Annotated in this window: 54 protein-coding genes (1 of these 54 only partly in view); 27 read left to right on the top strand and 27 right to left on the bottom strand. The window is 66.0% G+C overall.

Going from position 1 to position 55,419, the window contains the following annotated elements; translation table 11 throughout:
* The 4 genes from BMY25_RS00270 to BMY25_RS00255 all read left to right on the top strand — a co-directional run.
* Nucleotides 1-361: the 3' portion of a 5-formyltetrahydrofolate cyclo-ligase gene (locus BMY25_RS00270; RefSeq protein ID WP_092494598.1), read on the top strand. 233 nt of this gene lie to the left of the window's left edge; only the last 361 of its 594 coding nucleotides appear in the window; its start codon lies beyond the left edge, outside the window; the stop codon is at nucleotides 359-361.
* Nucleotides 358-1,176, top strand: a complete 819-nt coding sequence (locus BMY25_RS00265) for a TIGR00282 family metallophosphoesterase (RefSeq protein WP_092494597.1) — start codon at nucleotides 358-360, stop codon at nucleotides 1,174-1,176. Before BMY25_RS00270 ends, BMY25_RS00265 begins: the two co-directional genes overlap by 4 nt.
* Nucleotides 1,177-1,219: 43 nt before the next feature.
* Nucleotides 1,220-1,630, top strand: a complete 411-nt coding sequence (locus tag BMY25_RS00260) for a GFA family protein (protein WP_092494596.1) — start codon at nucleotides 1,220-1,222, stop codon at nucleotides 1,628-1,630.
* 91 nt (nucleotides 1,631-1,721) lie between these two features.
* Nucleotides 1,722-2,471, top strand: a complete 750-nt coding sequence (locus tag BMY25_RS00255; RefSeq protein WP_092494595.1) for a YebC/PmpR family DNA-binding transcriptional regulator — start codon at nucleotides 1,722-1,724, stop codon at nucleotides 2,469-2,471.
* A gap of 115 nt (nucleotides 2,472-2,586) precedes the next feature.
* On the opposite strand, the gene BMY25_RS00250 is transcribed toward BMY25_RS00255, so the two are convergent.
* Nucleotides 2,587-3,276, bottom strand: a complete 690-nt coding sequence (locus BMY25_RS00250; RefSeq protein WP_092494594.1) for a DUF1013 domain-containing protein — start codon at nucleotides 3,274-3,276, stop codon at nucleotides 2,587-2,589.
* Between the two features lie 162 nt (nucleotides 3,277-3,438).
* On the bottom strand, nucleotides 3,439-4,443 hold the full coding sequence (locus tag BMY25_RS00245; RefSeq protein ID WP_092494593.1) for an NAD(P)H-quinone oxidoreductase: 1,005 nt from the start codon (nucleotides 4,441-4,443) through the stop codon (nucleotides 3,439-3,441).
* Nucleotides 4,444-4,520: 77 nt separating this feature from the next.
* Here BMY25_RS00245 and BMY25_RS00240 point away from each other — a divergent pair, with 77 nt between their 5' ends.
* A complete protein-coding gene (locus tag BMY25_RS00240) occupies nucleotides 4,521-4,721 on the top strand; it encodes a DUF1192 domain-containing protein (RefSeq protein WP_092494592.1) in 201 nt (66 codons plus the stop codon).
* 326 nt (nucleotides 4,722-5,047) lie between these two features.
* Nucleotides 5,048-5,572, top strand: a complete 525-nt coding sequence (gene rcdA, locus BMY25_RS00235) for a protease adaptor protein RcdA (protein ID WP_092494591.1) — start codon at nucleotides 5,048-5,050, stop codon at nucleotides 5,570-5,572.
* Nucleotides 5,573-5,721: 149 nt separating this feature from the next.
* Here the strand turns inward: rcdA and rpmE are convergent, their stop codons facing one another.
* Entirely contained in the window at nucleotides 5,722-5,946 is a 225-nt protein-coding gene (gene rpmE / locus BMY25_RS00230) for a 50S ribosomal protein L31 (RefSeq protein ID WP_092494590.1), read from the bottom strand.
* A gap of 198 nt (nucleotides 5,947-6,144) precedes the next feature.
* On the opposite strand from rpmE, the gene BMY25_RS00225 reads away from it, so the two are divergent.
* Both BMY25_RS00225 and BMY25_RS00220 read left to right on the top strand, forming a co-directional pair.
* On the top strand, nucleotides 6,145-7,956 hold the full coding sequence (locus BMY25_RS00225) for an ABC transporter transmembrane domain-containing protein (protein ID WP_092494589.1): 1,812 nt from the start codon (nucleotides 6,145-6,147) through the stop codon (nucleotides 7,954-7,956).
* A 70-nt stretch (nucleotides 7,957-8,026) separates the two neighbouring features.
* Complete coding sequence (locus BMY25_RS00220) at nucleotides 8,027-8,869, top strand: SDR family oxidoreductase (RefSeq protein WP_238858063.1); 843 nt, start codon at nucleotides 8,027-8,029, stop codon at nucleotides 8,867-8,869.
* 32 nt (nucleotides 8,870-8,901) lie between these two features.
* Here BMY25_RS00220 and BMY25_RS00215 read toward each other — a convergent pair whose 3' ends face one another.
* The 5 genes from BMY25_RS00215 to BMY25_RS00195 form a co-directional block, all read right to left on the bottom strand.
* The gene (locus BMY25_RS00215; protein ID WP_092494587.1) at nucleotides 8,902-9,933 is read right to left on the bottom strand and encodes a peptidoglycan -binding protein; all 1,032 of its coding nucleotides are present in this window, start codon (nucleotides 9,931-9,933) and stop codon (nucleotides 8,902-8,904) included.
* A gap of 4 nt (nucleotides 9,934-9,937) precedes the next feature.
* Nucleotides 9,938-10,987 carry a flagellar motor protein MotA gene (locus BMY25_RS00210; RefSeq protein WP_092494586.1) on the bottom strand — a complete coding sequence of 350 codons (1,050 nt, stop codon included), beginning with the start codon at nucleotides 10,985-10,987 and terminating at the stop codon, nucleotides 9,938-9,940.
* 70 nt (nucleotides 10,988-11,057) lie between these two features.
* Nucleotides 11,058-11,843: an inositol monophosphatase family protein gene (locus tag BMY25_RS00205; RefSeq protein WP_092494585.1), complete on the bottom strand. Its 786-nt coding sequence runs from the start codon at nucleotides 11,841-11,843 to the stop codon at nucleotides 11,058-11,060.
* Nucleotides 11,844-11,857: 14 nt separating this feature from the next.
* Entirely contained in the window at nucleotides 11,858-12,421 is a 564-nt protein-coding gene (gene efp / locus BMY25_RS00200) for an elongation factor P (protein ID WP_092494584.1), read from the bottom strand.
* A 191-nt stretch (nucleotides 12,422-12,612) separates the two neighbouring features.
* Entirely contained in the window at nucleotides 12,613-12,837 is a 225-nt protein-coding gene (locus BMY25_RS00195) for a YdcH family protein (RefSeq protein WP_092494583.1), read from the bottom strand.
* A 200-nt stretch (nucleotides 12,838-13,037) separates the two neighbouring features.
* On the opposite strand from BMY25_RS00195, the gene BMY25_RS00190 reads away from it, so the two are divergent.
* Nucleotides 13,038-13,214, top strand: a complete 177-nt coding sequence (locus tag BMY25_RS00190) for a YdcH family protein (RefSeq protein ID WP_092494582.1) — start codon at nucleotides 13,038-13,040, stop codon at nucleotides 13,212-13,214.
* 116 nt (nucleotides 13,215-13,330) lie between these two features.
* Here the strand turns inward: BMY25_RS00190 and BMY25_RS00185 are convergent, their stop codons facing one another.
* Together BMY25_RS00185 and BMY25_RS00180 are read right to left on the bottom strand one after the other, a co-directional pair.
* Nucleotides 13,331-13,720: a cell division protein ZapA gene (locus BMY25_RS00185; RefSeq protein ID WP_092494581.1), complete on the bottom strand. Its 390-nt coding sequence runs from the start codon at nucleotides 13,718-13,720 to the stop codon at nucleotides 13,331-13,333.
* Nucleotides 13,721-13,723: 3 nt separating this feature from the next.
* Nucleotides 13,724-13,996: a DUF4164 family protein gene (locus BMY25_RS00180; RefSeq protein WP_092494580.1), complete on the bottom strand. Its 273-nt coding sequence runs from the start codon at nucleotides 13,994-13,996 to the stop codon at nucleotides 13,724-13,726.
* Nucleotides 13,997-14,298: 302 nt separating this feature from the next.
* On the opposite strand from BMY25_RS00180, the gene tkt reads away from it, so the two are divergent.
* The 7 genes from tkt (at nucleotide 14,299) to BMY25_RS00145 (ending at nucleotide 21,878) form a co-directional block, all read left to right on the top strand.
* Nucleotides 14,299-16,287 carry a transketolase gene (gene tkt / locus BMY25_RS00175; RefSeq protein ID WP_092494579.1) on the top strand — a complete coding sequence of 663 codons (1,989 nt, stop codon included), beginning with the start codon at nucleotides 14,299-14,301 and terminating at the stop codon, nucleotides 16,285-16,287.
* 22 nt (nucleotides 16,288-16,309) lie between these two features.
* Nucleotides 16,310-17,317 (top strand): type I glyceraldehyde-3-phosphate dehydrogenase, encoded by a 1,008-nt coding sequence (gene gap / locus BMY25_RS00170; RefSeq protein WP_092494578.1) that lies wholly within the window; start codon nucleotides 16,310-16,312, stop codon nucleotides 17,315-17,317.
* 14 nt (nucleotides 17,318-17,331) lie between these two features.
* The gene (locus BMY25_RS00165; protein ID WP_092494577.1) at nucleotides 17,332-18,534 is read left to right on the top strand and encodes a phosphoglycerate kinase; all 1,203 of its coding nucleotides are present in this window, start codon (nucleotides 17,332-17,334) and stop codon (nucleotides 18,532-18,534) included.
* A 172-nt stretch (nucleotides 18,535-18,706) separates the two neighbouring features.
* Complete coding sequence (locus BMY25_RS00160; RefSeq protein ID WP_092494576.1) at nucleotides 18,707-19,357, top strand: thiamine phosphate synthase; 651 nt, start codon at nucleotides 18,707-18,709, stop codon at nucleotides 19,355-19,357.
* A complete protein-coding gene (locus BMY25_RS00155; RefSeq protein ID WP_092494575.1) occupies nucleotides 19,354-20,571 on the top strand; it encodes a tetratricopeptide repeat protein in 1,218 nt (405 codons plus the stop codon). Before BMY25_RS00160 ends, BMY25_RS00155 begins: the two co-directional genes overlap by 4 nt.
* Before the next feature lie 140 nt (nucleotides 20,572-20,711).
* Nucleotides 20,712-20,942 (top strand): 30S ribosomal protein S21, encoded by a 231-nt coding sequence (gene rpsU / locus BMY25_RS00150; protein WP_092494574.1) that lies wholly within the window; start codon nucleotides 20,712-20,714, stop codon nucleotides 20,940-20,942.
* 72 nt (nucleotides 20,943-21,014) lie between these two features.
* Nucleotides 21,015-21,878, top strand: a complete 864-nt coding sequence (locus tag BMY25_RS00145; RefSeq protein WP_092494573.1) for a tetratricopeptide repeat protein — start codon at nucleotides 21,015-21,017, stop codon at nucleotides 21,876-21,878.
* A gap of 132 nt (nucleotides 21,879-22,010) precedes the next feature.
* Here BMY25_RS00145 and BMY25_RS00140 read toward each other — a convergent pair whose 3' ends face one another.
* Nucleotides 22,011-22,841, bottom strand: coding sequence for an alpha/beta hydrolase (locus BMY25_RS00140; protein ID WP_092494572.1), 831 nt, complete (start codon nucleotides 22,839-22,841; stop codon nucleotides 22,011-22,013).
* Nucleotides 22,842-23,015: 174 nt separating this feature from the next.
* On the opposite strand from BMY25_RS00140, the gene BMY25_RS00135 reads away from it, so the two are divergent.
* The gene (locus BMY25_RS00135; protein ID WP_092494571.1) at nucleotides 23,016-23,234 is read left to right on the top strand and encodes a DUF378 domain-containing protein; all 219 of its coding nucleotides are present in this window, start codon (nucleotides 23,016-23,018) and stop codon (nucleotides 23,232-23,234) included.
* A 53-nt stretch (nucleotides 23,235-23,287) separates the two neighbouring features.
* Here BMY25_RS00135 and BMY25_RS00130 read toward each other — a convergent pair whose 3' ends face one another.
* The 5 genes from BMY25_RS00130 to BMY25_RS00110 form a co-directional block, all read right to left on the bottom strand.
* Entirely contained in the window at nucleotides 23,288-24,688 is a 1,401-nt protein-coding gene (locus BMY25_RS00130; RefSeq protein ID WP_092495111.1) for an NAD(P)(+) transhydrogenase (Re/Si-specific) subunit beta, read from the bottom strand.
* 9 nt (nucleotides 24,689-24,697) lie between these two features.
* The gene (locus tag BMY25_RS00125) at nucleotides 24,698-25,174 is read right to left on the bottom strand and encodes an NAD(P) transhydrogenase subunit alpha part 2 (protein WP_092494570.1); all 477 of its coding nucleotides are present in this window, start codon (nucleotides 25,172-25,174) and stop codon (nucleotides 24,698-24,700) included.
* Nucleotides 25,174-26,337, bottom strand: coding sequence for a Re/Si-specific NAD(P)(+) transhydrogenase subunit alpha (locus BMY25_RS00120; protein WP_092494569.1), 1,164 nt, complete (start codon nucleotides 26,335-26,337; stop codon nucleotides 25,174-25,176). The genes BMY25_RS00125 and BMY25_RS00120 overlap by 1 nt, the downstream gene beginning before the upstream one ends.
* A gap of 10 nt (nucleotides 26,338-26,347) precedes the next feature.
* Nucleotides 26,348-26,650, bottom strand: a complete 303-nt coding sequence (locus tag BMY25_RS00115; RefSeq protein ID WP_092494568.1) for an aa3-type cytochrome c oxidase subunit IV — start codon at nucleotides 26,648-26,650, stop codon at nucleotides 26,348-26,350.
* 126 nt (nucleotides 26,651-26,776) lie between these two features.
* Nucleotides 26,777-28,147 (bottom strand): ABC1 kinase family protein, encoded by a 1,371-nt coding sequence (locus BMY25_RS00110; RefSeq protein WP_092494567.1) that lies wholly within the window; start codon nucleotides 28,145-28,147, stop codon nucleotides 26,777-26,779.
* A gap of 104 nt (nucleotides 28,148-28,251) precedes the next feature.
* Here BMY25_RS00110 and dps point away from each other — a divergent pair, with 104 nt between their 5' ends.
* On the top strand, nucleotides 28,252-28,746 hold the full coding sequence (gene dps, locus BMY25_RS00105) for a DNA starvation/stationary phase protection protein Dps (RefSeq protein ID WP_092494566.1): 495 nt from the start codon (nucleotides 28,252-28,254) through the stop codon (nucleotides 28,744-28,746).
* A gap of 64 nt (nucleotides 28,747-28,810) precedes the next feature.
* Here dps and BMY25_RS00100 read toward each other — a convergent pair whose 3' ends face one another.
* Complete coding sequence (locus BMY25_RS00100) at nucleotides 28,811-30,613, bottom strand: M3 family oligoendopeptidase (protein ID WP_092494565.1); 1,803 nt, start codon at nucleotides 30,611-30,613, stop codon at nucleotides 28,811-28,813.
* Nucleotides 30,614-30,794: 181 nt separating this feature from the next.
* On the opposite strand from BMY25_RS00100, the gene BMY25_RS00095 reads away from it, so the two are divergent.
* From BMY25_RS00095 to BMY25_RS00080, 4 genes are all read left to right on the top strand, one after another.
* The gene (locus tag BMY25_RS00095) at nucleotides 30,795-32,333 is read left to right on the top strand and encodes a sigma-54-dependent transcriptional regulator (RefSeq protein ID WP_092494564.1); all 1,539 of its coding nucleotides are present in this window, start codon (nucleotides 30,795-30,797) and stop codon (nucleotides 32,331-32,333) included.
* 44 nt (nucleotides 32,334-32,377) lie between these two features.
* Nucleotides 32,378-34,456, top strand: a complete 2,079-nt coding sequence (locus tag BMY25_RS00090) for a L,D-transpeptidase family protein (RefSeq protein WP_092494563.1) — start codon at nucleotides 32,378-32,380, stop codon at nucleotides 34,454-34,456.
* Nucleotides 34,457-34,619: 163 nt separating this feature from the next.
* On the top strand, nucleotides 34,620-36,395 hold the full coding sequence (locus BMY25_RS00085) for a peptidoglycan L,D-endopeptidase MepK (protein WP_092495110.1): 1,776 nt from the start codon (nucleotides 34,620-34,622) through the stop codon (nucleotides 36,393-36,395).
* A 200-nt stretch (nucleotides 36,396-36,595) separates the two neighbouring features.
* The gene (locus BMY25_RS00080) at nucleotides 36,596-38,407 is read left to right on the top strand and encodes an ABC transporter ATP-binding protein/permease (RefSeq protein ID WP_092494562.1); all 1,812 of its coding nucleotides are present in this window, start codon (nucleotides 36,596-36,598) and stop codon (nucleotides 38,405-38,407) included.
* Nucleotides 38,408-38,458: 51 nt separating this feature from the next.
* Here BMY25_RS00080 and BMY25_RS00075 read toward each other — a convergent pair whose 3' ends face one another.
* Nucleotides 38,459-38,725 (bottom strand): DUF2312 domain-containing protein, encoded by a 267-nt coding sequence (locus tag BMY25_RS00075; RefSeq protein WP_092494561.1) that lies wholly within the window; start codon nucleotides 38,723-38,725, stop codon nucleotides 38,459-38,461.
* 135 nt (nucleotides 38,726-38,860) lie between these two features.
* Entirely contained in the window at nucleotides 38,861-39,166 is a 306-nt protein-coding gene (locus BMY25_RS00070) for a DUF1244 domain-containing protein (protein ID WP_092494560.1), read from the bottom strand.
* Between the two features lie 110 nt (nucleotides 39,167-39,276).
* Between BMY25_RS00070 and BMY25_RS00065 the strand changes: the two genes are divergently transcribed.
* The 3 genes from BMY25_RS00065 to pyk all read left to right on the top strand — a co-directional run bounded on the left by BMY25_RS00065 (nucleotide 39,277) and on the right by pyk (nucleotide 42,321).
* Nucleotides 39,277-40,218, top strand: a complete 942-nt coding sequence (locus BMY25_RS00065) for a DMT family transporter (protein ID WP_092494559.1) — start codon at nucleotides 39,277-39,279, stop codon at nucleotides 40,216-40,218.
* Between the two features lie 220 nt (nucleotides 40,219-40,438).
* Nucleotides 40,439-40,888 (top strand): DUF1036 domain-containing protein, encoded by a 450-nt coding sequence (locus BMY25_RS00060; protein ID WP_092494558.1) that lies wholly within the window; start codon nucleotides 40,439-40,441, stop codon nucleotides 40,886-40,888.
* The gene (gene pyk / locus BMY25_RS00055) at nucleotides 40,885-42,321 is read left to right on the top strand and encodes a pyruvate kinase (protein ID WP_092494557.1); all 1,437 of its coding nucleotides are present in this window, start codon (nucleotides 40,885-40,887) and stop codon (nucleotides 42,319-42,321) included. Before BMY25_RS00060 ends, pyk begins: the two co-directional genes overlap by 4 nt.
* 74 nt (nucleotides 42,322-42,395) lie before the next feature.
* Here the strand turns inward: pyk and BMY25_RS00050 are convergent, their stop codons facing one another.
* From BMY25_RS00050 to BMY25_RS00025, 6 genes are all read right to left on the bottom strand, one after another.
* Nucleotides 42,396-42,932 (bottom strand): tetratricopeptide repeat protein, encoded by a 537-nt coding sequence (locus BMY25_RS00050; protein WP_177176631.1) that lies wholly within the window; start codon nucleotides 42,930-42,932, stop codon nucleotides 42,396-42,398.
* A gap of 123 nt (nucleotides 42,933-43,055) precedes the next feature.
* Nucleotides 43,056-43,181, bottom strand: coding sequence for a type B 50S ribosomal protein L36 (gene ykgO / locus BMY25_RS00045; RefSeq protein WP_092494555.1), 126 nt, complete (start codon nucleotides 43,179-43,181; stop codon nucleotides 43,056-43,058).
* A gap of 175 nt (nucleotides 43,182-43,356) precedes the next feature.
* On the bottom strand, nucleotides 43,357-43,575 hold the full coding sequence (locus tag BMY25_RS00040) for a hypothetical protein (RefSeq protein ID WP_143061838.1): 219 nt from the start codon (nucleotides 43,573-43,575) through the stop codon (nucleotides 43,357-43,359).
* A 113-nt stretch (nucleotides 43,576-43,688) separates the two neighbouring features.
* Nucleotides 43,689-43,976: a hypothetical protein gene (locus BMY25_RS00035; protein WP_092494553.1), complete on the bottom strand. Its 288-nt coding sequence runs from the start codon at nucleotides 43,974-43,976 to the stop codon at nucleotides 43,689-43,691.
* Nucleotides 43,977-44,200: 224 nt separating this feature from the next.
* The gene (locus tag BMY25_RS00030; protein WP_092494552.1) at nucleotides 44,201-44,425 is read right to left on the bottom strand and encodes a hypothetical protein; all 225 of its coding nucleotides are present in this window, start codon (nucleotides 44,423-44,425) and stop codon (nucleotides 44,201-44,203) included.
* An 87-nt stretch (nucleotides 44,426-44,512) separates the two neighbouring features.
* Complete coding sequence (locus BMY25_RS00025; protein WP_177176630.1) at nucleotides 44,513-47,965, bottom strand: transcription-repair coupling factor; 3,453 nt, start codon at nucleotides 47,963-47,965, stop codon at nucleotides 44,513-44,515.
* 712 nt (nucleotides 47,966-48,677) lie between these two features.
* Here BMY25_RS00025 and BMY25_RS00020 point away from each other — a divergent pair.
* Nucleotides 48,678-49,490, top strand: coding sequence for a LuxR C-terminal-related transcriptional regulator (locus BMY25_RS00020; protein WP_092494550.1), 813 nt, complete (start codon nucleotides 48,678-48,680; stop codon nucleotides 49,488-49,490).
* Nucleotides 49,491-49,605: 115 nt separating this feature from the next.
* On the opposite strand, the gene BMY25_RS00015 is transcribed toward BMY25_RS00020, so the two are convergent.
* A complete protein-coding gene (locus BMY25_RS00015; protein ID WP_092494549.1) occupies nucleotides 49,606-53,082 on the bottom strand; it encodes an ATP-binding protein in 3,477 nt (1,158 codons plus the stop codon).
* Between the two features lie 3 nt (nucleotides 53,083-53,085).
* Entirely contained in the window at nucleotides 53,086-54,327 is a 1,242-nt protein-coding gene (locus BMY25_RS00010) for a metallophosphoesterase family protein (protein ID WP_092494548.1), read from the bottom strand.
* Nucleotides 54,328-54,454: 127 nt separating this feature from the next.
* Between BMY25_RS00010 and BMY25_RS00005 the strand changes: the two genes are divergently transcribed.
* Complete coding sequence (locus tag BMY25_RS00005; protein WP_092494547.1) at nucleotides 54,455-54,979, top strand: hypothetical protein; 525 nt, start codon at nucleotides 54,455-54,457, stop codon at nucleotides 54,977-54,979.
* Nucleotides 54,980-55,419: the final 440 nt, after the last annotated feature.

The following is a 55,419-nucleotide window of genomic DNA, read 5'->3' as shown; positions in this document are numbered from 1 at the left end:
GGTGCTGCTGCCGGCGGTCGTCGGTCGCGACCTCGCCTTCCGGCTCTATCCCCAGGACGGTCCGCTGGAGCCCGGCGCTTTCGGCACGCGCCATCCACCGCCGAGCCAGGCCGCCGCCGATCCGGACCTGATCGTCGCGCCGCTGGCCGCGTTCGATCGACGGGGCGGGCGCATCGGCTATGGCGGGGGTTTCTACGACCGGGCGCTGGCGCGGTTGAGGCACGGCGGACGGCAGGTGCCTTTCATCGGCATCGCCTTTGCCTGCCAGGAGGTGGACCGCGTGCCGGTTGAAGGGCATGACGAACCGCTCGCGGCAATCGCGACGGAAAACGAATTGATCAGGGTGGAGAGCGAAGCGTGAGATTGCTGTTTCTGGGCGACGTGATGGGACGAGCCGGCCGCGCGCTGGTTTGCGACACCCTGCCCGGCCTGATCGAGAAGCACCGCTTCGATTTCGTCGTCGTCAACGGCGAGAACTCCGCCGGGGGCTTCGGCATAACCGAGGACATCTTCCAGAACCTCGTCGATGCCGGCGCGGACGTGGTGACCACCGGCAACCATGTCTGGGACCAGCGGGAAGCGCTGATCTATGCCGACCGGCAGGACCGCTTCCTGCGCCCCATAAACTATCCCCAGGGCACGCCCGGGCGCGGCGCCAACGTCTTCACCGCCCGCAACGGCGCGCGCGTGCTGGTGCTGAACGTCATGGGCAGCATCTTCATGCCGGCGCTGGACGATCCTTTCGCCGCCGTCGATCGCGCGATCGGCGCCTGCGCGCTGGGCGAAGGCTGCGATGCGATCGTGGTCGACATCCACGCCGAGGCGACCAGCGAAAAGCAGACCATGGGCTATTTCCTCGACGGCAAGGCGTCGCTCGTCATCGGGACGCACACCCATGTGCCGACCGCCGACCACCGCGTCCTGCCCGGCGGCACGGCCTATATGTCGGATGCCGGCATGTGCGGCGATTACGACTCCGTCATCGGCATGGAGAAGGATGAACCCCTGCGCCGCGCAATGACGAAAATTCCTTCCTCCCGCTTCGGGCCCGCGCTGGGTCCGGCGACCTTGTCGGGACTGGCGGTCGAGATCAATGATGCGACCGGATTGGCGAAGCGGGTGATGCCGCTCAGGATCGGCCCGGGACTGTCTCCGGCCGAGCCCGACTTCGACTGACAGCGACCGGCGGGCATCCCCCCGGTTCAGGGGAGATCGCGCCGTGACGGACATCTTGCACGGGCGCTGCTTTTGCGGCGCCGTTTCCATTCAGGCGCGTGGCCAGCCTTTCCAGGTCTCGTGGTGCCACTGCCGCGATTGCCGGCGGCAGACGGGGGCCCCGGCCGTGGTGTGGGCGGGCTTTCGCGCCGACGACGTCGACTGGTTCGGCGAACCGAAGCACCGGCAGTCCTCGCCGCATATCACGCGGAGCTTCTGCGCCGATTGCGGCACGCCGCTCAGCTATGAGGACGAGCGGCTGCCGGGCGACGTGTACATCCATGCCGGTGCCTTCGACGAAGCCGACCGGCTGGTGCCGGACCGGCACGCCTATGTCACCAGCAAGCTGTTCTGGCTGCACCTGGAAGACGGGCTGACGGAAGTGGAAACCGACGTTCGCCAGCCGCACGAATAGCGCGCGGCAGCGGGCCCCCGGCTGGACGCCGGGCGTTCCCATACCTATAAACACGCCAAACTCAGGCACATAAAAACAGTTGGGGCTGGCCATGGCCGGACATTCACAGTTCAAGAACATCATGCACCGCAAGGGGAAGCAGGACGCGGTGCGTTCCAAGCTCTTCTCCAAGCTGGCGCGTGAAATCACGGTTTCCGCCAAGGAAGGCGGCGGCGACGTGAACGCCAATTCCCGCCTGCGTCTCGCGGTCCAGAACGCCCGTGCCCAGTCCATGTCCAAGGACGTCATCGAGCGCGCCATCAACAAGGCGGCCGGCGGTGAAGGCGACGACTACGCCGAGATCCGCTACGAGGGCTACGGCCCGGGCGGCGTCGCGGTGATCGTGGAAGCGCTGACGGACAACCGCAATCGCACGGCGGGCGCGGTGCGCTCCTATTTCTCAAAGAACGGCGGCGCGCTTGGTGAAACCGGTTCGGTCGGCTTCATGTTCGATCGCGTCGGGGAAATCGTCTACCCGGCTGCCGCCGGCGATGCGGATTCCGTGCTGGAAGCGGCGATCGAAGCCGGCGCCGACGATGTCGTCAGCGACGAGGAAAATCACATCGTCACGACCACCTTCGCGGACATGAACAGCGTCGCCAAGGCGCTGGAAGAAAAGCTCGGCGAAGCGGCCTCGGTAAAGGCCGTGTGGCGTCCCCAGACCACCACGCCGGTGGACGAGGAAAAGGCCGCGACGCTGATGAAGCTGATTGCCACGCTGGAAGACGACGACGACGTGCAGAACGTCTACGCCAACTTCGAGATCGACGAAGAAACCATGAGCCGCCTGTCGGCAGCCTGATCGGGATCGTGGCTCCGGGGAAGCGGAGCCTGCCCACCAAACAAAAGGGCGCCCCGTGGGGCGCCCTTTTTCATTTCCGATCTCGTCCGGGACGATCAGGTATCGTCCGGGACAATCAGATATCGTCCGACTTGACCGACTTCAGCTTGGCGAAGACCGCTTCCGGGTCGATGTCCATGTCGTTGGGCAGGCCGAGATCGTCCTCGTCGGCGACCGGCGCGGCATTCATGGTTTCCTCGGCGGAAAGCAGGCGGGCGCCCTCGGCCTCGCGCGGCAGCGGCGACTCGCGCTCCGCCTTGCGAACTTCCAGATCGAGCTCCAGCTGCGAGCAGAGGCCCAGCGTCACCGGATCGGTCGGCGTCAGCGAGGCCGAGTTCCAGTGCGTGCGTTCGCGGATCGCCTGGATCGTCGGCTTGGTGGTGCCGACAAGGCGCATGACCGCCGCGTCCTTGAGTTCCGGATGGTTGCGCACCAGCCAGAGGATCGCGTTCGGCCGGTCCTGCCGCTTGGAAACCGGGGTGTAGCGCGGGCCGCGGCGCTTGACCTCGGGCACCTTTACCTTGGGCTCCAGGATCTTCATCGCATATTGCGGGTTGCGCTCGGCCTTCTCGATCTCGTCGCGGCTGAGCTGGCCGGCCAGCACCGGGTCCATGCCCTTGATGCCCTGCGCGGATTCACCGTCGGCGATGGCCTTCACTTCCAGCGGATGCATGCGGCAGAAATTCGCGATCTGCTCGAACGTCAGGCCGGTATTGTCGACGAGCCACACGGCTGTCGCCTTCGGCATAAGCGGCGATGTCGCCATGGCAAAGTCCTCCTGTCCACTCCGCCGGCTTGCGGGCCGGCGAAGCCGTGATTGCGTCTGGGATCACGGGAAATCACCCTCTTTATAGGTGCCGCGATCCCACCGTGCAAGGATTTGCCGCGTCGCGCCTGTGGGAGGAACGCGACTGGCGCCCGCGCTCCCCTAGTCCCTCACCGTCAGGATGATCTTGCCGACATGGCTCCCCTCCTCCATTCGGCGGTGGGCGTCGGCCGCCTCCGCCAGCGGGAAGGTCGCGTCGATGACCGGCCTGAACCGGCCTTCGGCGATCAGCGGCCAGACGGCCTCTTCCACCGACCGGGCGAGCTCCGCCTTGAAGGCGACGGAACGCGCGCGCAGCGTGGATCCTGTATGGGTGAGCCGCTTCATCATCACCTTGGCGACATTGATCTCGGCCTTCGCGCCGCCCAGCACCGCGATCTGCACGATACGGCCATCCTCGGCGGCCACGTCATGGTTGCGCGCGACATAGGAGCCGCCGACCATGTCGAGGATCACGTCCGCGCCGCGCCCACCGGTCTTCTCCTTCACGACCGCGACGAAATCCTCCGTCCGGTAATTGATCGCGAGATCCGCGCCGAGATCGCGGCACGCCTGGCACTTCTCTTCCGAGCCGGCGGTCGCGACGACGAAGCAGCCGAACGCCTTGGCAAGCTGGATCGCCGTGGTGCCGATGCCGCTCGTCCCGCCATGGACGAGGAAAACCTCGCCCGGCCGCAAGGCGCCGCGCTGGAAGACGTTGTGCCAGACGGTGAACACCGTCTCCACGATGCCGCCGGCCTCGGTCGGGGAAAGCGGCGCGGGCAGCGGCAGGGCGTTCGTCGCATGAACCGTGCAATATTCCGCATAGCCGCCGCCCGGCAGCAGCGCCACGACCTGGTCGCCGACCTGCCAGCGCTCCGCCCCCGGTCCGACCGCCGCCACCGTGCCGGCGACCTCCAGCCCCGGCAGGTCGGACGCGCCTTCCGGCGGCGCGTATTTCCCCTGCCGCTGCAGCACATCCGGGCGGTTCACGCCGGCGGCCGCGACCCGGATCAGGATTTCTTCCGGCCCCGGACGGGGCACCGGCCGCTCGTCCGGCGTCAGCACATCCGGGCCGCCGGGTTCGCTGATGACCACGACATCCATGGTTTCGGGGATTTGAGCCATTTCGTTCCTGCTGGATTGGAGAATGCGTCCTGCACCCTATGAATATAGGGACTTATTCCGTCGACCGGAGACCCGATATGGCTGCTTTCGATGACGAACCCCCGAAGCCGCAATCGCAAGCGAGTGGGCCGGGCGCATCGCTTTCCACGCTTTCGGTGTTCGAGCTGGAAGACCGCATCCGCCTCTATCGCGCCGAGATCGAGCGCATGGAGCGGGAGATCCAGGCCAAGAAGCAGAGCCGCGACGCGGCGGAATCGGTGTTTCGCATCGACTCCTGATCGAGGAATAAACGTTTCCTTAATGCTGACGGCGCAACGTGGTCCCGTTCCCCTCCCATATCTCTCCCGGAGGGAGGCGGAACGGAGAGACAGTGTCCTCCAATCTCCCCTCGAAAGTCCTGAGCCGCGCGAGCGGCTCTTCTTTTTGGCAAGACGCCCGGGCCGCGCGAGCGGCTCTTCTTTTCACCAATTCATAAGTATCCGGTTGAAACCGACTCCGATCGGCGGCCACTCTGCCGTAAGGTCACCCCAAGCCCAATCCCGGGGCCCATTTCCGGGGAACCCTTCCTGGGGAAGGGGCTCTGCGGGCGTCAGTGGAGTGTAGCATGCGTCTTCGAACCGACACGAAGCAGCCGATCTCGTTCGGCGAAGCCTATGCGCAATCGGAGACTTTCCGTGCCCTCTTCCGTCAGGGAATGGGCCTGGTGGAGGAAACCGCGGCCTATCTGGACGGCGACGGACGCTTCGCCTCGCGCGCGCTGGAGCGCCCGGTGGCGGCGGTCTACGCCAGGGAATCCATGCGCCTCACCACCCGGCTGATGCAGCTGGCCTCGTGGCTGCTGCTCCACCGTTCGGTGATCGAGGGCGACATGACGGCGGCACAGGCGGCCGACGAAAAGCGCAAGATCCGGCTGGAGCCGCTCGGCACGCAGAACGCCGATGAGGAGTTTTTCGCCCAGTTGCCGGATCGCTTCGCCGATCTGATCAACCGCTCGTTTTCGCTTCAGAAGCAGGTGGAAATGATCGATGCGGCCCTGCTCGGCGATCCGGCTCCCCGCGCGGCCAGCAACGAGAACCCGGTGGGCGCGCAGATCGCCAGCCTCGCGGCCGCGCTCGGAGCATCCTTCTAGGTCTCGCCCGATCAGAGGCCGGCGCCCCTCGCCGGCCTTTTTCGTTCAGCACAGACTGAGAAAACGGGCCGAAGAAAAAGAGCCAAAGAAAAAGGGCCGGCGAAAGCCGGCCCTTTTCGTTCGCGCCTTGAATCCTGCCGGAAACCGGATCAGGAGCCGAGGTAGCTGTTGAACTTGTTCTTGAAGCGCGACAGACGGCCGCCGCGATCGAGCAGCTGCTGCGTGCCGCCGGTCCATGCCGGATGCGTGCGCGGGTCGATGTCGAGGTTCAGCGTGTCGCCCTCGGAACCGTAGGTCGAGCGCGTCGTGTACTCGGTGCCGTCGGTCATCACCACCTTGATGCGATGATAATCGGGATGGATATCTTTCTTCATCGTCAGATCTCTTTGCGAATGGGCAGAATTCTTGGCAGTCGCCGCGCCGGCCTAAGCCCAAGCGGCAAAAGGCGAGCGTTGCCCGCCCGCACGTCCGTGCCCGCTCCATATAGGCTTTTGGCCTAAGCTTCAAGGCCGCGTCATCAAGGCCGCCTCGTCGCCCTTGCGCCGGCCGTCATTTCTTGCTCCTTGACCCGCATGACAAGGAACTCACGAGACCGGGACGAAGCGTCGGAGCGCACGTCATCACGAAATCTGCGCCCGCTTCGAACGCTGCTGCCCTATCTCGGCCGTTACCGGGGCCGGGCGTTTGCCGCCGTGGTCTCGCTGCTGGCCGCCGCGCTCGCGACGCTGAGCATGCCCGTCGCGATCCGGCGCATGATCGACATCGGCTTTTCCGCCGAGAATGCCGCCTTCATCAACCGCACGTTCCTTGCGCTCTTTTTGCTGGCGGCTGTGCTCGCGCTGGCCAGCGCCGCCCGCTATTACCTCGTGACCACGCTCGGCGAGAGGATCGTCGCCGATCTTCGCCGCGACGTCTTCGACCATGTGATGCGCCTGTCGCCGGCCTTCTTTGACACCGCCCATTCCGGCGAGATCATGTCGCGCCTGACGGCCGACGCCACGCAGATCAAGTCCGCCGTCGGTTCCAGCGCTTCCGTCGCGCTCCGCAATGTCGTGATGTGCCTGGGCGGCGTGATCATGATGGTCAGCACCAGCCCGCATCTCTCCGCGCTGGTGCTTCTCGTCATCCCCGCCATCGTGCTGCCCATGGTCGCCTTCGGCCGCAGCGTTCGCAAGCGCTCGCGCTTTGCGCAGGATACGCTGGCGAACGCATCCGCCTATGCGGCGGAGGCGATCGGCGGCGTCCGCACTGTGCAGGCCTTCACCTATGAGCGCCCCACGGGCGACCGCTTCGGCGGCATGGTCGAGGCTTCGTTCCAGGCCGCCCGCGAAGCCACCAGGTCGCGCTCGATGCTCACCGCCTTCGTGATCTTCCTCGTGTTTTCCAGCATCGTCGCCGTGCTCTGGTGGGGCGCGCATTCGGTGCTGAGCGGCCAGATGAGCGCCGGCACGCTCGGCCAGTTCCTGCTCTACTCCGTGCTGGCGGCGAGCTCGCTGGGCGAACTCTCGCAGGTCTGGGGCGAAATCTCGCAGGCCTCCGGCGCCAGCGGCCGCATCGCAGAGATCCTCGCCACCCCGCCGGCCATCCAGGCGCCCTCCCGGCCCGCGGCCTTGCCGAGCCCGGTTGCGGGCGAGATCCGCTTCGACCGCGTCTCCTTCGCCTACGGGGAAAGCGGCCCGACGCTGCACGACATCTCGCTGCGCATCCGGCCCGGCGAGCGCGTCGCGCTGGTCGGCCCCTCCGGCGCCGGCAAGTCCACGCTCTTCTCGCTGCTGATGCGCTTCTACGACCCGCTTTCCGGCACGATCTCGCTGGACGATGTCGATATCCGCAGCCTCGATCCGCTGGCGCTCCGGCGCGAAATGGCGCTGGTGCCGCAGGAGCCCACGATCTTCGGGGCGAGCGCGCGGGAAAATATGCGCTTCGGCCGGCCGGAGGCGGAGGAGGCGGACATCGTCGCCGCCGCGCGGGCCGCCCGGGCCGACGAATTCCTCGCCGCCCTGCCGCAGGGCTATGACACGCCGCTCGGCGAGCGCGGCGTCACGCTTTCCGGCGGCCAGCGCCAGCGCCTGGCGATCGCCCGCGCCATCCTCAAGGATGCGCCGGTGCTGCTTCTGGACGAGGCGACCAGCGCCCTCGATGCGGAAAGCGAAGCCGCCGTGCAGGCGGCGCTCGAAACGCTGATGCAAGGCCGCACCTCCCTCGTGATCGCCCACCGGCTGGCGACCATCAAGAGCGCCGACCGCATCCTCGTCATGGATGCCGGGCGCATCGTGGAGGAAGGCACCCATGCCGGCCTCGTCGCGCGCGGCGGCCTCTATGCCCGTCTCGCCGATCTCCAGTTCCAGAGCGGCGAGCCCGACCGGCCGCGCCTGCAGGCCTGACGCTCAAGCTTTTCCTCTCTGGCCGCGTCGCCGCTCCGCCCCATATGCCGGGGGAATGCGAGGGCGGACCATGGCCAGAATTCCGAAGACGTCACCCGTCCTGATCACCGGCTGTTCCAGCGGAATCGGCCGGGCCAGTGCGATCGCCTTTGCCCGACGCGGTTTCCTGACAGTCGCCACCTCCCGCAACCTCGCCGATATCGAGGACCTCCGCGCCGAGGGCTGCGAGATCCGGGCGCTGGACGTCACCGACGACGGCAGCGCGGAAACGGTGGCGGCTATCGAGAAGCGGTTCGGACCCGTGGGCGTGCTCGTCAACAATGCCGGATTTCCGCAATATGGCCCGATCGAGGAAGTGCCGCTGGACGGTGTCCGCCGCTCGTTCGAGACCAATGTCCTCGGCGTGGTCCGGATGGCGCAGCTCGTGCTGCCCGGCATGCGCGAGGTCGGGCGCGGCCGCATCGTCAATGTAAGCTCGGTCGCCGGCCGCGTCAGCATGCCGGGTGCGGGGATCTACCACGCCTCTAAATTCGCGCTGGAAGCGATCTCCGATGCGCTGCGCGTCGAGGTGAAGGACTTCGGGATCGACGTGGCGAACGTGCTGCCAGGCCCCGTCGCCACCAAGTTCGTCGGCAAGGTCGCGGCGGGCCTGCCGGATACCGGCCCGGACAGCCCCTATCGCGGCTTCAAGGATTCCGTCCGGCTGATGATGGAGCGAGCACTGCGGCCCGGCAATCCCGGCGTCCTCTCACCCGAGGACATCGCCGCCGCCATCCTGAGCGCCGCGACCGACCGGGTGCCGCGCATTCGCTACAATGTCGGCAGCTTCTCCAAGCTGGCCCCGATGCTGCATGCGATAGCGCCCGAGCGCGTCGTGGACGCCGCCTTCCTGCGTGTTCTCGGCAGGCGCTGACCGGGTTCCCCGGTCGCCCGGAGCCGGATCGATCAGGGCTCGGTGAGCTTCAGTTCGATGCGGCGATTGCGGGCATAGGCCGCATCCGTGTTGCCGGTGTCCAGCGGCCGGAACTCGCCGAAGCCGGCGGCGACCAGATGCTGGGGGTCGACCCCCCTGGAAATCAGGTATCGCACCACGGAAATGGCACGGTCGGCCGACAGGTCCCAGTTGCTCTGGAAGCGGCTGGTCGGGGCGATTGGCCGGGCATCGGTGTGGCCATCGACGCGGATCACCCACTTGATCTCCGGCGGGATCTCCCCTTCCAGCTCCTTGATCGCGTCGGCCAGCTTGTCCAGCGAGGGCCGCACGGAATCGTTCAGTTCGTCGCTGGCGGAGGGGAAGAGAACGGACGCGGGCAGCACGAAGCGGTCGCCCACCACCTGGATGTCCGGGCGATTGGCGAGGATCTGCCGCAGCCGGCCGAAGAAATCGGAGCGGTAGCGCGCGAGTTCCTGCACCCGCTGCGCCAGCGCCACGTTCAGCCGCTGGCCGAGATCGGCGATCTTGGTCTGGCTTTCCGCGCCCTGCTTCTCGGAAGCTCCAAGCGCGTCTTCAAGCGCCGCGATCTGGCGCCGCAGCGCGGCCAGTTGCTGGTTCAGCAGCGACACCTGATCGAGCGCGCCCTGGCTCAGCTTCTTCTGCGCGACGAGGTCGCCTTGCAGGGCCGCCACCTGCCCCTGCCCTTCATCGACCGCGAGGCCGGTATTGGTGTTCAGCGCGCTCTGCAGCTTGTCGCGTTCCGACTGGGTGCTGGCAAGGCTCGCCTGCATGGCGGCCAGCGTGTCGTTCAGGTTGTGCGACTTCGCCTGCTCCAGCGCCAGCATGTCGCTGAGCTGGCTGATCTGCGCGTTCAGCTGGTTGAGGATCGTGTCCTTGTTGCCGATTTCCCGGCTGAGGAACGTCTGCGACAGGAAGAAGACGGTAATCAGGAAGACGAAGACCAGCACCAGCGTCGACAGCGCGTCGACGAAGCCCGGCCAGTAGTCGATGCGGGAAAGGCGGCGGCCGCGCGTGGTGGCCATCGCCTCAGCCTTCCCGTCTCAGCTCGGAGAGGGCACCGCTGCGCTCAGCGGCCGGGCCCTCGATGCGGGCCGCCTTTTCTTCGGAAACGACTGCGAGGCGGTCCAGCGTCGCCTGCAGCCGGACCTGCTGCTCGGCCTGCGCTTCCATCCAGTCGCGCACGGCCTGCTGCTCGGTGCGCATGTGCTGGACCAGCGCCTGGATGCCTTCCGCAAGGCTGGACACGGCCGCATTGTTGCCGCGACCGGGACCGTCCTCGCTGATCATGCGGGCGAGACGGTCCACCGACTGGCGGATCTCCTGCACGCTACCGCCGGCCTCGGGTTCCTCGACGGAGAAGTCCTCAAGATCGGTCAGCGTGGAAAGCCAGTCCTCCAGCTCGGTATAGAAGCGGTTCTGCGCCTGCCCCGCCTGAAGGTCGAGGAAGCCGAGGACCAGCGAGCCGGCCAAGCCGAAAAGCGAGGATGAGAACGAGATGCCCATGCCGGAAAGCGGCGCAGCCAGACCCGACTTGAGATCCTCGAACAGCGTCGTCGCGTCGCCCGAGCCGGTGTTGAGGTTCTGGATCGTAGCACCGACGGCGCCCACCGTGGTGAGCAGGCCCCAGAAGGTGCCGAGCAGGCCGAGGAAGACCAGAAGCCCCGTCAGATAGCGCAGGATCTCCCGGTTCTCGTCGAGGCGGTTGCCGATCGAATCCAGGATCGAGCGCCACGTCGAGGTGGACAGCGCCATCGACTCCGCCCGGTCCCGCAGCAAAGTGGCCATGGGCGCCAGGAGCCGCGGGCTTGCCTGAAAAGGATCGTGCCCGCGCCGGCGGAAGGCGTTGACCCACCGCACTTCCGGCATCAGCCAGACCACGTTGCGGATCGACAGGATGATGCCGATGACGAGCACCGCCACGATCAGGCTGTTGAGTCCCGGATTGTTCAGGAACGCAGCCTGCACCTGCCGGTGCAGGATGATCGGAACGAACGCCGCTATGACCAGGAAAATGATGATCCTGACCAGAAAGACACGAGGGCTCGAAAGCTTGTAGGGGTCGAATTCGCGGGCCATGCTTCTCCCGTCCGCACAGCGTTTAAACTCTTAGTAGCGCGAAATGGCGGCCTTGGCGAACGGAACCCGCTCAGACCTTCAAAAGCACCTGAAGCTGACGATGGATGGACTCGTTACCGGCGACGATGTGACCGGAATTCAGCATGTCGTCGCGGCCCTCCATGTCGCTGACGAAGCCGCCGGCCTCGCGGATCAGCAGGATGCCGGCCGCCATGTCCCACGGCTTGAGGTCGCGCTCCCAGAAGCCGTCGAAACGCCCGGCCGCGACATAGGCGAGGTCGAGAGCGGCGGCACCCGAGCGGCGGACGCCGGCCAGCGCCGGCATGCTCTTCGCCAGTTCCTTGAGGAACAGGCCATGGTCGCCCCGGCCGAGATGCGGAATGCCGGTGCCGATCACGCAATCGGCCAGATGCATCCGGTTCGCCACGCGGATGCGGCGGTTGTTCATGAAGGCGCCGCCGCCGCGCTCGGCCGTGAAGAGCTCGTCGCGAACGGGGTTGTAGATCAACCCGGCGCGGATCTTGCCCTGGCTTTCCAGCGCGATGGAAATGCAGAAATCCGGAATGCCGTGCAGGAAGTTGGTCGTTCCGTCGAGCGGATCGACGATCCAGCGATGCTGTGGATCCTCCCCGGCGGTCGCGCCGGATTCTTCCATCAGGAAGCTGTAGCCGGGGCGCGCGTGCTCCAGCTCGGTGCGGATGATGTCCTCGGCCCGGCGATCGGCGGCGGAGACGAAATCCGCCGGTCCCTTGCGGGAAACCTGGAGGTTCTCCACCTCGCCGAAATCGCGGGCGAGATTGCGGCCGGCCTTGGAAGCGGCCTTGACCATGACGTTGAGAAGAGCGGAAAGAGCCATGTCTGCCGTGCCTTTCAGTCTGCGCGGCGCAGATAGGAAACTTCGTTGGTATCGACGACGATCCGCTCGCCGGAGCCGATGAAGGGAGGCACCATGACGCGCACGCCGTTCTCCATGATCGCCGGCTTGTAGGAGGAAGCGGCCGTCTGGCCCTTCATGGTCGGCTCGGTCTCGGCGATCGTCAGCGTCACGTGCTGCGGCAGCGAGATGCCGATCGGCCGCTCGCCGTGCATCTCCAGCATGACCTGCATGCCGTCCTGCAGGAAGGCGGCGCGCTCGCCGACGAAATCGGCGGCCAGATTGATCTGCTCGTAGGTCTCGGTATTCATGAAAACGAGCTGGTCGCCTTCGGTGTAGAGATACTGGAAGTCGCGCTTCTCGATCTCCGTCAGCTCGACCTTCTCGTCGGAACCGAAGCGGTTGTTGAGCTTCCGTCCGTCGATCAGGTTCTTCAGCTCGACCTGGTTGTAGGCCGGGCCCTTGCCGGGCTTCACCGTCTGCGTCTTAACGGCAACCCACAGCGAGCCATCGTGCTCGATGACTGCGCCGGAGCGGATTTCGTTGCCGTTGATTTTCATGGCTGGTCCTGGACATCGGGGCGGGAGGGATCGGCGGCCATCCACCATAATTCCCGGGGGGGCGCAAGCTCGATGCCGGGCGGCGGCACCGAAAGCCCGCTCAGAAGCGGCCGGTTGGAGGATAGGGCTCGGAGGACAGGGCTAAGGCAGCAGCCGGAGGAGCGGTCGCTGCGAGAAGGCGTCGCGGCAGGTCAGGCGGTGATGTCGGGCAGCAGCCGGTCCTGCAATTCGATGATGCGGTCCTTGAGCACGAGCTTCTTCTTTTTCAGCCGCTGCAGCTGCAGGGAATCCAGATGCGCCTGGATATGAAGCGCATCGATCGCGGCATCGAGATCGCGGTGTTCCTGCCGCAACTGCGCCAGTTCGGCGCGGATCGCATGATTGTCCGTGCGGATCACCGTACCGTAATCGTCCATGTGAAAAATCCTGCCGCAACCGTCGCGATCCATAGCACGCGGGCGGCAATAACGGAACGCGCCGCAGCCGATCGTTTGTTCCGCCGCGCTATCGCCGCGAAAATTGTCCTTCCCCGCCTTATTCCATGTCGGTTTGGCTTCGACACCCCAGCGGGCCTGTGTCAGACTGATGACGTTCTCGATCCAATATGGAGAAGCGAATGTCCATGGAATCGCATCTTGCCGAGCTTGAACGTCGCCATCAGGTGCTCAAGCAGGAACTTCAAGAAGCGCAGGCTCGCCCCTCAATCCCGGAAAGTGAACTGCTGTCGCTGAAGCGACGAAAACTGCAGATCAAAGACACCATCGCACGGCTGCGTCAGCACCGGTCGCACTAGACCGGTCGGCAACCGACAACAGTAATGAGGGGGCGTTCGCTGCGGCGGGCGCCCCTTTCCTTTTGGGCGCTCGTTTGTTGTTGCCGGTGCCTTTTGAGAAGCTCGGCGTTTCGGGATCAGGGCTCGATGCCCGAAGGCGACGTGCGGCCGATCTGATGCAGGCGGTCGGCCAGCGTTTCGATCCGCTCCGCGGTGTTTTCCAGCGTGGAGACGAACCCCTCCTCCAGCGCCTCGTAGCGGCCCTGCACTTCGCGACGGCGCTCGCGCATGGCCTCGATCTCGTCCTCCGCCCCGCGCAGGCGCGCTTCCGCCTCGCGCAGACGGTCGGTCATCAGGATGCCGGCCATCACCATCAGCCGCTGGTCGCCGATCTCGCCGAGCGCACCCCGGAGTTCGGTGATCGCCTGGTCGAAGCGGGCCCCGAGGCTGGCCACGTGCTCTTCCTGCCCGTCGTCGCAGGCGAGCCGGAAGGCGCGGCCGTTGATGGAAACATTCACCTGGGCCATGGGCTAACCCTTCCCGTCCGATGCGAGCGCGGCGCGGATCGTCTCCATCGCCATGACCAGCCGGCGCGAGACGTCGCGGTTCACATTGTCCAGCCGTCGCACCCGGCTTTCGGAGCGATCGAGGCTTTCCGCCAACCGCGCACGGTCGGCGTTCAGCGTCTGGATCTCGGTCGCGACCCCTTGTGTGAGGCCGCCCACCTTTTCCTCGACCGCTTCCTCGAGCTGGCGGAGGGCCTGATCCAGTCTCTGGACCGCGCGTTCTGCGGCTGACGCCATGGAGCCGGTTCGCCCGTTGAACTGTTGAGTTGCGAAAGATGTGCCGGGTTATGGCCGCTTTATCAAGACGAAAACAAGCATGATCAACCTGTTGCGGCTCCTTCCTTCCCGGTGAGCTTAACGGCTGGCACCGCCCTGGCGCGGCTGGGCGCCGCCAGTCGAAGTTGCACCCCATGTCGCCCGGGGCGGCGTTGACTCGACAGGGCAGAGTGGTATGTGTCCCCACGCGATACTGGCGCATCCGGCCACGGCACCAGAGCCGGCGGCCCGCCCTCGACCGGCCAGCCTGAAGACGAGCTCTCATGACCGATGCAGCACAACATGTGTGGATGGCCAACGCGATCCGCGCCCTCGCAATGGACGGCGTGCAGGCCGCGAATTCCGGCCACCCGGGCCTGCCCATGGGCATGGCCGACGTGGCCACGGTTCTCTTCACGCGGCATCTGAAGTTCGACGCGGCCGACCCGCGCTGGCCCGACCGCGACCGCTTCGTGCTGTCGGCCGGCCACGGCTCGATGATGCTTTATTCCGTCCTCCACCTCCTCGGCTACGAGGACATGACGGTGGAAGACCTCAAGCGCTTCCGCCAGCTTGGCTCCCGCACCGCCGGCCATCCGGAATACGGCTATGCCGCCGGCATCGAGCTGACGACGGGTCCGCTCGGCTCCGGCATCGCCACCTCCGTCGGCATGGCGCTGGCGGAACGCGTGCTGAACGCCCGCTTCGGCGACGATGTCGTCGACCACCGCACCTATGTGATCGCCTCCGACGGCGACCTCATGGAAGGCATCAGCCATGAGGCGATCGGCCTTGCCGGCCATCTCAAGCTGAACCGCCTGATCGTCCTCTATGACGACAACGGCATCACCATCGACGGCTCCACGGCGCTGTCGGACTCCACCGATCAGGTGAAGCGCTTCGAAGCGGCGGGCTGGCGCGCGGTGCGCGTCGATGGCCATTCGCCGGACGAGATCGACCGGGCCGTCACGGAAGCGAAGAACAGCGACCGGCCGACGCTGATCGCCTGCCGCACCGTCATCGGCTTCGGCTCTCCCAACAAGGCCGGCAAGTCCTCCGCGCATGGCTCGCCGCTGGGCGCCGACGAGATCATCGCCACCCGCGAGGCGCTGAAGTGGCCGCACGAGCCCTTCCACGTCCCCAACGAGGTCATGAGCAACTGGCGCGACGCGGGCACCCGTTCGCGCGCCCTGCGCGATGAGTGGCAATCCCGTCTCGAAGGCCAGGACGCCGCGACGCAGCGCGAGTTCACCCGCCGCATCAAGGGCGAGCTGCCGGACAATTTCGAGCAGGCCGTGCAGCGCCTGAAGCAGGAACTGGCGGAGAACCCGCCGAAGATCGCCACGCGCAAGGCCTCGGAAGTCGCGCTGGAGCACTTCAACCTGCCGCTGCCGGAGACGCTGGGCGGCTCGGCCGACCTGACGCCCTCCAACAATACCCGGACCAAGGGCCTCGATTCCGTTTCCTCCGACCATTACGGCGGCCGCTACATCCATTGGGGCATCCGCGAACACGGCATGGCCGCGGCCATGAACGGCATCGCGCTGCATGGCGGCTTCATCCCCTATGGCGGCACCTTCCTGGTCTTCGCCGACTATTGCCGGCCTCAGATCCGCCTTTCCGCGCTGATGCACCAGCGCGTCGTCTATGTGATGACGCACGATTCCATCGGACTCGGCGAGGACGGCCCGACGCACCAGCCGGTCGAGCATCTGGCTTCGCTCCGCGCCATTCCGAACCTCATGGTCTTCCGCCCCGGCGACGCGACGGAAACCGCCGAGTGCTGGGAAATCGCCTTCCGCACCCACAACGCGCCGAGCCTGCTCGCCCTGACGCGCCAGAACCTCACGCCCTTTCGCGTGACCTACAGCGGGGAAAACCTCGTGGCGCGCGGCGCCTATGAGGCTGTTGCGGCCGAGGGCGAGGCCCAGGTCAGCCTTTTCGCCAGCGGCTCGGAAGTGGAGATCGCGGTGGAAGCCAAGCGCCTGCTCGACGAGCAGGGCGTGCCGGCGCGCGTCGTCTCCGTCCCCTGCTTCGAGCTGTTCGCCGCTCAGGATGCGGATTATCGCCGTTCCGTCATCGGCAACGCGAAGGTCAATGTCGGCATCGAGGCCGCCATCCGGCAGGGCTGGGACGCGATCATCGGCTCCGACGCCATTTTCGTCGGCATGACCGGGTTCGGCGCCAGCGGCCCCTACGAAGAACTCTACGAACATTTCGGCATTACCGCGAAGGCCGTCGTCGAGCAGACGCTCGGCCGCCTTCGCTCCTGACAAGACACCCGAGGAGAATTTCATGGCAGTTCGCGTCGCCATCAACGGATTCGGCCGTATCGGCCGCAATGTGCTCCGCGCCATCGTCGAATCCGGCCGCACCGATATCGAGGTCGTGACCATCAACGATCTCGGCCCGGTGGAAACCAACGCCCACCTCGTCCGCTACGATTCCGTGCACGGCCGCTTCCCGCATGAGGTGAAGGTCAACGGCGACACGATCGATGTCGGCCGCGGCCCGATCAAGGTGACCGCCGAGCGCGATCCGTCCAAGCTGCCGCATGCCGATCTCGGCGTCGACATCGCGATGGAATGCACCGGCATCTTCACCAGCCGCGACAAGGCCGCCGCCCACCTGACGGCCGGCGCCAAGCGGGTCATCGTTTCCGCCCCGGCGGAGAATGCCGATCTGACGGTCGTCTTCGGCGTCAACGACGACAAGCTGACGTCCGAGCACAAGGTCATCTCCAACGCCTCGTGCACGACCAACTGCCTCGCCCCGGTCGCCTATGTCCTGAACAATGCCATCGGCATCAAGCAGGGCTTCATGACGACGATCCACTCCTATACGGGCGACCAGCCGACGCTGGACACCATGCACAAGGACCTCTACCGCGCCCGCGCGGCGGCCCTGTCCATGATCCCGACCTCGACCGGCGCGGCCAAGGCCGTCGGCCTCGTCCTGCCGGAGCTGAACGGCAAGCTCGACGGCGTGTCGATCCGCGTGCCGACCCCCAACGTCTCGGTGGTGGACTTCAAGTTCGTGCCGGAGCGCGACACCAGCGTGGAAGAGATCAACGCCGCCATCCAGGAAGCCGCCAACGGCCGCCTGAAGGGCATTCTCGGCGTCACCGACGAGAAGCTCGTGTCCTGCGACTTCAACCACGACCCGCATTCCTCCACCTTCGCCCTGAACCAGACCAAGGTGATGGCGGGAACGCTCTGCCGCGTCATGTCGTGGTACGACAACGAGTGGGGCTTCTCCAACCGCATGAACGACACCGCCGTGGCTCTCGCCAAGACGATCTGAACGGGAAAAGCGACATGGCAGGCTTCCGCACTCTCGACGATGCCGGCGATCTCCGGGGCAAGCGCGTGCTTGTCCGGGTCGACGTCAACGTGCCCATGAAGGACGGGGTGGTTACGGACACGACGCGCATCGACCGCGTCGCGCCCACCATCGTCGAGCTTGCCGACAAGGGCGCCAAGGTGGGGCTGCTCGCTCATTTCGAGCGGCCCAAGGGCAAGCGCGTTCCGGAAATGTCGCTGGAGCCCGTGTCGCGGGCGATTGCCGACGTGCTCGGCCGTCCCGTCGCCTTCGTCGACGATTGCGTCGGAACGGAAGCCGAGGCGGCGCTCCGCGATCTCGGCGACGGCGGCATCGTGCTCTTCGAGAACACGCGCTTTCATCCGGGCGAAGAGACCAACGACGCCGGGTTCGCGGCTGACCTGGCCAAGCTCGGCGACATCTACGTCAACGACGCCTTCTCCGCCGCCCATCGCGCGCACGCTTCCACCGAGGCGCTGGCGCACCTGCTGCCGGCCTATGCCGGCCGCGCGATGCAGCAGGAACTGGAGGCGCTCGACCGCGCGCTCGGCAATGCAGAGCATCCGATCGTGGCCGTGGTCGGCGGCGCCAAGGTTTCCACCAAGATCGACCTCCTCGCCAACCTCGTCCGCAAGGTCGATGCGCTGGTGATCGGCGGCGGCATGGCGAACACCTTCCTCGCCGCCAAGGGCGTCCATGTCGGCAAGTCGCTTTGCGAGCACGATCTGAAGGACACCGCCAACAAGATCATGGCCGAAGCCGCCGACGCAGGCACGGCGATCGTCTTGCCGGTCGATGTCGTCGTCGCGCAGGAGTTCAAGGCCAACGCACCGCACGAGACCGTCGGGCTCGATCAGGTGCCGGACGACGGCATGATCCTGGATGCCGGTCCGAAGACGGTCGAGCTGATCGCCGGCTGGCTGGACGAGGCGAAGACCCTGGTCTGGAACGGTCCGCTCGGCGCGTTCGAGCTGACGCCGTTCGACGCCGCCACGGTTGCGGCCGCCAAGCACGCCGCCGAGCTCACGCGTTCGGGCCGCCTGCTTTCGGTCGCTGGCGGCGGCGATACCGTCACCGCGCTGAACCACGCCGGCGTGGCCGGGGACTTCAGCTATATCTCCACGGCAGGCGGCGCCTTCCTGGAATGGCTGGAAGGCAAGCCGCTGCCCGGTGTCGAGGCCCTGAGCCGGAAGTCCTGAACAGGGGCCCCGAACAGGGCCCTGACTAGGACACGGAACAAGAGCCCCGGCAGGAACCAATCCGGGAGGCCTCCGTCAGGTCTCCCGACAATCCGGCGCGATTGCCTGAAAAGCGCCGGAATTGCCCCATGTTGAAGAGGGCTGCCGCCCTTTCCCGGGGCGTTGAGGTAGCATGAGCGAACAGAACGAAACCTCGCCCCGTCTTTTCCTGGTGACCCCGGCCGCGCCGGATCTCGACCTCTTTCCCGACATGCTGGCCGAGGTGCTGGCCGCGTCCGATGTCGCGGCCGTGCTGATCGCGTCCGGCACGAGCGAGGAAGAGCGCGAGGACATCGCCCACGTGCTGGTCCCGATCATTCAGGCGGCAGGCGCCGCCGCCATAATCGCGGACGCTACGCGCGCCGTCGGGCGCTGCAAGGCCGATGGCGTTCATATCGGCAGCGGCCAGGGCGATCTCGCGAACGCCGTCGCGGATTACCAGCCCAGGAGCATCGTGGGCGCGGGCAACATCTCGTCCCGCCATACCGCCATGGAAGCGGCCGAGCTTGGCGTGGACTACATCTTCTTCGGCAAGCCGTACGGGGACAGCCATGCCGAACCGCATCCCAAGGTGCTGGATCTCGCGGCCTGGTGGTCCGACCTGATGGAAGTGCCCGCCGTCGTGATGGCCGGCAACGATCCGCATTCAGCCAAGGCGGCCGCCGAAACCGGAGCCTCGTTCGTCGCGCTGCAAAGCGCGGTCTGGAACTGGCCGGACGGGCCGGAAGCCGCGATCCGCATCGCGGCCGAGGCGATCGAAGCGGCGGATCCAGCCGCCGCATGAACCGTCGCCCGCGCGCCTTCGCCTGCCTTCTGCTTTCCGCCTGCTCCGTCGCTGCGGGCACCGGCCGGGCGCTCGCACAGTCCTCGCTCTCCGACGAGATCGGCAACCGCATCAAGCAGGAATTGAGCCGCCCGGCGCCGAAACCGGCGGTCCCTTCGCGCGCTCTGCCGTCCGCCGCACCGGTCGCCGCCGACACGCCGGAGCGGATCCGCGTCAACCATCCCCGCCTGCCCTCCCCTGTCGACCGCGAGCGCATCGACCAGCGCATCGATCAGGGCATGCAGGCCGCGGGCGCGGACCGGGCCCTCCCCGACCGCGCGTTCGGCGCCTTCCAGCGCGGCTACTTCCTGACCGCCTTCTCCCTTGCCCTCGAGAAGGCGAAGAATGGCGATGCGCCGTCCGAGACGTTGCTCGGCGTGCTCCTGTCGCGCGGGCTGGGCGTCAAGCAGGACTACAAGGAAGCCGCCGGCTGGCTGCAGCTTGCCAGCGACAAGGGCGATCATTCCGCCATGTACATGCTGGGCGAGATGTATCTGGCCGGCCAGGGTGTTTCCAAGGATCCCGCCAAGGCCGCCGATCTGATCCAGAAGGCGGCGGATACAGGCGATCCCGTCGCATTGCGGGAACTCGCCTTCCTGCTCCTGCAGGGCGAAGGCCGCGACAAGAACCCGATGCTGGCCGCCGCCTATCTTCGCCGCGCCGCCGATGCCGCGGACACCGACGCGCAGTTCGCGCTGGCCGGCATGTATATGGACGGCGTCGGCGTGGCGCAGGACCCTTCGCAGGCGGTGCGCTGGTTCAGCGAGGCGGCACGGCGCGGCCATGTCGGCGCACAGGTCGAGTACGGCATCATGCTTTTCAACGGCACCGGGGCGGCCCGGGACGAGGCGGCCGGCGCGCGCTGGCTGATGCAGGCCGCGGCCGCCGACAATCCGGTGGCGCAGATCCGGGTCGCGCGACTGCTCGCCGATGGCGTCGGCATGAAACAGAATTCCTTCGAGGCCGCCCGCTGGTACCTTCTGGCGCGTCAGCGCGGGCTTCACGACGACTACATGGACAATTTCGTCCTGCGGCTCGACAAGGATACGCGGCAAAAGGCGGTCGAAGCTGTTGCACATTGGACGGGCGGATCAGTCGTCGACGTCGCCAAGACACAGAACGGCAACAACCCCGCGCAGCAAAGCTCTGCCCCCGTAGACAAGAAAAGTAATTAGGGCTATACGCCGCCAGCCCGGTCGTGGAGGAGTCCCGGCCCGGGGAGACCAGCATTCCCGGACGCCCGTGATCGCAGAGAGCAAAGGCTTGCCTGCGGACGGGTTTCCGATCGACATAGACCCGGAAAGGACCGGTAAGCGTGCAGATTATCGTCAGGGACAATAATGTCGACCAGGCGCTGAAGGCGCTCAAGAAGAAGATGCAGCGCGAAGGCATCTTCCGCGAAATGAAGCTGCGTGACCATTACGAAAAGCCGTCCGTCAAACGCGCCCGTGAAAGGGCCGAAGGCGTGCGGCGCACCCGCAAGCTGGCCCGCAAGCGCGCGCAGCGCGAAGGTCTGCTGGCGGCTCCGAAGAACCGCGTTCGCTGAATGCGGCTGTTGCCGCTGGCGTAACGAATTGATCAACGTACCGGCAGAAGAGTGCCGTGTGAGGGCGATGCGATGAAGACGATGCTGCGCTCGAAGGCGGTTTTCCTTCGGTCCTTTCCCGCGACGGCCCTGCTGGCGCTGACACTTGCCGCCTGCCAGTCCACCGGCGGCCCGCGCGTCGCGGGGACGTCGATCGACCCCGCAACGGCGTCGCAGGCCAATATCGAGTCGCTCTCGGCCGTGATCGCCCAGAACCCGAGCGATCCGGACGGCTACAATGTCCGTGGCGCGGCCTATGGCCGTGCCGGCCGCTACGGCGATGCCATGCGCGACTTCAACACGGCGCTGCAGCTCAATCCGAACTTCGCGCCGGCTTTCGCCAATCGCGCGCTGATCTATCGCCACCAGGGCAAGGATGCCCAGGCTGTCGCCGATTATGCGCACGCGATCCAGGCCGATCCGAGCTACGCTCCCGCTTACGTCGGTCGCGGCAACATCTATCGCCAGAACAACCAGATGGAGCTCGCGATCGCCGATTATAATTCGGCGATCCAGCAGAACCCCCAGGACGCTCAGGCCTACCATAATCGGGGCCTTGCCTATCAGGCGATGGGGCAGCACCAGAAGGCGATCGAGAACTTCACGACCTCGATCAACCTGTCCCCGCTGAGCGCCGAGCCGTTCAACGCGCGTGGCCTGAGCTATCTCGCGCTGAACGACCCGAAGACGGCGATCGACGATTTCGACGAAGCGCTGAAGCGCGATCGGAACAGCTATCTGGCCTGGACCAACCAGGGTCTGGCCTACGAACAGCTCGGCGATCGCAAGAACGCCTATGCGGCCTTTGCCCATGCCGCGTCCATGAACCCGTCCTACCAGCCCGCCAAGGACGGCGCGGCTCGCACCGCCCCTGCCGGCGGCGGCGCGCAGGGATAAATCCCAGCCATCACGCATCGAGACGATAAGCCGGCGAGCGATCGCCGGCTTTCGTGTTTCTGGTCCGAGGCCCCGCCCCCCTGAAGCCCTGCGCGCAGTGGCTTGGTTCCCACAGTGTCTTTCGTCAGGGTTTCAACGGTCGGTTTCGCTGCTGCCCGCCAGCGTGCCGCTTTCCGCCGCCTCCAGAAAGGTCAATTCATCCTTCCAGAGCCCATGCGTCCAGAGATCGGCGTGGCCGCCTCCCTGGATGACCAGCATGCGCTTGGGTGGGTTTGCCAGTTCATAGAGCCGCCTGCCCTGCGCTGGCGGCACGACGAGATCCTGCGTCCCCTGCGCCACCATCACGGGCGCCTTCACCCCCTTGATCCATTCGCGGCTGCGAAACTGGTCGCGAAGGAGCAGCGCCACTGGCGCCCAGGGGAAGAGTTCGGCGCCGATATCGGAAATGGCCGTGAACGGTGCCTCAAGCACGAGGGCACGCACCTCGCGATGCGCGGCCACATAGGTCGCGATGGCGGTCCCCAGCGACTCGCCATGCAACGCCACGTCCGGGGTGCGCTCCCGCAACCAGTCGAACACGCGGAGTCCGTCGGCGAGAAAGGCCTTCTCGCTCGGCTTTCCGCCGCTCCCGGGATAGCCGCGATAGCTGAGCGCCAGCACACCGTCGCCGCTGGCCGCGATCTCGGCGAAACGTCCGGCGCGGTCGGCAATGGAGCCGGCATTGCCGTGGAAATACAGGATCGTGGGGTGGCCAGGCGCGGCCTGGATGAACCAGGCGAGAAGTTCGACCCCGTCCGCGGCCCTGATGGTGACGGGCTTCGCCTGCGGCAGGCCCGCGACGGCTGGTGACGCGATTCCCCTGCCCGGCGCGAATACATAGGAAGCCTGCCGGACATAGAGGGTCCCGACCGCCGCGCCATAAAGAAGAATGAGGCAGAGGACCAGCCCCAGCAGGATCCGCATCAATGCGTTACATCTCGTCCAGCCATTGGGATTCTGCCTCTTGGCTCAACCCAGGGCAGATCCATCACTCAGCCGTGATGATCAACTGCCGCTTTTTTGCCATCAAGACGCCACGGGTACGGAGCGCAATCGAAGGATCTTCGTTATCCCGCCACTTAAATACGGGAGGTCCTCATGCGTGCACTGAATTACATCGCCCTGATACTGATCATCATCGGCGGGCTGAACTGGCTGCTTGTCGGCGCCTTTTCCTTCAACCTCGTCGATGCGATCTTCGGCGCGGGCAGTGCGCTGTCGCGCATCATCTACGTGATCGTCGGTCTGGCCGCGCTCTACGCCCTGACCTTCTTCCGCTATCTGACGACCCCGGTCATGGTCGACCGTCGCGTCTGAGCGGACGGAAGCATCAAAGAAAAAGGCCGGCTTTCGCCGGCCTTTTTTGCGTCTCAGTCAAACGCCTTGACGATCTGCTCGACCATCTTCTTGGCATCCCCGAACAGCATCATCGTGTTGTCGCGATAGAACAGCGTATTGTCGATGCCGGCATAGCCCGACGACAGCGACCGCTTCACGAACATCACCGTACCCGCCTTCCAGACTTCCAGAACCGGCATGCCGTAGATCGGGGAAGTCGGATCTTCCTTGGCGGCCGGGTTGGTCACGTCGTTGGCGCCGATCACGAAGGCGATATCCGCCTGGGCGAACTCCGCGTTGATCTCGTCCAGTTCGAAGACCTCGTCGTAAGGCACATTGGCCTCGGCCAGCAGAACGTTCATGTGGCCGGGCATGCGGCCGGCGACGGGATGAATGGCGTACTTCACCTCCGCCCCTTCGGCCTTCAGCTTGTCGGCCATTTCGCGAACCGCGTGCTGAGCCTGCGCCACCGCCATGCCGTAGCCCGGCACGATGATGACCTTGGACGCGTTCTTCAGCAGGAAGGCGGCATCGTCGGCCGAGCCCTGCTTCACCGAACGATCTTCCGCGCCGGCCGGACCGGCACCCGCCGTGTCGCCGCCGAAGCCGCCGAGGATCACCGAGATGAAGGAGCGGTTCATGCCCTTGCACATGATGTAGGACAGGATCGCGCCCGAGGAGCCTACCAGCGCGCCGGTGATGATCAGCGCCGTGTTGCCCAGCGTGAAGCCGATGCCGGCGGCTGCCCAGCCGGAATAGGAGTTCAGCATGGAAACGACGACGGGCATGTCGGCACCGCCGATCGGCACGATCAGCAGCACCCCCAGCGCCAGGCTCACCAGCACGATAGCCCAGAAGCAGAGCGCCGATTCCGTCATCACGAAGGTGACGATCAGCACGATCAGCAGCAGGCCGAGCGCCGCGTTGACGAGGTGTCGGCCCGGCAGCATCACAGGCTTGCCGCTCATCCGTCCGTCGAGCTTCAGGAAGGCGATGATTGAGCCGGTGAAGGTCAGCGCGCCGATGGCGACGCCGATGCTCATTTCCACGAGGCTGCCGCGCTCGATCAGGCCGGGTTCGCCGATGCCGAAAGCGATCGGCGCATAGAACGCGCCGGCGGCGACCAGCACGGCCGCGAGGCCGACCAGCGAGTGGAAGGCCGCGACGAGCTGCGGCATCGCGGTCATCGGAATACGGCGGGCGATCACCGCGCCGATGCCGCCGCCGATGGCGAGCGCCAGCACCAGAAGCACCCAGCCCATGCCGTCGGAAGCGGGAGCCGCGACCAGCGTGGTGACGATGGCGATCGCCATGCCGGCCATGCCGAAATGGTTGCCCTGCCGGCTCGTCACGGGATGCGACAGGCCGCGCAGCGCGAGAATGAAGAGAACGCCCGAGACCAGGTAAAGAAAGGCCGCGAAGTCGGGAGAAATCAGGGCCATTTAGCGGTCCTTCTTCTTGTACATGGCCAGCATGCGCTGGGTGACGAGGAAGCCGCCGAAAATGTTAACGCTCGCCAGCAGCACGGCGAAGAAGCCGAAGCCGCGCGCCAGCGCCGTGCCGTGGCCGACGACATCGACGCCGACGGCCAGCAATGCGCCCACGATCACCACGGAGGAGATGGCGTTGGTGACGCTCATCAGCGGCGTGTGCAGCGCGGGGGTGACCTGCCAGACGACGTAATAGCCGACGAAGATCGCCAGCACGAAGATGGACAGGCGGAAGATGAAGGGATCGACAAGGCCGCCGGAGGCCATGTGGACCGCGGCGCCGGCCGCGTCGGCGAGACCGTCCGGCACGCCGCCGGCCAGCGTCGCCGCCTGCTCGGCGGCATGGCGGGCCTGTTCGGCGGAGAGGGCGGCGGCGTCGGCGGCGGCGCGCGCCTGCTCGACGGCCTGGTTGACTTCAATGCTCGCCATCAGACTGCACCTTCCTCAACAACCGGGGCGACCGGAGCCGCGGGCGCGAAGCGCGGATGCACGACCGAGCCCTCATGGGTCAGCAGCGTCGCCGCGGTGATTTCGTCGTTACGGTCGATCCGCAGCGCCTTGGTTTCCTTGTCCGTCATGCTTTCCACGAAGGCGAAGATGTTGCGGGCCAGCAGCGCCGACGTGGATGCCGCCACGCGACCGGCCATGTTGGTGTAGGCGATCAGCGTCACGCCGTCCTTTTGCGTCACCTGGTCGGGCGTGACGCCTTCGACGTTGCCGCCACGCTCGGCCGCAAGGTCGACCACGACCGAGCCTTCGCGCATGGACGAGAGCATCGCCGCGGAGACGAGCTTCGGCGCGGGACGCCCGGGGATCAGCGCCGTGGTGATGACGATATCCTGCTTGGCGATGTGGTCGGCGACCAGAGCGGCCTGCTTGGCCTGGTAGTCGGCCGACATCTCCTTGGCATAGCCGCCGGCAGTCTCCGCCGCCTTGAACTCCTCGTCCTCCACCGCGACGAACTTCGCGCCGAGCGAGGCGACCTGTTCCTTGGCGGCGGGGCGAACGTCGGTGGCGGTCACGACCGCGCCGAGGCGGCGGGCCGTGGCGATCGCCTGCAGACCGGCGACGCCGGCGCCCATGACGAAGACGCGCGCGGCCGGGACGGTGCCGGCAGCGGTCATCATCATTGGCATGGCGCGGCCGAAATGGGCGGCCGCCTCGATCACGGCCTGGTAGCCGGCAAGGTTCGCCTGCGAAGAGAGGACGTCCATGACCTGGGCGCGCGTGATGCGGGGAATGAGCTCCAGCGAGAAGGAGGAAATTCCCGCTTGCGCGAGTTCGGCCAGGGCCTGCTCGTTGCCGAAGGGGTCCATCAGCGCGACCAGGGCCGCGCCGTGTTTCGCGCCGTGAAGCGCCGCCGGACGGCGAACCGCGAGGATCAGGTCGGCATCCGCGAGAACGGCCTCGCGGCCTTCCACGACAGACGCGCCGGCGGTGCCGTAATCGGCGTCGAGGATGCCGGCCGGGCGACCGGCTCCCGCTTCCACCGCGACGGTGGCGCCGGAGGCGATGAACTTCTTCACCGTTTCCGAGGTCGCCGCGACACGCGGCTCCAGAGACGGGTCCTCTCTCAGGACAGCTATTTTCATGGGTGGCCGATTATCCAGCGGTAAGAATGATCAGGATGATGCCGAGCACCAGCATCGCCGCGAGCGGCTTCGCCGTCCCCTTCATCGCCAGGCCGAGGCCCAGTGCGATGCAGCTCAGGATAAGGTGGATGGAGCCGAGCCAGAAGCCCGCCACGCCGCCGAAACTGTAGATGACCAGCGACAGCACCGTGTCGATCGTGACAAGGATGCCGAGCTTGGCCAGCACCAGGAAGGACTCATAGGTCTTCTCGTGCTGGGCATAGTCCATCGGCGCCCCGAACTCGGGCGCCTTCTGCGTTACGTCTCCCGCCATGGTAAACCCCTCGACCGCTGAACAGGGAACATCGGCCTCCGGCTTACCATGACGAGGGAAATTACGGCAATGCGACTCGCCTGAATTATGGAGAGATCGTGGTAAACAACCCCGCTCGGCTACGTCTTACGGGAGCGGCAGGTCGACCTTCCGAAGCGCGGCCGCCTGCCGGGCCTTCACCGCCGACAGCTCGAACGCCTCGATCTCCTCGTTGAAGAGCCGGTAGAAGTTCATCTCCGCCCTGAGGTGCAGGAACACGCCGCCGAGCCCGACGGCCGCCCGGTCCATGAAGACGAATTCGCGCGGAATCGTCACCGGCCCCTTTTCCTTCAGCGCCTGATGCACCTGGAAGGCCTGCTTGCGGCCGTACTCCGCCGGCGAGATCCCCTCCGCGATGGCGCGAACGCGATCTTCCAGGAGCGGACCGTAGATAAACCGCGCCCAGACGTTCAGGATGTCGACGAGGTCGTTGTTGAGACCGCGGAAGCCCCAGCTTTCATAGGCGGCGACAATGCGGTCACGGTCGTTCGTCTCGATGCCGCGATAAAGGTCGATGACGCCCTGCACGAATTCCGGCCGGAAAATGCGGATGCAGCCGTAATCCAGGAGGTTGATGCCCTGTGGGCTTCCCTCGCCGTCCTCGAAGACGGTGTAGTTGCCGAGATGCGGGTCGCCGTGGATGACGGCGAAATGGCAGAAGGGGTGCCACCACGCCCGGAACATGGCGGTCGCGATGCGGTTGCGCTCTTCCAGCGAATGATCCGTGAAATCGAGCAGGCGGCGGCCCGGCATCCAGCTCATGGTCAGCAACCGCCCGGTGGAGAGCTCCGGATAGACATCGGGGACGCGCACCAGGGGCTCGTTGCCCAGGATCTCGCGATAGAGCGCGATGTGCTTGGCCTCACGGCGATAGTCCAGCTCCTCGCGCACGCGTTCGCCGAGTTCCTCGCCGATCTCGCGCGTGTCGATGGCCGAGCTCATGCGCCGGTGCAGAGACAGGATCATCCGGAGCTGGCTGATATCGGCCTCCACGGCGCTCGCCATGTCAGGATACTGCAGCTTGCAGGCGACCGCCGCGCCATCCAGCGTCTGCGCACGGTGCACCTGCCCGAGCGAGGCGGCGGCGGCCGGTTCCTTCTCGAAGGAGCCGAAGCGGCTTTGCCAGCCCGCGCCGAGTTCCGCCATCATGCGCCGCTTGACGAAGACCCACCCCATCGGCGGCGCGTTCGACTGAAGCTGCGCGAGCTCGGCGGCATATTCCGGCGGCACCGCGTCGGGAATGGTGGAGAGCAGCTGGGCGACCTTCATGATCGGCCCCTTGAGGCCGCCGAGGGCGCGCGCCAGCTCGGCGGCATTGTTGCCCTTGTCGATTTCGCGGCCGAAAGCCTTGGCACCGATCATCCGCGCGGCGACACCGCCGACGCCCGTTCCCACCCGCGCATAGCGGGCGATCCGGCCCGTCAGCCTGTTTGCTTCGTCGTCGCGATCAGTCGCCATTCCAACACGTCCTCAAGCGGGCCCGCGACAAAACGGGCGCAACGGAATTGGCCATCCCGAGTTGAACGGGCCGACCATCACCGTCCATATGGAGCGACCAGACCATGCATGCCACCAAACACAGCCTTCCCGCACAAACTCGCAAGGCCATGGTGGGATTGTTGCAGGCCAATCTCGCCGATTCCATCGACCTCGGATATCAGGCCAAGCAGGCGCACTGGAACGTGAAGGGCATGAACTTCATCGCCGTACACAAGCTTTTCGACGAGTTGCACGAGCAGGTGGAAGGCTATGTCGATCTGGTCGCCGAGCGGCTGACGGCTCTTGGCGGACAGGCGGAGGGCACGGTCCGCGCCGCGGCCAAGCAGTCCCGCCTGCCGGAATATCCGCTAGGCCTGATCGAGGCGCACGAGCATCTGGAAAAGCTGAGCGACGCGTTCGCGCTGTTCGGCACCAATGCCCGAAAGGCGATCGACGAGGCGGACGAAGCCGGCGACCAGGGCACGGCCGATCTCTTCACCGAGATCGTGCGCGGGACGGACGAGTCGCTCTACTTCCTGGAATCGCACCTGCAGGGCTGGGTGCCGCCGGCGAAGTAAGCCGCACATCCGTCGCAAAAAGGCCGCGCTCCAGGGACGGAGCGCGGCCTTTTTTTTGTCAGCCTCAGGCGTTCTCGACGGCTTCCAGTTCGTCGATCAGCCCGGAAATGACGGAGAGGCCCATCTGCCAAAAGCCGGGATCGCTCGCATCGAGCCCGAAGGGCGCCAGCAGTTCCCCGTGCCGCTTGGTGCCGCCAGCCTTGAGCAGACCGAAATACTTCTCCTGGAAGCCGCCTTCCGCCTTCTCGTAGACCGCATAGAGAGAGTTCACGAGGCAGTCGCCGAAGGCATAGGCGTAGACGTAGAACGGCGAATGGATGAAGTGCGGGATGTACGTCCAGAACGTCTCGTAGCCCTCGCCGAGCCGGATCGCGGGCCCGAGGCTTTCCGCCTGCACGCCCATCCAGATCTCGCCGATCTGCTCGGAGGTGAGTTCGCCCTCCCGCCGCGCCAGATGCACCCGCCGCTCGAAGGTATAGAAGGCGATCTGCCGAACCACGGTGTTCAGCATGTCCTCCACCTTGCCGGCGAGCATGATCTTGCGCTCGCGAGGGGTGGCGGCCTTGTTCAGCATGGAGCGGAAGGTCAGCATCTCGCCGAAGACGCTGGCGGTCTCGGCCAGCGTCAGCGGCGTCTGCGCCATCAGGAGGCCCTGGTCGCCGGCCAGCACCTGATGCACGCCGTGGCCGAGCTCATGGGCAAGCGTCATCACGTCGCGCGTGCGGCCCTGGTAGTTCAGCAGCACGTAGGGATGGACGGACGGCACGGTCGGGTGCGCGAAGGCGCCCGGCGCCTTGCCCGGGCGCGTCGGCGCGTCGATCCAGTTCTGGTCGAAGAAGCGGCGGGCGATCGCCGCCATCTCCGGCGAGAACTGGCCGTAGGCGGAGAGCACCGTGTCGCGCGCCTCGTCCCAGCCAACCAGATGGTCGCTGGTTTCCGGCAGCGGCGCATTGCGGTCCCAGTGCTCAAGCTGCTCCTTGCCCAGCCAGCGCGCCTTGATCGCGTAATAGCGGTGTGACAGGCGCGGATAGGCGTCCTGCACGGCGCTGACCAGTGCGTCGACGACCTCGCGCTCGACCCTGTTGGCCAGATGGCGGGCATCGGCCACGTCGGTGAAGCCGCGCCACTGGTCGGAAATCGACTTGTCCTTGGCCAGCACGTTGGTGATCAGCGAGAACGTCCGCAGCTCCGACCGGAAGCCTTCCGCCAGCGCGTCGGCCGCCTGCTTGCGGCGGTTCTCGTCCGGGCTCACCATCTGGTGCAGCGTCGGTTCCAGCGTGAGTTCCTGATCGCCCACCTTGAAGCGGAGCGAGGACAGCGTCTCGTCGAAGAGACGGTTCCAGGCGCCGCGGCCGGTCACCGACTTTTCGTGGAAGAGCTGCTCGATGCGGTCTTCAAGCTGGTGCGGTCGCTCCAGCCGGAGATCCTCCAGCCACGGCCGGTAGGCCGCAAGCGCGGGGGCCTGCATGCCCGCGTCCAGCGCCGCGTCGTCCAGCCGGTTCAGTTCCAGCGCGAAGAAGAGCAGCTTGGTGGAGATCGTGGTCAGGCGGTCCTGCAGGTCGCCGTGGAACTTGGCGCGAACCGGATCGGTGGTGTTTTCCGCATAGACCAGCCCGGCGAAGCTCATCAGCCGGCCGAGGATCTCCTCGATCGCTTCGAACCGACGGATGGCAGCGGCCAGTTCGTTTCCACCATCGGAGCCGGCGAGGATTTCCGCCAGCCGGCCCTTGTAGGCCCGCTCGAAGGCCTCGGCATCGGCGGCCGCCCGTCCGAGGTCTTCCTTCACTTCGCCGGCGTCCATGCCGGGATAAAGATCGGACAGGTTCCATTCCGGCAGAGCGCCGAGTTTCTGGCTGTCGGGACTCATGCGGACTGCGCCTTCAGACACTCCAAAACTCCTTCACAACCCGTTTCCCCGGATAGATGGCCGCCGGGCGCGGCTCTTCAACCAAATGCAACGAAGTTACCGACGGTAACAGCCCCTTAACCCTGCCGGGCGAGATTGGGGCATCCGCCGCGCTCTGACGTGATCCTTCCGGAAGACCCTAATGGCAAGCCATGTTCTCATTGTCGATGACGATCCCGCACTGTGCGGCCAGATCGAGGGGATCGTCCAGACAAGCGGCTATCGATGCGAAACGGCGGCTTCCGGCGAAGCCGCGCTGAATCGCCTTTCCCGCGCCGATGCCCCTGAAATCCGGGTCATGATCCTCGACCTCGACATGCCCGGCCTGGACGGCATGGCCGTGCTGGAGCGCCTCAAGGCCGTGGCTCCCGCGCTGCCGGTGATCGTGCAGGTGGAAGCCGGCCGGATGGAAGATGCGCGCGCGGCCATGCGTTCCGGCGCCTTCGATTTCATGGTAAAGCCGGCCGATCCCGAGCGCGTTCAGGTGTCGCTCGGCAATGCGCTGCGCCACGGGGCGCTCGCCCGCGAGATCACCCGCATCACACGCCAGGGCACGGATCAGCTCACCTTCGACGACATCGTGATGCGCTCGCCCTCCATGCACCGGATCGTCGATCTCGGCCTGCGCGCGGCGCGCTCCAACATTCCCGTGCTCCTGGAAGGCGAGCGCGGCGTCGGCAAGGAAATGGTCGCCCGCGCGATCCATGGCGGCAGCACCCGCCGCTCCAAGCCCTTCGTGGTCGTGCGCTGCGGATCGTTCAGCCCGTCGGAGATCGACGCGGTCCTGTTCGGCTCCGATCGCCCCGGCCAGAGCCGCACCGGCAAGCCCGAATCGGGACGCGTGCAGGAATCCCATTGCGGGACCCTGTTCCTCGACGACATCGGCGAACTGCCCCTGGACGTGCAGGCCAAGCTCCTGCGCGTCCTGCAGACGGGCGAGGTCGTTTCCGCCGAAGGCCGCCGCTCGGCCAAGGTCGATGTCCGCCTGATCGCCGCCACCAAGCGCCGCCTCGTCGATCTCGTCTCCGCCGGGCATATTCGCGAAGACCTCTTCTACAAGATCAACGTCTTCCCGATCTGGGTGCCACCGCTGAAGGACCGTCGCGACGACGTGCCGGATCTCGCCGCCCGTTTCCTTGCCCATTTCGCGGCCGAGGAAGGTAAGCCGGCGCTGAAGATCGTGTCGCGCGCGGCTTCCGAACTGCTGATGTCCTATGACTGGCCGGGCAACGTCCGGCAGTTGCAGAGCGCCGTGTTCCAGGCGGTCGCCCTTTGCGACGGGCCGACGCTGCTGCCGTCCCACTTCCCGCATGTCTACGCCGCGCTCGACCCCTCCGCGATCAAGGCGAAGAGCGCCGGGCAGCCGCCGGTCGATCTTGCGGCACTGTTTCAGACCGGGACTGTGACCCCCGCGAGACAGTTCGACGGAGAAATGGCTCCGGCCCTGTCCGAGGTGGAGGAAAGGACTCCCTCCCCTCGTTACGGTATGGCAAAGCTTCTCGACGAACAGGGCGAAGTTCGGCCCTTCGGCACTCTTGAAGAAGAAGTGATTCGCTTCGCCGTCGACCATTATCGTGGCCGCATGAGCGAGGTCGCGAGGCGGCTCGGTATCGGGCGCTCGACGCTTTATCGCAAGATGAAGGATTTCGGCATCGACGCCGTTCACGTCGCGGCCGAATGAGCCGGACGATTGGTGGGTGCGCCCTGTTTCGACTTGAGGTTTCCATGAAGCTCGTACAACTGACCGCCGCCCTTTCCCTCGCCATCGCGCCGGTGGCAGCGGCCAAGGCGGCCGGCGTCGATCCTGCGGCCGACACGCAGCAGCAGGCCGCGCCGGAATATACGGGCTCGCTGCCGAACCGCGACGCGGCGCCGGCGCAGCCCGCACCCGCGTTCACGCCGGCGACGGCGGATGCCGCGACCCCGCCCGCTCCGGTGTTTGCCGCGCCTCCGGCCCCGACTGAAGCTGCGCCGGTCGATCCCGCGGCCAGCGCCCAGACGCCCGCGCCCGCATCTCCGGCCACGGCGGCCCAGGCCCCCGCTCCTGTCCCGGCGGCAACGGCCACGGCTGCGGCTCCCGCGACGACCTCACCCACGCCGGCCTCGCCCGCCGCCAGCTCACCCACGACGGCTGCCGACGCCGCCACGGTGAACCCGACCGTGACGCCTGCCGCGACCACTGCCGCCACGACCGCCGGCAGCATGACGATCCCGAACGCGCCGAGCGAGGAATTCGCCCGCAACGTCCAGGAAATCCTCTCCGTCGCGAACGAGACGCGCGATCCGGCCGAGCGCACGCTGCTCGGACAGATCCAGGCCTTCTACGAGACGCGTGGCTTCGCTCCGATCTGGATCCAGAACGGCCGCCCCACCGCGCAGATGCAGAAGCTGCAGGAGCGGATGCACCAGGCCGGCTTCGACGGGCTCGATCCGCGCGATTATTCCACGATCTCGGCGGAGGATTACGGCGACGATGTCGGCTCCGCCGCCGCGACCGAAGTCGACTTCAGCCGCGCCGTCGCCCGCTATGCCTCCAATCTCGCCGGCGGCCGCTTCTCGCCCGAGAACCTCGATTCCGTGATCGGCGAAAAGCCGTGGCATCCGGCCGCCAACGATGTGCTGTCGAAGCTTTCGGCCTCCGCTTCGCCGGCGGCCGACATGGACGCCTTCCAGCCGCCGCAGCAGCAATATGCCGAGTTGAAGGAAAAGCTTGGCGAGATCCTGCGCGGCAGCGAAACGCCCGCGATCTCCGTCGCTTCCGGCAAGACGCTTCGCGTCGGCATGCAGGACGCCCGTGTCGCCACCCTGCGCGAGCGCCTCGCCGTTCCGGCCGATGCCGAGCCCAACCTCTACGACCAGCCGGTCGCCGACGCGGTGAGCGCCTTCCAGGCGGAGCACCATCTCAAGGCCAACGGCGTGCTCAGCGCCGCGACCGTGACCGCGCTGAACGGCGGCAAGGCGAACGCGGCCGACCTCCCGCTGCTGGTCGCCAACATGGAGCGCTGGCGCTGGATGCCGCGCGACATGGGCGCCTTCAACGTCACGGTCAACGTGCCGGAATTCCAGCTGCGCATCTTCGACAACGGCAAGGTGGTCCACCAGACCCGTGTCGTCGTCGGCAAGTCCGATCACCAGACGCCGCTGTTCTCCAACGCCATCCAGTATCTTGTGGTGAACCCCTACTGGAACGTGCCGAGCTCCATCATCACCAAGGAGATGATGCCCTCGATCCGCGCCAACCCTGTGGGCTATTTCAAGCGGCACAATTACCAGGTGCTGCGCAAGATCGGCGGCCGGACGGTCGAGGTGAGCCCCGCGTCCATCGACTGGGGCACGGTCAATCCGCGCACGCTGACGATCCGCCAGGATCCGGGCGACCAGAATGCGCTTGGCAAGATCAAGTTCCTGTTCCCCAACGACTACGCCGTGTATCTCCACGACACCCCGTCCAAGTCGTTCTTCGCGCGTGACATGCGGGCGCTCAGCCATGGCTGCGTCCGCGTCGACAACCCGATGGACTTCGCCGACGCGCTTCTGGCGCACAATCCCCAGTGGAATGCCGCGCGCCTGAAGAAGATGTTCGGCGACAAGGAGCGCTGGGTGAAGCTCGACAACACGATTCCCGTTCACCTCGCCTATTTCACGGCCTGGGTGGACGAGGGCGGCAACCTTCGCCGCTTCGCCGACGTTTACGGTGTCGACCGGCAGGTGCTCCGGGCGCTCGGATCGAGCGCGGATCTGATGGATCGAAATGGCACTCTGGGCCCGGTGGCCCTGAAGCGCTCCCCCACGGAAGTGCAGTAGTCGCGGCTCGCCTTGATTCCGCCCCGCTAATGGAAGTATAAGTTCCCGGTCTTCACGAGATCGGGAGCATTAGGGTTTGGTTAAGCAAAGCCCAGCCATAGTTAAGATCTCCTTGATCGGCTCCCGGCTCAACCGGAGCCTCATCGGCGATCGGCTCTCGACCATGACACGCTCCCGCCTGCCGACCGTCCTGCGGATCGGGCTCATCCTCGTCGCTCTTCTGACGATCGCCCCCTGGTTCGGCCAGGAAAGGGCGGTCGCCGGGTTCGGCGACCGGACGCTGAAGCTCTATCACGTGCATACGGGCGAACGGGCGGAGTTCACCTTCCGCAAGAACGGCAAATACGATCCGGCCGTCCTCAAGCAGATGAACTGGTTCCTGCGCGACTGGCGCAAGAAGCAGCCGGTCGACATGGATCCCCGGCTCTTCGACCTGATCTGGGCGGTCTACCAGCAGACCGGCTCCAACGGCTACGTCAACGTCATCTGCGGGTATCGCTCGCCCGACACCAACGCCATGCTGCGCAGCCGTACCCGCGGCGTCGCCGAGCACAGCCAGCATACGCTGGGCAAGGCGATGGACTTCTACGTTCCCGGCGTTCCCCTTTCCAAGCTGCGCGCCATCGGCCTGCGCATGGGCGTCGGCGGCGTCGGCTTCTATCCCACATCCGGCTCGCCCTTCGTCCATATGGATGTCGGCCATGTCCGCATGTGGCCGCGCATGCCGCGCCAGGAGTTGATGGCGCTCTTCCCGGCCGGCGACACCCTTTATATCCCGGCCGACGGCAAGCCGCTCCCCGGCTTCAAGGTCGCGCTCGCGCGCTACGAGAAGAACGAGAACCAGCAGGTCGCGATGCTGGATAGCGGCTCGCACAAGGGCGGCTTCCTGAAGCGGCTGTTCGGCGGCGGTCGCGACGAGCAGGAGGACGCGGACGACGATTCCGCTCCCGTGGCAGCACCGAGGGCGGCACAGCCTGAGACCCTGGTGGCGTCCAACGATCGCCAGCCTGCCGCTCCGACCCCGCGCCTGCTGAAGGATCGTCCCACAACGCTGCCCGTCGCCCAGCCCGCGACGCTGCAGGTCGCCTCTGCCGAAATCGCCGACCCGGCTCCCCTGCCCCACGAACGGATCATGCCGGCCAGCATGACCGTCGCCATGGCGGATTCCGCGCCGCTGCCGCATGACCGTCCGGCCGCGATGCTGGCTGCCGCCAGCGAAGCCGACCGCACGGCGCTTGCTTCCGTCGCGGGTTCCGCGATGCCCGTCGACCGGCCGGAATCGGCCGGCAGCGCGCTTGCCGCCGCCAACGCCTTTGGCCAGAACGGCATGACCGGCGCGACCCCGCTGCCCACCGCGCGTCCCGAGCAGGATATCCAGCTCGCTTACGCCGAGGCGGAATCGGACGGCGAAAATCCCTATGACACCGCTTATGGCGGCCGGTATGCCGACGCAGCTTCCGGCAAGGCCGCTCCGGCTGTGACGCCCGCGGCCCATCCCGCGCCTGCCGCATCGGCCGCCCCCGCAGCGATGGCGCCGCGCACCGGTTCGCTCTCCCGCACGGCGCTCCAGCGCGGCAACCTCGCCGTGCGTCACGCACCGGTCCAGCTTGCAAGCGCGCTCAAGGGCGACCGTCCGACCGCCAGTGGCGTAAGCTCCGCGATCCTCCGCTGGAACGCATCGCTCGTGCATACCGCGCCGGACCACCGGCAGCTGCGTCAGCTGATGACGGCCGAGACCGCCGACGGCGCAGCGATGGCCGGCATGACCATGCCGAAGCTGGGCGGCAAGAACCCGCTGTTCACCATCGCCTCGGGCAAGGGCGTTGCCTTCGACCGGGTGAACACGCCGGCCCTGCCGACCGACCGCTTCTCCCGCGCGGACGAATGGACCAACGCCCAGGCCGACACCGGGCACCTGATGCGGGTCGCGCAGCGCTGAGATCCACCGAGGCCGGGCCACTGCCCGGCCTTTTGTTTTTTCGCCCTCCTGGGTGCCCGACCTCCGCATGTCGGCCTTCGCGTAACGGCCTGCTTTGTTTCCGGGCAGACCTCAAGATTACGCAGAATTCACTGGGCCGACCGTTTTCCCCATGACATTAGCGACGTGACAATTGAGCGTCACATCAGCCAAGCGGTCTCATGATCACCAATCTGTCCCAGCGCATTCTCCGTGCCCGCGGTTTTCTCGCCAAACTCTGGACCCTGACCAAGCCCTACTGGTTCGCCAAGGACCGGGTCGACATCAGTATTCTCGGCCGTTCGTTCGGCGTGCGGGAAAGCTGGATCGCCCGTTCGCTGCTGCTGCTGATCCTCGCGCTGAACGTGGGCGGAGTTTATCTATCCAAGCTCTACAACTTGTGGAATGGACGCTTCTTCGACGCCATCCAGAATAAAAACGAGCCTGTCTTTTGGCACGAACTTAAATACTGGGCCGTCATCGCTACGATTTCCATCGTGATGAGTGTTTATTCCATCTGGATCCAGAACTTCCTTACCATCAGATGGAGGCGTTGGTTAACTGCGGTTTACTTCGACAGCTGGCTTTCTGATAAGAGCTATTACAAACTGGAACTAAATAACAGCGGAACAGATAATCCGGAGCAAAGAATTCAAGAAGATTGCGACTTATTTACCGAAACGACCCTTACGCTCTTCCTGAGTTTTATATCTCAGATATTCACGCTGATCACGTTTTCGATCATCTTGTGGAATCTCTCGGCTGGCATCACGATTCCTGTTTGGGGCGGCATACGGATTCCAGGGTTCATGATGTGGGTTGCGATCGTTTACGCCGGCCTCGGGACTTGGCTGACATTCAAAATCGGACGTCCTTTAGTCCGCATCAACTTCGATCTGCAGCGCTTCGGAGCGGACTTTCGCTATCGCATGACACGAATTCGGGATAACGCGGAGAGCGTCGCGCTTTATCGCGGCGAACAAGACGAACGGTCCGGTCTTAGAAGCAGCTTCTCGAGAATATACGATACCTTCTGGCTTAGCATGATGTATACGAAGCGTCTTTCCTGGGTGACCCAGCTCTATGCTTCCTTGGCATCTGTATTTCCTTTTATCGTTGCATCTCCGGGCTATTTCGCCGGGCAGATTCAGCTGGGATCGCTCACCAGAACAGCTGATGCTTTTGGAACTGTACAAGGCTCGTTGTCTTGGTTCATCGCCGCCTATGGGAAACTGGCCGAATGGGCTGCGGTCATCGACCGACTGACGAGCTTCAGCGATGCCATGGCGCGGACCAAGGTCAACGATGCCGCCCGCAACGGCTTCGAGCGGGAGGAAGGATCGCTCGACGAGATCCGTCTGGACGGCGTCGACGTGAACCTGCCGAACGGCGCGCCGCTGATCACGGGCACCTCGATGACCTTGCGCCGTGGCGAGGGCGTGGTGCTGACGGGCCCCTCGGGAAGCGGCAAGACGACCCTTTTCCGTACGCTGGCCGGCCTGTGGCCCTTCGGCAAGGGCCGCGTTACCCTGCCCACCACCGGGCGCGTCCTGTTCCTGCCGCAGAAGCCGTATTTGCCCGTAGGCACGTTGCAGCACGTGCTGTGCTATCCGGACTCACCGCTGGACCACACGGAGGCGGATTGCCGGGCAGCGCTCGAGGCGACAGATCTCGGCCATCTCGCTCCGCGTCTGGCTGAGGCGGACAATTGGCCGATGGCGCTCTCCCAGGGCGAGCAGCAGCGGATCGGGTTCGCCCGCGCCCTGCTCTACCGGCCGGACTGGGTCTTCCTGGACGAGGCGACCTCGGCGCTGGACGAAAAGACGGAAGAGCGGATGTACAGGACGCTGCGGGAGAGGCTGCCGCAGGCAGGCGTCGTGAGCATCGCGCACAAGCCGAGCGTGGTCGGCTTCCACGAGCGGCACATCGATCTCAGCCCGTCGACGCATCGCATCAGGGCAATCGATGAAGAGGCACCGGGGGCGGCCGAATAGCAGTCCGCCGGAAAAGCGACGCGGCAGCGAAGTCTCGCTGCCGCATGGGGCTCAGGCCATGCCGAGCGCGTTCATGTAGAGCTCCAGGATCGATTCCTCCTCCTGGCGCTCCCGGGCATCCTTTCTGCGGATGGTGACGATCTTGCGCACGGCCTTGGCGTCGTAGCCGCGGCCCTTCAGCTCGCCATACACATCCTTGATGTCGTCCTGGATGCCCTTCTTTTCTTCTTCCAGCCGCTCGATGCGCTCGATGAACTGGCGCAGCTCGGCAGCGGCAACGCCGCCCACGTCATTGTTGTCGGCTTCGGTATCGGCCATCTCGTTATCCCTGATAAAATCTTGCGGGCCAGTTGCCCTTCCCGCGCGCCGAGGTCAACCCACTCAGCGCATGCGAGCCGTTCAAAATTCCGGAGACGCCGACTTGCGGATCCCGGTCGCTGGTGCTCGCGCCGTCTATTCCCTGGGACGCGCGACCTCGAAGGCGGTCAAAGTCTCGGCGTTCGCCTCCCCCTGATGCCGGTTCTTCCACTCCTCGTAGGGCATGCCGTAGACCGCCTCGCGGCTTTCGTCCTTGCTCATGCCGATCCCCTTGCCTTCCGCCGCCTCGCGGTACCAGTTGGAAAGGCAATTCCGGCAGAAGCCGGCGAGGTTCATCAAATCGATATTCTGTACCTCGGTCCGCTGTCGCAGGTGCGAGACGAGCCGGCGGAAGGCCGCGGCCTCCAGTTCCGTGCGGGTGGCGTCGTCCAGTTCGGTCATGTCGGATCCTGTCTCTTCGTTCAAGCGCCCTGGGACGCGGCGAAAGCGTCTCGCGGGCTGGTTGTCCCGATGATAGGAGGAGCGCTGAGCTTCCGCCAGAGATCCCGCCTATGGCATCCGCCGTTCCGACCGCCCGCGCCGCCAAGTCAACCCTCCTCCCGATGCTCGGCCTCTTCGCCGGGGCCATCGCCATGGGCATTTCGCCGGTCTTCGTGCGACTGGCCGAGCTTGGCCCCTTCACCAGCGCCTTCTGGCGGGTCGCCCTCGCCATTCCGCCGCTCTGGATATGGGCGCGGATGGAAGGCCCCGCCATGGCGCGCACGGCCGCCGCGCAGGGACGATCGCCGCGCATGGACCGGACAGGCTGGCTCGCGGTGGTCGTGGCCGGGCTGTTCTTCGCCGGCGACCTCACGTTCTGGCATCTGGCGATCCTGCATACGACCGTCGCGAACGCCACCTTCCTCGCGACCCTCTCGCCGGTGTGGGTGGTGCTCGCCTCCGGGCTGGTGTTGCGCGAAGCCGTATCGATGCCGACCTGGGCGGGCCTGCTGCTTTGTCTCGTCGGCGCAGGTGCCCTGGTGGGCGAAACCGTGAGCGTCAGCCCCGAGCAACTCGGCGGCGACCTCTACGGCATCGTGACCTCCGTCTTCTTTGCCGGCTATTTCCTGGCCATCCGTCCCGCCCGCCTGCTGTTCGGCGCGGGGCGGACGCTGTTCCTCTCCACGATCGTCACCGCCCTCGTCATGCTGGTGGAGGCTCTTGCCTGGGAGCACCAGTTCCTGCCGGTTTCGCTCGGCGCGGCCGCCGCGCTGGTCGCGCTGGCCCTTTTCAGCCAGGTCGCCGGGCAGGGCCTGCTCTCCTATGCGCTCGGCCATCTGCCTGCGGCCTTTTCGTCGCTGGTGCTTTTCGTGGAAGGAGTCGCGGCCGCCGCTCTGGGCTGGGCGGTGCTGGGCGAACTGGTCAGCCCCGTCCAGGCGGTCGGGGCGGTCATCATCTTCGCCGGCATCATCGTCGCCCGGCCGCGGCGACCTGCCGCCACGCCCGGTTCCTGAGGCTTCCCGGAACGAGCCCGCACCCGCGTCTGGCAGCCTCATTCCGGCCGCCTTCGTCGACGAGCTTCATGCCTGCTTCGCGCGTCGAGGCGACGATCCGATCCGCTTGAGCCGGAACTCCGCCAATGCCTCCCACCCACGTCGTTGACAAGCCTCCTTCCGCAAAGCAAAACCAGCAGGAATTCTTTCGAACCCTGAACCAATTTGGTGGAGGCGGAGCATGATGCGTCACCGGTGGGGCCGTGCCGCCGCGACTGTCGCCATCGCGGTTTCCGCAGCGTTTGCGTTGAGCTCGGCGGCGCATGCCGATCTTCGCCTCTGCAACAAGACCAGCGGGCGCGTCGGCGTGGCGGTCGGATACAAGGCCGCGAAGGCGTGGATGACGGAGGGCTGGTGGACGGTGGACGCGAATTCCTGCGCGACGCTGATGGCTGGCCCCCTGATTTCCGAGTTCTATTATATCTATGCCGTCGATTACGATCAGGGCGGCGAATGGGGCGGCAGCTCCTTCATGTGCACGCGCGACAAGGAGTTCACCGTCGAGGGGGTGAACGACTGCGTGGCGCGCGGCTATCAGCGGACAGGCTTTTTTGAGGTCGATACGGGCAAGCAGTCGAGCTGGACGGTTCAGCTGACGGAGCCCAACGGCCGGGAGACAGGTGGCGAATGAGACGGAATCGGAAAGTCAAGATCCTGGCGACGTTGGGTCCGGCCTCCAGCAATGTGGAGATGATCGAGGCCCTGTTTCAGGCCGGCGCCGATGTCTTCCGGATCAACATGAGCCATGCCTCGCATGACGTGATGCGCGATCTCGTCCGGATGATCCGCTCCGTGGAGGCGAAGTACGATCGGCCGATCGGCATTCTGGTCGACCTGCAGGGACCGAAGCTGCGCGTCGGCTCTTTCGCGGACGGCTCCGCCGAACTGGAAGTCGGGCAGGAGTTCGTGCTCGACGACGACGAGACGCTCGGCGACCGCAACCGCGTCTATCTCCCGCATCTGGAAATCTTCGATGCGCTTGAGCCGGGCCATTCGATCCTGCTGGATGACGGCAAGGTCCGCCTCAAGGTGAAGAGCGTGGAAGGCAAGCGGGCCGTCACCGTGGTCGAGGCCGGGCGCAAGCTTTCCAACCGCAAGGGCGTCAGCCTGCCCGACACGCTGCTCCTGTCCGGCGCGTTGACGCCGAAGGATCGCAAGGACCTTGAAGCCGCCCTGCCGGAGGCCATCGACTGGGTGGCCCTCTCCTTCGTGCAGCGCGCCGAGGACGTGGCGGAGGCCCGCAAGATCATTCGCGGCAAGTTCGGCATCATGTCGAAGATCGAGAAGCCGCAGGCGGTGGAAAACATCGAGGAGATCATCGAGCTCTCCGACGCCATCATGGTCGCCCGCGGCGATCTCGGCGTGGAAATGCCGCTCGAGCTGGTGCCCGGCATCCAGAAGCGGCTGACCCGCCTCGCCCGCCGCGCCGGCAAGCCGGTGGTCGTGGCGACGCAGATGCTGGAAAGCATGATCACCGCCGCCGTGCCGACCCGCGCCGAGGTTTCCGACGTCGCCACCGCCGTCTTCGAGGGTGCCGACGCCGTCATGCTGTCGGCGGAATCCGCCGCCGGCGATTTCCCGGTCGAGGCCGTCTCGACCATGAACCGCGTCGCGGAGGCCTGCGAAAAGGACTATTACTACCCGCAGATCATTCACGCCCAGCGCACGGAGCCGGAAACGACCGGCGCCGACACGATCACCGCCTCGGCCCGCCAGGTCGCGGAAACGCTGAACCTCGCGGCGATCATCTGCCTCACCGCATCTGGCCGCACCGCTCTGCGCGCGTCCCGCGAGCGTCCGGGCGTGCCGATCATCGGCATGTCGCCGACGCGCGAGACGGCCCGCCGCCTCGCGGTCGCCTGGGGCGTTCATTCCGTGGTGGCTGAAGACGTCAAGGATGTGGATGACATGGTCAACCAGGCCTGCCGCATCGCTCATGACGAGGGCTTCGCCGAGCCGGGCGGGCGCGTGATCATCGCGGCCGGTGCTCCCTTCGGCCGCTCCGGCGGCACCAACATGCTGCGCATCGCCTTCATCAGCCCGGACGGCCATTCCGGCTACTGAGCGCAGCCTTCGCTCCGAAGCTCGCAGGCCGGCCCCTCGGGGTCGGCCTGATCTTTTTCAGCCCGAGACTGCGCTCAGATCGGCACGCCGGCCTTTTCCGCCTTCATTTCCTCGACCGCCCTGCGAGCGCTGTCCAGTTGCGGATCGAGATCGAGCGCCTTGCCGAAGGCCTCCATCGCGTGCGGCTGGTCGCCCATGCCGCGATAGATGAAACCGAGGCCCGCCAGCGCCCCGAAATGACGGGGTTGCAGTTTCAGTGCGTGATGGATGTCGGCGAGCGCCTCGTCGTAGTCCTCGGCGAGGAGATGCGCGGTCGCGCGCTTGCTCCAGCCTTCGGCATAGTCCGGCTTCAGCGTGACCACCTGATCCAGGAGGTCCAGCGCAAGCGGATAGTCCCCGCTGAGGATGGCCTGCTTCGCGCGATCGGCGAGGAGGTCCACCGTGTCGCTGCCGGATTCGTTGAAGCGACGCAGGATCTCCGCCTCGACGGCCTTCGCCGCCGGTCGTTCCGGGGTCGTCTTCAGTTGCTGAAACAGCGAGTCGAGGCTGGGCGGCGGGGCGGCCGCCGACGGCCCCGGATTATCGGCAAACGCCGGACACGCAAAAGCCACCGCACAAAGGACGGAAGCAAGAGAACACGCGGCGAGGGCACGCTTCAAATAGAACATGGCCGGAAGAATACGTCTTCCAGCCATGCGATGAAAGATGCATTGGGCGCCGGGGCGCCCTGACGCTCAGCCCTGGCGGGCCTTGTAGCGCTTCTGCGTCTTGTTGATGATGTAGACGCGACCCTTGCGGCGGACCAACTGGTTGTCGCGATGGCGGGCCTTGAGGGCCTTCAGCGAATTCTTGATCTTCATTGTAATTGTCCTGCGCGCGAGCGACCGCGCTCTAAACCTTGGGGCCGGACATAGAAAAGCGCGACAGGCTTGTCAATGCAGGAGCACGATATCACTGCCCCTGAGGGGCATTAAGAGTCATCACGCTCGCCGGCCGAGAACATCTTTCGACAACAGCAAGGGCGGCTGAAAGGCGTCAGCCTTCCTTCCGCCCCACATTGGCGGTCCCGCCGTGCTCTGTGGCCCCACCCGAGGCCACGGCTCCATCGGGCCGCTCGGAGCCCTTCTGCGGGCTCGTCTGTCCGGGCAACTGGTGCGCGGCGAGCGTCTTGCCGGCGGGCAACTCGATCGCATCGCCGTTAACGCCCTTATGGCCTGCGAGGCTGCGCTTTTCCTCGTCCGATCGTTCCGACATCTGCATCCTCAAAAATGAATTCGCTCCGGAGCGGTCGGCGCCGAAGCGCCCGCACCCGGAGCGAAGGTCAGAGCGGCGAGAGGGGCGCCCGCCTGGCAGGCGCCCGCGCTCATTCAGCCGCCACCGTTGCCACCAGCGGTACCGCCGCCGTTGCCGCCCGTGCCCGTGCCGGTGCCGGACTCACCAGTGGAGCCGGAGCCCTGGCCGCTGGCCGTGCCGGTCAGGCTGCTGTCGTTGTGCTCACCGGTCGTCGGCGAGCCGGTCGGGCAGTTCGTCGACGAAGCGGCGCAATCCTCGCTGCTCGTCGAGCCATTCGGATTGGACTGGGCGAAAGCGCCAACGGTGGTGCCGGCGAGAAGCGCGGCGGCGACGGTCGTGGCCTTCAGAAGACGCAGAGTCATGAGTCTCTCTCCTAGTTGGGTCGGTTCCCCGACATATCGGGATCTTTCACCCGTTATTCGTCAGCTCGATCGGCTCCCGGCTCCTTAGCCTTCGCACCGTCTTGCAGCACCCGGAAATAATCCGCGAGAAAGAGCAAGGTTCCGCGCAATTCCGGCTTGAGGTAAGTTTATCATTATGACGCGCTTTGCTGGGCCGCCGGTGACAACAATTAGGATGTGGAAGCTTACTCGATCCAGAAGTGGAACTTTTCGGAATGGTCGCGGTCGTTACGACCCCACCAGCCGACGCGCTCACCGCCAGGCACATAGCCACTATGGTCGAACGCTTCGATCTGGCTGGCGATGAAGGCCTCGGCCTCCGCCCGGCTGGCGCATTCCCGCAGCGACTCGGGCTCGCCGATGAGTTCGTTGTTTTCGTCGATCTCGGATTTCCAAACCTGAACGGTCATGCTGTCGTCCTCCTTGCCCTCGTCAACCGACGAGGGCGGCGATCGGTTTCGCTCGAATGCTGGCGGCCTTCGTCCCGGCCTGGGATCTCACCCCTCGCCGGGGGCGGGTGCGCCGCTCTCCAGTCGTCGCAGGACGATCGTCAGGAGCTTCATCCGCTCCCCGTCCGTCTCCGTCGGGCGGTCCACGATCAATCGCTCCTCCCGCCATTTGAACGGCAGGCCGGAACGCTCGATGCGGTCGGCGAGCGCCCGGTCGGTCCCGTTCACCCCGTGGAAGGTGATCGCCACCGCCTGCGGCCCCACCTCGGCCCGCTCGATGCCCAGCCGCAAGCATTGAGCCCGTAGCCGCGCGAGCTTCAGGGCCTGCGCCGCCGGGTCGGGCGCGTTGCCGAACCGGTCCTCGATTTCGTCCTCGAAGGCCGTGATTTCCTCCTCGCCGGTGAGGCGGGCGAGCCGTGCGTAAAGGTTCAGCCGAAGCTCAGGTTCGGCGACGTAATCCTCCGGCAGAAAGGCTTCCGCGCCGATGCGGAGTTCGGGAACGTAATCGGGCTCAGGCGCCTGGCCGCGCGCCTCGCGCAGCGCTCGGGAAAGCAGGTGCTGGTAGAGCCCGATGCCCGCGAGTTTCACGTGCCCGCTCTGCTCGTCGCCAAGGAGGTCGCCCGCCCCGCGCAGGTCCAGGTCGCGCGCGCTGATTGCAAAACCGGAACCGAGCCGGTCGAAGGCTTCCAGGGTGCGCAGCCGATCCTCCGTGGCTTCGCTGAGCCGGGCCTTCGGGTCGGTCAGGAGATAGGCGATGCCACGCAGCCGGCTCCGCCCCACCCGGCCCCGCATCTGGTGCAGCTGCGACAGCCCGAAGCGGTCGGCGCGCCAGATCAGGATCGTGTTGGCGCGCGGCACGTCCAGGCCGCTCTCTATGATGTTGGTGGCGAGGAGGACGTCACCGTCCCCTTCCGCGAAGCGGATCATCGCCTCGTCGATCTCTTCCGCCCCCATGCCGCCATGCGCCTGCAAGGTCGTGAGGTCCGGCACGAGCTCGGCGAGCCTGGCCGCCATGGGCGCGATGTCGCGGATCTGCGGGCAGACCAGGAAGCTCTGGCCGCCCCGCCGCTTTTCGCGGATCAGCGCCTGCCGCACCGTGACGGGATCGAAAGGCGCGCGAAAGGTGCGGATCGGTTGCCGGCGCGCCGGCGGCGTGGCGATGATGCTGAGATCCTGCAGCCCCACCAGGGCGCCCTGCAGCGTGCGGGGGATCGGCGTGGCGCTCATGCGCAGCACATGGACGCTGCGCCCCAGCGAGGCGAGCCTGGTCTTCACCGCCGTTCCCAGCCGCTGCTCCTCGTCGACTATCAGCAGGCCGAGCTCCTTGAAGCGGACGCCACGGCCAGCAAGCGCGTGGGTGCCGACGACCACCCGGATCGAGCCTTCCGCAAGCCCTTGCTTCACACGGCTCGCCTCTGAGGCCGAAACCAGCCGGGACAGATGCGCCACCTCGATGCCGAACCCGGCGAACCGGCGGCGGAAGCTTTCGTAATGCTGGCGCGCCAGCACCGTCGTGGGAGCGATCAGCGCCACCTGCATCCCGGCGAGGGCGGCCACGGCCGCGGCGCGAAGCGCGACTTCCGTCTTGCCGAAGCCCACATCGCCGCAGACCAGCCGGTTCATCGGCCGACCGGAGGCGAGATCCTCCATCACCGCCCGCGTGGCACTCGCCTGGTCGGCCGTCAGGGCATACGCAAAGCGCGAGATGAAGCGCTCGAAGCCGGCGCGCGGCGCGCGTAGCACCGGGGCCTTTGCCTGCTCGCGCTTGCTCGTGACCTTCGCCAGCCCCTGCGCCGCCTCGCCGATCTCGCCCATCAGCGTCTCGCGGCGATCGTTCCAGCTTTCCCCGTCGAGCCGATCGAGCGTGACGGTCTCCGCATCGGCGCCATAGCGCCAGAGCTTGCCCAGCTGCTCCAGCGGCACCATCAGACGCGCCTCGCCGGCATATTCCAGCGCCACCGTCTCCTGGCGCGCTCCGGCGCCTTCCACGAACTCCAGCCCGCGCAGAGCGCCCATGCCATGGTCCATATGAATGACCGCGTCGCCCAGGTGGAATTCGTCCCAGAGATCCAGGAGCTGGGCATAGCTCGTCGCCCCCTGCCCGCCGTTTTCGGCGCGGCTGCCCAGCACGTCCGCTGCCGTGATCAGCACGACATCGTCGGCGGGATCGACAAAGCCGTGCCCCACCTTCAGCACCATCGTCGCGACCGTGCCCGGCGGCAGAGCGAGAACTTCGGCCCAGCCGGAAGCGGCCACGGGCTCGGGAGCGGAGGCGTCCTCGCCGCCGTTCCGCGCCCGGGTCCGACGCACGAGGCCGGCAAGCCCCGCCTTGTCGGGCGCGGCAAGCACGATGCGGCGGCCCGCCTCCAATTCACGCGCCATGAAACTACGGAAGGCACGGGCCGCATCCAGCCGGGCGGCGAAGCGGGGCACGGCAACGGCATCGCCTGCCGCGTCGTCCGCACCGGCTTCCGCCTTGAACCGCTTGCTCAGCTTCTTCCATTCGTCCGGCGTGAGATAAAGCCGCTCGGGCGCGAAGCTCGGGCGCGGCGGCCGCCCGTCTTCGGCGGGTGCACGGAGATCGCCGCGGATGCGGTGCGCATCCTCGATCTGCTCCCAGGCGGCGGCCAGCCTGCTCTCCACCCCGTCCTGGACGATCAGCTGCGCGCCCCGACAATAATCCAGCAGCGTTTCCAGCCGATCGTAGAAGCCCGGCAACTCATGCTCGATGCCGGGGAAGTGCGCCGCCGGGCCGCCTTCCCGCCCGGAGAGGATCACCTCCGATGCCGGGAAGAAGGTGAGGGTCTCAAGATCGGCGATGCTGAGCTGCGTCACCGGGTCGAAGGAGCGGATTTCCTCGATACGCCCTTCCGCATGTTCCAGCCGGTACGGGATTTCACCGTCGGCCGGAAAGAGATCGATCGTGGCGCCGTGAAAAGCCGCCTCGCCCGGCTCGTCCACCCGTTCGTCCAGGAGGTAGCCGGCACGAAGCAGCGACTGCTCCAGAGCGTCCTCGGAGAAGGCTTCCCCAACGTTCAGGATGATCCGCGCTCCGGCCAGCGCCTTGCGGGGCGGCACGCGCTGGATGATCGCGTCGGGAGAGGTCAGGACGATCCGCCGGCGGACGGCGTCGGCCCCTTCGCCCTTGTTCTCGTGTCCCAGGCTCAGTCGGGTCAGTACGGCCATGCGCTCACCCATGGCGTGGCGCGAGGGCGAGGCCCGGTCGTAGGGCACGCAGTCCCAGGCGGGGAAGTGCAGGACATCGAGCGAGGGATCCAGCCCCGCAAGGATCCCGGCCAGCGCTTCGGCACGCCGCTCGCTTCGCGTCACGAAGATCGCATCGCCCTCGATCTCCCGGATTTCCGACCATAGACGGACGGCGAGCAGGCTGTCGGGCAGGTCACCGTTGCCGGAGGCCGCGGGTTCGATTTGGACCGCGGCGCCCTCACCGACTTCCGACATTTCGCGGGGGGTATTCTCCGAAATGCTCGCTTCGTCCATGCGCCTCGCCCATGAGCCTCTTTCCAAGGGGGACGGGCAACGTCGGCACTCGCGGCAGGTTCCAGCCGCACGAGACGCCGAAAAAGAGGGGCGGTCAGGCGATCGGCAGAGCGGGTCAGAACTGCCCGGGCCACCCATTCATCGGCCAAACGCGCTCGGGCCAAGGCCCGGATCGGACTGACGAATCACCGATACCGATACCTGCAACCGGCGCAACTGCCGAGATCCGAAAATGCCTGAAACGACACATTCGTTATGGACTACTTTGCTTACCTTTTTTCACACGAGATCTATTAACATCGGAAAGAAACGATTCCATCTACGGGACTTACAAATGTTAATATCAACTCAGGCGATCCATGATCGAGCCTTCAAGTTGTTTATACATTGATCGGTACGCTGTATCGGCAGGCTTACATCCGTTTAATCCGTTTAATCCGCTTACCTCCTTTGCCCTACGGGTCTGATCGCGATTTTCATTTACAACTGCTTTGATCGATTCAAATATCAAAAAGTTGGGGATATTACCGCGATTAGGGTTCCATCGACTGGCCGCCTCGCCTTCGGGTTGAGAGGGGGTAATAAATCGGTGGGGAGCATCGACGGTTTGCGCGGTTTGAGGGTGGGCCTTCCAAGCGACGCGGAGCCTCAGTTCTGCAGAAACGCCAAATGGCGCTGCAGCAAGGGAGATAGCTGGACACGGGAGACGACCATGCAGTCGAAAATTTTGCCGTCAAACGGTGACGGAACCTACACGTCCATACCTGTCTACGACGTTCCGCCCCAGGTTCTCGCGGGTGACCGCGAGGACAAGACCGATTATGGCCGGCGCTCGACGGATCTGCCGATCCCGACCGGACCGATGGTCCAGTCGATCCATATCGTGCTGATCCATCCGCGCATGCTGATCCGGGAATGCCTGGTTCGCACCCTCAATTCCTTCGGCCGCTATTTCCAGGTTTCGGCCTTCGCCAGCCTGGAGGAGTGGGAGGGTTCCGGCGTTGCGGAATCGCCCGACCTCGTGCTCTTCGTCATCGACGATGGCGATCACGCAGACTCCGGCTCCAAGTTCCTCGCGGCGCGGCTTTCCAAGCTCGCGGGAGGAAAGCCCTTCATCATCCTGTCGGACACGGACGGGGCCGATGAGGTCATCAGCGCGCTCCAGAGCGGTGCCCGCGGGTATCTTCCCACCAGCATTCCACTGGAAATCGCCATCGAGGCGATCAGGCTGGTCAATGCCGGCGGCATCTTCATCCCGGCCGAAAGCCTGATGCAATCGCGCGAGTCCGGGCGGCATTCCGGCCGGGCACTGGCGGCGGATCATGCCGGCTCGCTGCTGACCGAGCGGCAACGCGCGGTGCTGGCGGCGATCCGCAAGGGCCAGGCCAACAAGGTTATCGCCCGCGAACTCAACATGTGCGAAAGCACAGTCAAGGTTCACGTGCGCAACATCATGAAGAAGCTCAACGCCAAGAACCGCACTCACGCGGCTTTACTGGCGCATGACCTGCTTCTCGACAACTGAAGAGGCTTCGCCGGCTTTGCGCCGGCGAAGCCATGTCGGCGGAATGCGGAATACAGATGCTTCGCACGGTGGCGCTCCCGCCCAGGCAAGAGTGAAGGTCAGGGCGAAAGCGATCTCAGGCGAGCGTGAGAGCGTCGACTTTCGAGCCGAGCGTTTCCCGCGCCAGTTCCACGACGTGCTGGTGATGGGTGAAGAGAATCGGCTGGACCCGTCCCCCTATGTCGGCCAGCGCCTTCAGTCCGTGCGCGGTGCGGCGGTCGTCGAAGGTGGCAAAGAGATCGTCGCCGATGAAGGGGGCCGGCTCCGAACGCCCGGCGAAGTCTTCGAGATAGGCGAGCCGTAAGGCCAGATAGAGCTGGTCGCGCGTGCCTTCGCTCATGCCCGCGATCGGCACCGGCGAACCCGACAGACGCCGTCCGACGAGCCTCGGCAGATCGTTGTCGTCATATTCCTGGTTCAAGCCCTCATAGTCGCCACCGGTCAACTCGGAGAAAAGAGCGGCCGCACGCTTCATCATGGGATCCTGCTGACCTGCCCGGTGCTGCTCGATCGCCTTTCCGATCAGCTGGGCGCCCAGCTTCAGGACGAGCCATTCGCGCGCCGCGTCCGCCAGCTCGGCCTCGGCGCTCCGCTTCTGCTGCAGCGCCACCTCGGCGCCGACGCCAGCCTCAAGCGCGGTGCGACGGCGGATTTCGCGGTCGTGTTCGGCATAAGTCTCGTTGCCGCGACGCTCCAGGATCGCCTCTTCGTCGGAAAGGACAGCCAAAGCGGCTTCGGTCGCATCAGGGTCGAAGCCCGCCAGCTCCGCCCGGAGATCCTCTTCCGCGCGCCCGCCGGAGACATCCACCAGCTGGGCACGAAGATCGCCGAGCGCCTCGCGCAGCCTCTCCCTCCGCTCCAGCCCGTCCAGGACCCGGGCGACGTCGGCGCCGGAGGGCAGTTCCCGGCAGAGCCGCCCCACCTCCTGTTTTCCCTCGGCTAGGCTCTGCTCCGCTTCCTCGAAATCGACACGCGCCTGCGCCAGCCGGCTGGTGCCCTCCTCGCGTCGCACGGCCTCCTTCTGCGCGACTTCCAGCCGGGAAAGCATTGCCTTGACCGCACTGTCGGCGGAAAGATCCTTCAGATCCGGCGCAAGGGATGCCGCGAGGTCGCGGGCCTTAAGCTCAAAGGCTTCAATGTTCCGCTCCATGCCGCGCACCCGGCGCAGCCGGTTGTCGCGCTCGTCGCGCGTATCCGGCACCTTGTCCCAGGCCGCGAGGGCGGCGGCGGCCTGCTCCAGCGCCGCATCCGGTTCAAGCCCGATAGCGGCGACCGCCTTTTCCCAGCGTCCGCGCCACTCCGCCTGCCGCCCGACAGCCACGTCCCGCAAAGCGGCCGTGCGGGCGACCCGCGCCTCGGTGGAGCGGATCCGGGTTTCCAGGTCGCGTGCCCGGTCCCAGCTTTCCCCGATCTCCCCCAGCCGGCCCTCCAGGCGCGCGACCAGCAGACCGAGGTCCAGCCCCCCCATGTCGGACAAGCCGGTCTCGGCCGCCAGATTGCGAAGCGAAGGCTCGATACCCGCGAATTGCTCGTCGATGGCGGCAAGGTCCGAACGCTGCTCACGCAGCCGGGCTAGCCGCTCCAGGAGGTGATCCACGGCGGAGCGCCAGACCAGCATCTCGGCCGGCGTCAGCGGCACCACCCCGCAGCCGCTCCAGAGCCCGGCCCATGCCGACCGTTCCGTCTTCTCCTGGCCCCTCAAGCCCGCGAGCCGCGCTTCCGTCTGGGCGAGCGCGGCGCGATTGCGTGCCGCCGCCTGCACCTCGGCTCCGTGGTCGGCCACGCGCTTGGCGTCGCGCGCCTGCGCATCGGCCAGCCGATCCGCATCCTCGACCGCCCGCTCGAACGCTCGCAACGCTTCGAACCGGGCCGCCCCCTGCAGCCGTCCCTCCGCTTCGAAGAGGCTCGTCCTAAGCTCCGCCCATAGCGCATCGCGCGCAATCCGCGCCGCCGCTATCGCCTCGGCGGACGGTACGGGCCCAGCCTCCGCCAGCGCCAGTATCCGCGCCTCCGATCGCGCGAGACCGGAGGCAAGTTCCTCAAGGCCGGCCTGCTCCCGCCGGATCGCTTCCCCGATATTCGCCAGAGCCTCACGCGCACCCTCGATACTGCCGGCGTCCGGCAGGGCTGCCGGGTCGAGACAGCCAAGATCGACAATTCCCGGCTTCAACCGCTGTCCCGCCGCGAGGAGATCCCGCTCCTCGGCCTGAATGGCGGTCTTCAGCGCGACCCGTCTTTCAAGCCCCTTCAGCAAAGGAGCGAACGCGGCAAAGCGCACCTTCAGCGGTGCCGGGTCCACCAGTGCGCCCCGCTGCCGGCGCTCCCGCTGCAAATCCTCCAGCGTAGACTCTTCAGAGCCCAGCGCCTCCCCCTGTCGCGCGAGATCGCGGGCGACATCGCCGCCTTCTTCCAGAAGGCTGCGCACCAGAGCGAGAGCGGCATCGGACGGAATTCGTGCCTCGACCGGCGCGTCCGACGGGAGACCCAGCCGGACCGCGAGCGCGCGCAACGAGCGGTCATATTGTTCAGCTTCCGCCCGGATCCGGGGCAGGTCGCGCGCCGCGTCCGTATAGGTGCCGAATTTCTCGACGAGTTCCCCGAGCTCTGCCGCGTGCGCCAGCAGTCCGCCGTCGACCGCGACCGCATCGAGGTCGCGTGTCGCCCGGGTGCGCGCGATGTCGGCGTGTTCCAGGCGATCCTGGGCGACCTCCGCCGCTGCCAGCGCCCGGCGGAGCCGGGCGGCGAAGCCGTTTTCCACCTCCGGCAGGTCGCCGAAATCCTCCAGATCGCCAAGATGCGCGTCGATGCGGCCGAGAAGCGGCGCGATCGACTTCAGGCGCGAGAGCCGCGCCCGCTCCGCCGCCTTGGCGGCACGCTCGGCGCGTATCTTGTCCAGCTCGCCCGCCAGCGCCTCGATTCGGGCATTCAGCGCCTTCCAGTCGGAAGCCTTGAGCTCCAGCGCGCGGATCGTCTTGTGGGCGGTATCGAAGCGCTCGTAGGCCTGGTAGAAGCGCCGGTCCTTGGCCGCGCGCGGCGCGAAGATACCGGTCGCCTCCGCCTCCAGCGACTGCCGGACGTCTGTCAGGCCGCGCAGGCCGGAAGCCGCGGCAAAGAGACTGGCGCCGACATCCCCCTCGCTTTTCAGCATCTCCTCCGCCCCGGCGCGAAGGTCCTCCGCGTTCAGGCCGAAGGCGCGGCAGAAGACCGGCCGGGTCAGGCTGCCGAGGAAGGGCGAAAGCGCATCGTCTCCGATGGAGGCATCGGCGGCATCGATCAGCGTATTCTTGTTGCCCTTCCGGCGGCGAAAGGCCATGCGCCGCCCCTGCCGGTCGGCGATTTCAGCACCGATCCTGAGGTCCTTGCCCTCGTGCAGGAAATCGAAATCAGTCTGCCGCTCGAAGCCGAAGAGCAGATCCTTTATGGCCGCCAGAGCCGAGCTCTTGCCCGCCTCGTTCGGGCCGTAGACGACATGCAGGGAAGCGTCTTCGCGGAAATGGAGCGTGCGGCCGGTGAAGGGGCCGAAACGCTCCAGCTCAAGCCTGAGAAGCCGCACGGATCAGCAGCCCGCAGGTTGCGTGCGGCCAAGCACCAGGGCCGCGGCGTCCGCCAGCAGCGTATCGATCTCCTCGGGCAGCGGTCGCCCATCCTCCGCCATGCCGCCCGGCATGCGCGCGGTGATCGTCTCGATCAACTCCGCGGCCTCCTTGCGAAAACGCGGATCGGTGATCGCCTCCCTCAACGTCGCCGCGAGATCGATGGCCGACAGGCCGGGATCGGACCGGGCGCGCTCCGGTTCGCGGGTCTGGATCTTCACCCGTTCCAGCCAAATGTCGTCGTGACAGCGATGCGCCACGGCCTGCAATTCATCGGCGATGCGGCGCGGATCGGAGCGGAAGGCCGCGTCGAGATCGGTTGCGCCGGTGAGCCGGATGCGGAGCGCCACGAGCCTTCCCTCGGCCTCATCCGCCACGGGTCGGATCGCCTCTTCCACCGCGCCGAGAATCGAGGCTTCCCGCTCATGTCCTTCCACGGAGACGGCGAGATCGGCCCAGCGCGCGTGATCCAGGGCCAGCCGCCGCAAACCGGCAACGCGCCCGTCCGCGACATCGACCAGCACGGCGCCCTTGGGCCCGCATTCCCGCACGCTGCGCCCCTGCAGATTGCCGGGAAAGACGATCCAGGGATCGCGCGACAACTCCTCATATTCGTGCACGTGGCCGAGCGCCCAGTAATCGTAGCCCCGGGTCGCCAGATCCTGAACGCTGCAGGGCGAATAGTTCGCATGGTCCGGCCGCCCGTCGCAGGAGGTGTGGAGCACGCCGATATTGAACCAGCCCGGCACCGGATCGGGATAGGTGAGCGCGTAATTCTCGGTCACCGCCCGGTCGGGAAAGCTGCGGCCGTGCAGCGCCACCTTCAGATCGTCGAGGCGAAAGGTTTTGGGCTTGGTGGCGGGAAAGACGTAAACACTGTCCGGCAGCGAGATCGTCTTGGTCACGACGCTTTCCGCGTCATGGTTTCCCTTCAGCACGAAAAGCGGGATGCCCGCGCGATGCAGTTTCGCCACCTCGCGATTGAAGAACAGGCCGATAGACGTGTCCTTCCATTCGCCGTCGTAGACGTCGCCGGCGATCACCACGAACGAGACGCCCTCCTCGATGGCCCGCGCGACCAGACTGGAAAACGCATTCCGGCTCGCCGCCGCGAAACGCTCCGCCACCTCTCCGTCCTTGAGCGCGAGGCCGATAAAGGGGCTGCCGAGATGCAGGTCGGCAGCATGGAGGAAAGTGAATCTCATGGCGCGATCTTGCCGAGAGGCAGCACCCAGCGTCAAGAACTTTTCGTGAACAGAGACTGGTTCGGCCTCGGCGTTTCGTTGACACCCTGGATGTCCCGCTCTACCCAGGATCAACTCGGGATGATCCATGCGCTATCTCGCCTCTCTCAAGACTTTCCTGGAAACCGGAACACTCGGACCGCTGACGAGAGAGGCTAATCTGCTCCAGGTGGACGAACTCTTCGGTCCACCTCAGGAATGGACCTTTACGCCCGATGATATTCGGCCGCTTCATTGGATCTACAACGACCGCGAGTCCTATCTGAGCCTCAATATCATCTTCGAGCCGGTAGCGCCCTACCCGGTCAAATCCATCAGCTTCGAAGAAGGCGGATTCGAAGAGGCTTTCGAAACGTTCGGCTATCATCTTGCGGTCACGACAGATGGGTTCGATCGGGAACTCCGGCCTTCTGATTTTCTTCGAAGCGACCTTTGGAAGGACCGGGACGTCCGGATCTTCTTTTCAGGGCATGAGGATAGGCTGGTTATCGCTGTGACCTTTCGAACTGTTTCGAAAGCTCTGATGCTTGGCGAGACGAAGACGATCCGAAGGAGCTGCACATCTCCCGGCTCTACGAAGACCAGCAACTCAGCAAGTTGGATGAGAACGTAAAGGTGGAGAGGATCGTGCTCGAAATCTCCGGCCAGACCGAGTCCGGAAGCGAGTGGCCCTCGTATTCCAGGGAGCAATATCTTGGTTTTCTTGAGGATGCGGGCGGGCAGACCACGGCGTCGTCACCAAAGCCGAACTGAAAAAAACCATGCCCTGTTAAGACATTCCTGGAAACTGGCAACTTCGGCCCTTTGACCCCAAAGGCAAACCTGATGAAAGTTGCGGCCCTTCTCGGGCCACCAGATGGCTGGATCGACAGCGATGACCTGCATTTCCCGATGTACTGGACGTACACTGACCTGCCCCTGAGTTTTCATCCAGCGGCGACCTGAGTCCTGGCGTTTCTGACGTGCTCCCCGAGTTTGGACCGCCCGGCTGGAGGATTTCCGGGGGTGCTGCTCAGGCTGTCGCACCGTCTCCTGAGCGTTTCATCAGCTCGA

The sequence above is a fragment of the Faunimonas pinastri genome, assembly GCF_900110915.1.
GTDB classification, from domain to species: Bacteria; Pseudomonadota; Alphaproteobacteria; order Rhizobiales; family Afifellaceae; genus Faunimonas; species Faunimonas pinastri.
This window is presented reverse-complemented; position numbering and strand designations above follow the sequence as displayed.

Excerpts from the sequence above, each read along its gene's own strand:
- BMY25_RS00255 (WP_092494595.1), top strand. The coding sequence starts at position 1,722 with ATGGCCGGACATTCACAGTTCAAGAACATCATGCACCGCAAGGGGAAG.
- BMY25_RS00250 (WP_092494594.1), bottom strand. The coding sequence starts at position 3,276 with ATGGCGACATCGCCGCTTATGCCGAAGGCGACAGCCGTGTGGCTCGTC.
- BMY25_RS00245 (WP_092494593.1), bottom strand. The coding sequence starts at position 4,443 with ATGGCTCAAATCCCCGAAACCATGGATGTCGTGGTCATCAGCGAACCC.
- BMY25_RS00240 (WP_092494592.1), top strand. The coding sequence starts at position 4,521 with ATGGCTGCTTTCGATGACGAACCCCCGAAGCCGCAATCGCAAGCGAGT.
- rcdA (WP_092494591.1), top strand. The coding sequence starts at position 5,048 with ATGCGTCTTCGAACCGACACGAAGCAGCCGATCTCGTTCGGCGAAGCC.
- rpmE (WP_092494590.1), bottom strand. The coding sequence starts at position 5,946 with ATGAAGAAAGATATCCATCCCGATTATCATCGCATCAAGGTGGTGATG.
- BMY25_RS00225 (WP_092494589.1), top strand. The coding sequence starts at position 6,145 with ATGACAAGGAACTCACGAGACCGGGACGAAGCGTCGGAGCGCACGTCA.
- BMY25_RS00220 (WP_238858063.1), top strand. The coding sequence starts at position 8,027 with ATGGCCAGAATTCCGAAGACGTCACCCGTCCTGATCACCGGCTGTTCC.
- BMY25_RS00215 (WP_092494587.1), bottom strand. The coding sequence starts at position 9,933 with ATGGCCACCACGCGCGGCCGCCGCCTTTCCCGCATCGACTACTGGCCG.
- BMY25_RS00210 (WP_092494586.1), bottom strand. The coding sequence starts at position 10,987 with ATGGCCCGCGAATTCGACCCCTACAAGCTTTCGAGCCCTCGTGTCTTT.
- BMY25_RS00205 (WP_092494585.1), bottom strand. The coding sequence starts at position 11,843 with ATGGCTCTTTCCGCTCTTCTCAACGTCATGGTCAAGGCCGCTTCCAAG.
- efp (WP_092494584.1), bottom strand. The coding sequence starts at position 12,421 with ATGAAAATCAACGGCAACGAAATCCGCTCCGGCGCAGTCATCGAGCAC.
- BMY25_RS00195 (WP_092494583.1), bottom strand. The coding sequence starts at position 12,837 with ATGGACGATTACGGTACGGTGATCCGCACGGACAATCATGCGATCCGC.
- BMY25_RS00190 (WP_092494582.1), top strand. The coding sequence starts at position 13,038 with ATGTCCATGGAATCGCATCTTGCCGAGCTTGAACGTCGCCATCAGGTG.
- BMY25_RS00185 (WP_092494581.1), bottom strand. The coding sequence starts at position 13,720 with ATGGCCCAGGTGAATGTTTCCATCAACGGCCGCGCCTTCCGGCTCGCC.
- BMY25_RS00180 (WP_092494580.1), bottom strand. The coding sequence starts at position 13,996 with ATGGCGTCAGCCGCAGAACGCGCGGTCCAGAGACTGGATCAGGCCCTC.
- tkt (WP_092494579.1), top strand. The coding sequence starts at position 14,299 with ATGACCGATGCAGCACAACATGTGTGGATGGCCAACGCGATCCGCGCC.
- gap (WP_092494578.1), top strand. The coding sequence starts at position 16,310 with ATGGCAGTTCGCGTCGCCATCAACGGATTCGGCCGTATCGGCCGCAAT.
- BMY25_RS00165 (WP_092494577.1), top strand. The coding sequence starts at position 17,332 with ATGGCAGGCTTCCGCACTCTCGACGATGCCGGCGATCTCCGGGGCAAG.
- BMY25_RS00160 (WP_092494576.1), top strand. The coding sequence starts at position 18,707 with ATGAGCGAACAGAACGAAACCTCGCCCCGTCTTTTCCTGGTGACCCCG.
- BMY25_RS00155 (WP_092494575.1), top strand. The coding sequence starts at position 19,354 with ATGAACCGTCGCCCGCGCGCCTTCGCCTGCCTTCTGCTTTCCGCCTGC.
- BMY25_RS00145 (WP_092494573.1), top strand. The coding sequence starts at position 21,015 with ATGAAGACGATGCTGCGCTCGAAGGCGGTTTTCCTTCGGTCCTTTCCC.
- BMY25_RS00140 (WP_092494572.1), bottom strand. The coding sequence starts at position 22,841 with ATGCGGATCCTGCTGGGGCTGGTCCTCTGCCTCATTCTTCTTTATGGC.
- BMY25_RS00135 (WP_092494571.1), top strand. The coding sequence starts at position 23,016 with ATGCGTGCACTGAATTACATCGCCCTGATACTGATCATCATCGGCGGG.
- BMY25_RS00125 (WP_092494570.1), bottom strand. The coding sequence starts at position 25,174 with ATGGCGAGCATTGAAGTCAACCAGGCCGTCGAGCAGGCGCGCGCCGCC.
- BMY25_RS00120 (WP_092494569.1), bottom strand. The coding sequence starts at position 26,337 with ATGAAAATAGCTGTCCTGAGAGAGGACCCGTCTCTGGAGCCGCGTGTC.
- BMY25_RS00115 (WP_092494568.1), bottom strand. The coding sequence starts at position 26,650 with ATGGCGGGAGACGTAACGCAGAAGGCGCCCGAGTTCGGGGCGCCGATG.
- BMY25_RS00110 (WP_092494567.1), bottom strand. The coding sequence starts at position 28,147 with ATGGCGACTGATCGCGACGACGAAGCAAACAGGCTGACGGGCCGGATC.
- dps (WP_092494566.1), top strand. The coding sequence starts at position 28,252 with ATGCATGCCACCAAACACAGCCTTCCCGCACAAACTCGCAAGGCCATG.
- BMY25_RS00100 (WP_092494565.1), bottom strand. The coding sequence starts at position 30,613 with ATGAGTCCCGACAGCCAGAAACTCGGCGCTCTGCCGGAATGGAACCTG.
- BMY25_RS00095 (WP_092494564.1), top strand. The coding sequence starts at position 30,795 with ATGGCAAGCCATGTTCTCATTGTCGATGACGATCCCGCACTGTGCGGC.
- BMY25_RS00090 (WP_092494563.1), top strand. The coding sequence starts at position 32,378 with ATGAAGCTCGTACAACTGACCGCCGCCCTTTCCCTCGCCATCGCGCCG.
- BMY25_RS00085 (WP_092495110.1), top strand. The coding sequence starts at position 34,620 with ATGACACGCTCCCGCCTGCCGACCGTCCTGCGGATCGGGCTCATCCTC.
- BMY25_RS00080 (WP_092494562.1), top strand. The coding sequence starts at position 36,596 with ATGATCACCAATCTGTCCCAGCGCATTCTCCGTGCCCGCGGTTTTCTC.
- BMY25_RS00075 (WP_092494561.1), bottom strand. The coding sequence starts at position 38,725 with ATGGCCGATACCGAAGCCGACAACAATGACGTGGGCGGCGTTGCCGCT.
- BMY25_RS00070 (WP_092494560.1), bottom strand. The coding sequence starts at position 39,166 with ATGACCGAACTGGACGACGCCACCCGCACGGAACTGGAGGCCGCGGCC.
- BMY25_RS00065 (WP_092494559.1), top strand. The coding sequence starts at position 39,277 with ATGGCATCCGCCGTTCCGACCGCCCGCGCCGCCAAGTCAACCCTCCTC.
- BMY25_RS00060 (WP_092494558.1), top strand. The coding sequence starts at position 40,439 with ATGATGCGTCACCGGTGGGGCCGTGCCGCCGCGACTGTCGCCATCGCG.
- pyk (WP_092494557.1), top strand. The coding sequence starts at position 40,885 with ATGAGACGGAATCGGAAAGTCAAGATCCTGGCGACGTTGGGTCCGGCC.
- ykgO (WP_092494555.1), bottom strand. The coding sequence starts at position 43,181 with ATGAAGATCAAGAATTCGCTGAAGGCCCTCAAGGCCCGCCATCGCGAC.
- BMY25_RS00040 (WP_143061838.1), bottom strand. The coding sequence starts at position 43,575 with ATGTCGGAACGATCGGACGAGGAAAAGCGCAGCCTCGCAGGCCATAAG.
- BMY25_RS00035 (WP_092494553.1), bottom strand. The coding sequence starts at position 43,976 with ATGACTCTGCGTCTTCTGAAGGCCACGACCGTCGCCGCCGCGCTTCTC.
- BMY25_RS00030 (WP_092494552.1), bottom strand. The coding sequence starts at position 44,425 with ATGACCGTTCAGGTTTGGAAATCCGAGATCGACGAAAACAACGAACTC.
- BMY25_RS00025 (WP_177176630.1), bottom strand. The coding sequence starts at position 47,965 with ATGGACGAAGCGAGCATTTCGGAGAATACCCCCCGCGAAATGTCGGAA.
- BMY25_RS00020 (WP_092494550.1), top strand. The coding sequence starts at position 48,678 with ATGCAGTCGAAAATTTTGCCGTCAAACGGTGACGGAACCTACACGTCC.
- BMY25_RS00010 (WP_092494548.1), bottom strand. The coding sequence starts at position 54,327 with ATGAGATTCACTTTCCTCCATGCTGCCGACCTGCATCTCGGCAGCCCC.
- BMY25_RS00005 (WP_092494547.1), top strand. The coding sequence starts at position 54,455 with ATGCGCTATCTCGCCTCTCTCAAGACTTTCCTGGAAACCGGAACACTC.